At 45.8% G+C, this 57,671-nt stretch carries 57 protein-coding genes and 1 riboswitch (2 of these 58 running past the window's edge); of the genes, 23 read left to right on the top strand and 34 right to left on the bottom strand.

Translation table 11 applies throughout. The annotated features are described in order from the left end of the window. Together QNH15_RS03965 and QNH15_RS03960 are read left to right on the top strand one after the other, a co-directional pair. A protein-coding gene (locus tag QNH15_RS03965) for an Hsp20/alpha crystallin family protein (protein WP_283892757.1) crosses the window boundary here: on the top strand, positions 1-207 show its 3' end. It extends 255 nt beyond the left edge of the window; 207 of the gene's 462 nt are visible here — the last part of the coding sequence; its start codon lies off the left edge, out of view; its stop codon occupies positions 205-207. 125 nt (positions 208-332) lie between these two features. Continuing rightward, complete coding sequence (locus QNH15_RS03960) at positions 333-620, top strand: spore coat protein (protein WP_283892755.1); 288 nt, start codon at positions 333-335, stop codon at positions 618-620. A 37-nt stretch (positions 621-657) separates the two neighbouring features. Here the strand turns inward: QNH15_RS03960 and QNH15_RS03955 are convergent, their stop codons facing one another. Beyond that, on the bottom strand, positions 658-1,467 hold the full coding sequence (locus tag QNH15_RS03955) for an AAC(3) family N-acetyltransferase (RefSeq protein WP_283892754.1): 810 nt from the start codon (positions 1,465-1,467) through the stop codon (positions 658-660). A 67-nt stretch (positions 1,468-1,534) separates the two neighbouring features. On the opposite strand from QNH15_RS03955, the gene QNH15_RS03950 reads away from it, so the two are divergent. Next, positions 1,535-2,176, top strand: a complete 642-nt coding sequence (locus QNH15_RS03950; protein WP_283892753.1) for a peroxiredoxin — start codon at positions 1,535-1,537, stop codon at positions 2,174-2,176. Positions 2,177-2,528: 352 nt separating this feature from the next. Here the strand turns inward: QNH15_RS03950 and QNH15_RS03945 are convergent, their stop codons facing one another. The 12 genes from QNH15_RS03945 to QNH15_RS03890 form a co-directional block, all read right to left on the bottom strand. Next, positions 2,529-3,590 (bottom strand): LacI family DNA-binding transcriptional regulator, encoded by a 1,062-nt coding sequence (locus tag QNH15_RS03945; protein ID WP_283892752.1) that lies wholly within the window; start codon positions 3,588-3,590, stop codon positions 2,529-2,531. A 46-nt stretch (positions 3,591-3,636) separates the two neighbouring features. Then, the gene (locus tag QNH15_RS03940) at positions 3,637-3,774 is read right to left on the bottom strand and encodes a hypothetical protein (protein WP_283892751.1); all 138 of its coding nucleotides are present in this window, start codon (positions 3,772-3,774) and stop codon (positions 3,637-3,639) included. Between the two features lie 119 nt (positions 3,775-3,893). Further along, positions 3,894-4,121 carry a hypothetical protein gene (locus QNH15_RS03935; RefSeq protein WP_283892749.1) on the bottom strand — a complete coding sequence of 76 codons (228 nt, stop codon included), beginning with the start codon at positions 4,119-4,121 and terminating at the stop codon, positions 3,894-3,896. Between the two features lie 95 nt (positions 4,122-4,216). After that, positions 4,217-4,849 carry a phosphatase PAP2 family protein gene (locus tag QNH15_RS03930; RefSeq protein WP_283892748.1) on the bottom strand — a complete coding sequence of 211 codons (633 nt, stop codon included), beginning with the start codon at positions 4,847-4,849 and terminating at the stop codon, positions 4,217-4,219. Beyond that, positions 4,846-5,892: a phosphotransferase gene (locus QNH15_RS03925; protein WP_283892746.1), complete on the bottom strand. Its 1,047-nt coding sequence runs from the start codon at positions 5,890-5,892 to the stop codon at positions 4,846-4,848. Before QNH15_RS03925 ends, QNH15_RS03930 begins: the two co-directional genes overlap by 4 nt. A 112-nt stretch (positions 5,893-6,004) precedes the next feature. Continuing rightward, entirely contained in the window at positions 6,005-7,402 is a 1,398-nt protein-coding gene (gene nhaC, locus QNH15_RS03920; RefSeq protein WP_283892744.1) for a Na+/H+ antiporter NhaC, read from the bottom strand. A 188-nt stretch (positions 7,403-7,590) separates the two neighbouring features. Further along, the gene (locus QNH15_RS03915; protein WP_283892742.1) at positions 7,591-8,997 is read right to left on the bottom strand and encodes an amino acid permease; all 1,407 of its coding nucleotides are present in this window, start codon (positions 8,995-8,997) and stop codon (positions 7,591-7,593) included. Between the two features lie 76 nt (positions 8,998-9,073). Then, positions 9,074-9,868: a serine hydrolase gene (locus QNH15_RS03910; RefSeq protein WP_283892740.1), complete on the bottom strand. Its 795-nt coding sequence runs from the start codon at positions 9,866-9,868 to the stop codon at positions 9,074-9,076. Between the two features lie 217 nt (positions 9,869-10,085). Next, positions 10,086-10,319: a spore germination protein gene (locus QNH15_RS03905; RefSeq protein WP_283892738.1), complete on the bottom strand. Its 234-nt coding sequence runs from the start codon at positions 10,317-10,319 to the stop codon at positions 10,086-10,088. A gap of 99 nt (positions 10,320-10,418) precedes the next feature. Beyond that, positions 10,419-10,661 (bottom strand): spore germination protein, encoded by a 243-nt coding sequence (locus QNH15_RS03900; RefSeq protein ID WP_061974403.1) that lies wholly within the window; start codon positions 10,659-10,661, stop codon positions 10,419-10,421. Positions 10,662-10,701: 40 nt separating this feature from the next. Then, on the bottom strand, positions 10,702-10,950 hold the full coding sequence (locus QNH15_RS03895) for a spore germination protein (RefSeq protein WP_061974405.1): 249 nt from the start codon (positions 10,948-10,950) through the stop codon (positions 10,702-10,704). Positions 10,951-11,029: 79 nt separating this feature from the next. Beyond that, the gene (locus tag QNH15_RS03890) at positions 11,030-11,959 is read right to left on the bottom strand and encodes an MBL fold metallo-hydrolase (RefSeq protein WP_283892737.1); all 930 of its coding nucleotides are present in this window, start codon (positions 11,957-11,959) and stop codon (positions 11,030-11,032) included. A gap of 109 nt (positions 11,960-12,068) precedes the next feature. Further along, positions 12,069-12,185: riboswitch (SAM riboswitch) on the top strand. Between the two features lie 95 nt (positions 12,186-12,280). Here QNH15_RS03890 and QNH15_RS03885 point away from each other — a divergent pair. After that, positions 12,281-14,128 carry a bifunctional homocysteine S-methyltransferase/methylenetetrahydrofolate reductase gene (locus QNH15_RS03885; RefSeq protein ID WP_283892736.1) on the top strand — a complete coding sequence of 616 codons (1,848 nt, stop codon included), beginning with the start codon at positions 12,281-12,283 and terminating at the stop codon, positions 14,126-14,128. After that, positions 14,121-17,564 carry a methionine synthase gene (gene metH, locus QNH15_RS03880; RefSeq protein WP_283892734.1) on the top strand — a complete coding sequence of 1,148 codons (3,444 nt, stop codon included), beginning with the start codon at positions 14,121-14,123 and terminating at the stop codon, positions 17,562-17,564. The genes QNH15_RS03885 and metH overlap by 8 nt, the downstream gene beginning before the upstream one ends. Before the next feature lie 35 nt (positions 17,565-17,599). On the opposite strand, the gene QNH15_RS03875 is transcribed toward metH, so the two are convergent. Further along, complete coding sequence (locus tag QNH15_RS03875; RefSeq protein ID WP_061974412.1) at positions 17,600-18,106, bottom strand: PTS sugar transporter subunit IIA; 507 nt, start codon at positions 18,104-18,106, stop codon at positions 17,600-17,602. 225 nt (positions 18,107-18,331) lie between these two features. Between QNH15_RS03875 and pdxK the strand changes: the two genes are divergently transcribed. The 4 genes from pdxK to bshB2 all read left to right on the top strand — a co-directional run bounded on the left by pdxK (position 18,332) and on the right by bshB2 (position 20,621). After that, the gene (pdxK, locus tag QNH15_RS03870) at positions 18,332-19,144 is read left to right on the top strand and encodes a pyridoxine/pyridoxal/pyridoxamine kinase (RefSeq protein ID WP_061974414.1); all 813 of its coding nucleotides are present in this window, start codon (positions 18,332-18,334) and stop codon (positions 19,142-19,144) included. Positions 19,145-19,256: 112 nt separating this feature from the next. Continuing rightward, entirely contained in the window at positions 19,257-19,454 is a 198-nt protein-coding gene (locus tag QNH15_RS03865; protein ID WP_061974417.1) for a YfhD family protein, read from the top strand. A gap of 142 nt (positions 19,455-19,596) precedes the next feature. Next, on the top strand, positions 19,597-19,947 hold the full coding sequence (locus QNH15_RS03860) for a YojF family protein (protein ID WP_283892731.1): 351 nt from the start codon (positions 19,597-19,599) through the stop codon (positions 19,945-19,947). 11 nt (positions 19,948-19,958) lie between these two features. After that, on the top strand, positions 19,959-20,621 hold the full coding sequence (gene bshB2 / locus QNH15_RS03855) for a bacillithiol biosynthesis deacetylase BshB2 (RefSeq protein WP_283892729.1): 663 nt from the start codon (positions 19,959-19,961) through the stop codon (positions 20,619-20,621). Positions 20,622-20,706: 85 nt separating this feature from the next. On the opposite strand, the gene QNH15_RS03850 is transcribed toward bshB2, so the two are convergent. Continuing rightward, complete coding sequence (locus QNH15_RS03850) at positions 20,707-21,075, bottom strand: DnaJ family domain-containing protein (protein WP_430667124.1); 369 nt, start codon at positions 21,073-21,075, stop codon at positions 20,707-20,709. 108 nt (positions 21,076-21,183) lie between these two features. Here QNH15_RS03850 and QNH15_RS03845 point away from each other — a divergent pair, with 108 nt between their 5' ends. The 3 genes from QNH15_RS03845 (at position 21,184) to QNH15_RS03835 (ending at position 22,380) form a co-directional block, all read left to right on the top strand. After that, positions 21,184-21,588 (top strand): hypothetical protein, encoded by a 405-nt coding sequence (locus QNH15_RS03845; RefSeq protein WP_283892728.1) that lies wholly within the window; start codon positions 21,184-21,186, stop codon positions 21,586-21,588. A gap of 286 nt (positions 21,589-21,874) precedes the next feature. Beyond that, positions 21,875-22,159: a hypothetical protein gene (locus QNH15_RS03840; RefSeq protein WP_283892726.1), complete on the top strand. Its 285-nt coding sequence runs from the start codon at positions 21,875-21,877 to the stop codon at positions 22,157-22,159. Between the two features lie 65 nt (positions 22,160-22,224). Next, a complete protein-coding gene (locus QNH15_RS03835) occupies positions 22,225-22,380 on the top strand; it encodes a hypothetical protein (protein WP_283892724.1) in 156 nt (51 codons plus the stop codon). Positions 22,381-22,412: 32 nt separating this feature from the next. Here QNH15_RS03835 and QNH15_RS03830 read toward each other — a convergent pair whose 3' ends face one another. Beyond that, entirely contained in the window at positions 22,413-23,147 is a 735-nt protein-coding gene (locus tag QNH15_RS03830; RefSeq protein WP_283892722.1) for a hypothetical protein, read from the bottom strand. Between the two features lie 123 nt (positions 23,148-23,270). Here QNH15_RS03830 and QNH15_RS03825 point away from each other — a divergent pair, with 123 nt between their 5' ends. From QNH15_RS03825 to QNH15_RS03810, 4 genes are all read left to right on the top strand, one after another. Next, the gene (locus tag QNH15_RS03825; RefSeq protein WP_283892721.1) at positions 23,271-24,875 is read left to right on the top strand and encodes an FMN-binding glutamate synthase family protein; all 1,605 of its coding nucleotides are present in this window, start codon (positions 23,271-23,273) and stop codon (positions 24,873-24,875) included. Between the two features lie 130 nt (positions 24,876-25,005). Further along, positions 25,006-25,293 (top strand): autorepressor SdpR family transcription factor, encoded by a 288-nt coding sequence (locus tag QNH15_RS03820; RefSeq protein ID WP_283892720.1) that lies wholly within the window; start codon positions 25,006-25,008, stop codon positions 25,291-25,293. Then, positions 25,290-25,940: an SdpI family protein gene (locus QNH15_RS03815; RefSeq protein ID WP_283892718.1), complete on the top strand. Its 651-nt coding sequence runs from the start codon at positions 25,290-25,292 to the stop codon at positions 25,938-25,940. Before QNH15_RS03820 ends, QNH15_RS03815 begins: the two co-directional genes overlap by 4 nt. A gap of 82 nt (positions 25,941-26,022) precedes the next feature. Next, the gene (locus tag QNH15_RS03810; protein WP_283892716.1) at positions 26,023-26,631 is read left to right on the top strand and encodes a class I SAM-dependent methyltransferase; all 609 of its coding nucleotides are present in this window, start codon (positions 26,023-26,025) and stop codon (positions 26,629-26,631) included. Positions 26,632-27,323: 692 nt separating this feature from the next. Here QNH15_RS03810 and QNH15_RS03805 read toward each other — a convergent pair. After that, entirely contained in the window at positions 27,324-27,521 is a 198-nt protein-coding gene (locus QNH15_RS03805; protein ID WP_283892715.1) for a DUF2188 domain-containing protein, read from the bottom strand. Between the two features lie 157 nt (positions 27,522-27,678). Here QNH15_RS03805 and QNH15_RS03800 point away from each other — a divergent pair, with 157 nt between their 5' ends. Beyond that, complete coding sequence (locus QNH15_RS03800; protein ID WP_283892713.1) at positions 27,679-29,235, top strand: ABC-F family ATP-binding cassette domain-containing protein; 1,557 nt, start codon at positions 27,679-27,681, stop codon at positions 29,233-29,235. 422 nt (positions 29,236-29,657) lie between these two features. On the opposite strand, the gene QNH15_RS03795 is transcribed toward QNH15_RS03800, so the two are convergent. The 4 genes from QNH15_RS03795 to pheA form a co-directional block, all read right to left on the bottom strand. Continuing rightward, positions 29,658-31,463, bottom strand: coding sequence for a Xaa-Pro dipeptidyl-peptidase (locus QNH15_RS03795; protein WP_283892711.1), 1,806 nt, complete (start codon positions 31,461-31,463; stop codon positions 29,658-29,660). Positions 31,464-31,646: 183 nt separating this feature from the next. After that, positions 31,647-32,816, bottom strand: coding sequence for an endonuclease (locus QNH15_RS03790; protein ID WP_430667123.1), 1,170 nt, complete (start codon positions 32,814-32,816; stop codon positions 31,647-31,649). Between the two features lie 297 nt (positions 32,817-33,113). Then, positions 33,114-34,067: a DUF1835 domain-containing protein gene (locus QNH15_RS03785; protein ID WP_283892709.1), complete on the bottom strand. Its 954-nt coding sequence runs from the start codon at positions 34,065-34,067 to the stop codon at positions 33,114-33,116. A gap of 9 nt (positions 34,068-34,076) precedes the next feature. Further along, entirely contained in the window at positions 34,077-34,901 is an 825-nt protein-coding gene (gene pheA, locus QNH15_RS03780) for a prephenate dehydratase (protein WP_283892707.1), read from the bottom strand. Positions 34,902-35,178: 277 nt separating this feature from the next. On the opposite strand from pheA, the gene QNH15_RS03775 reads away from it, so the two are divergent. Next, positions 35,179-36,855 (top strand): M14 family metallopeptidase, encoded by a 1,677-nt coding sequence (locus tag QNH15_RS03775; RefSeq protein WP_283892705.1) that lies wholly within the window; start codon positions 35,179-35,181, stop codon positions 36,853-36,855. Between the two features lie 55 nt (positions 36,856-36,910). Here QNH15_RS03775 and QNH15_RS03770 read toward each other — a convergent pair whose 3' ends face one another. The 4 genes from QNH15_RS03770 to QNH15_RS03755 all read right to left on the bottom strand — a co-directional run bounded on the left by QNH15_RS03770 (position 36,911) and on the right by QNH15_RS03755 (position 44,744). Continuing rightward, positions 36,911-39,199 (bottom strand): ATP-dependent DNA helicase, encoded by a 2,289-nt coding sequence (locus QNH15_RS03770; RefSeq protein WP_283892703.1) that lies wholly within the window; start codon positions 39,197-39,199, stop codon positions 36,911-36,913. Positions 39,200-39,251: 52 nt separating this feature from the next. After that, positions 39,252-40,520, bottom strand: a complete 1,269-nt coding sequence (locus QNH15_RS03765) for an ATP-binding protein (RefSeq protein WP_283892701.1) — start codon at positions 40,518-40,520, stop codon at positions 39,252-39,254. A 156-nt stretch (positions 40,521-40,676) separates the two neighbouring features. Then, positions 40,677-43,136 (bottom strand): alpha-amylase family glycosyl hydrolase, encoded by a 2,460-nt coding sequence (locus QNH15_RS03760; protein WP_283892699.1) that lies wholly within the window; start codon positions 43,134-43,136, stop codon positions 40,677-40,679. A gap of 147 nt (positions 43,137-43,283) precedes the next feature. Beyond that, entirely contained in the window at positions 43,284-44,744 is a 1,461-nt protein-coding gene (locus QNH15_RS03755) for an alanine/glycine:cation symporter family protein (RefSeq protein WP_488259964.1), read from the bottom strand. Positions 44,745-45,104: 360 nt separating this feature from the next. On the opposite strand from QNH15_RS03755, the gene QNH15_RS03750 reads away from it, so the two are divergent. Continuing rightward, positions 45,105-45,575: an NUDIX hydrolase gene (locus QNH15_RS03750; RefSeq protein ID WP_283892697.1), complete on the top strand. Its 471-nt coding sequence runs from the start codon at positions 45,105-45,107 to the stop codon at positions 45,573-45,575. 162 nt (positions 45,576-45,737) lie between these two features. After that, positions 45,738-45,878 carry a hypothetical protein gene (locus tag QNH15_RS03745; protein WP_283892696.1) on the top strand — a complete coding sequence of 47 codons (141 nt, stop codon included), beginning with the start codon at positions 45,738-45,740 and terminating at the stop codon, positions 45,876-45,878. Between the two features lie 34 nt (positions 45,879-45,912). Here the strand turns inward: QNH15_RS03745 and QNH15_RS03740 are convergent, their stop codons facing one another. The 5 genes from QNH15_RS03740 to QNH15_RS03720 form a co-directional block, all read right to left on the bottom strand. Continuing rightward, the gene (locus QNH15_RS03740; RefSeq protein WP_283892695.1) at positions 45,913-47,298 is read right to left on the bottom strand and encodes an aldehyde dehydrogenase; all 1,386 of its coding nucleotides are present in this window, start codon (positions 47,296-47,298) and stop codon (positions 45,913-45,915) included. Positions 47,299-47,466: 168 nt separating this feature from the next. After that, positions 47,467-49,305, bottom strand: coding sequence for an ABC transporter ATP-binding protein (locus QNH15_RS03735; RefSeq protein ID WP_283892694.1), 1,839 nt, complete (start codon positions 49,303-49,305; stop codon positions 47,467-47,469). Further along, positions 49,286-51,025 (bottom strand): ABC transporter ATP-binding protein, encoded by a 1,740-nt coding sequence (locus QNH15_RS03730; RefSeq protein WP_283892693.1) that lies wholly within the window; start codon positions 51,023-51,025, stop codon positions 49,286-49,288. Before QNH15_RS03730 ends, QNH15_RS03735 begins: the two co-directional genes overlap by 20 nt. Before the next feature lie 180 nt (positions 51,026-51,205). Beyond that, a complete protein-coding gene (locus QNH15_RS03725) occupies positions 51,206-51,880 on the bottom strand; it encodes a Na-translocating system protein MpsC family protein (RefSeq protein ID WP_283892691.1) in 675 nt (224 codons plus the stop codon). Between the two features lie 128 nt (positions 51,881-52,008). Then, the gene (locus tag QNH15_RS03720; protein WP_283892689.1) at positions 52,009-52,704 is read right to left on the bottom strand and encodes a Na-translocating system protein MpsC family protein; all 696 of its coding nucleotides are present in this window, start codon (positions 52,702-52,704) and stop codon (positions 52,009-52,011) included. Between the two features lie 301 nt (positions 52,705-53,005). Here QNH15_RS03720 and QNH15_RS03715 point away from each other — a divergent pair, with 301 nt between their 5' ends. The 3 genes from QNH15_RS03715 to QNH15_RS03705 are packed head-to-tail and all read left to right on the top strand — an operon-like array spanning position 53,006 to position 54,021. Further along, entirely contained in the window at positions 53,006-53,218 is a 213-nt protein-coding gene (locus QNH15_RS03715; protein ID WP_061974474.1) for a YwbE family protein, read from the top strand. Beyond that, on the top strand, positions 53,215-53,568 hold the full coding sequence (locus tag QNH15_RS03710; protein ID WP_061974476.1) for an ASCH domain-containing protein: 354 nt from the start codon (positions 53,215-53,217) through the stop codon (positions 53,566-53,568). Before QNH15_RS03715 ends, QNH15_RS03710 begins: the two co-directional genes overlap by 4 nt. Before the next feature lie 9 nt (positions 53,569-53,577). Next, complete coding sequence (locus tag QNH15_RS03705) at positions 53,578-54,021, top strand: hypothetical protein (protein ID WP_283892686.1); 444 nt, start codon at positions 53,578-53,580, stop codon at positions 54,019-54,021. Between the two features lie 42 nt (positions 54,022-54,063). Here the strand turns inward: QNH15_RS03705 and QNH15_RS03700 are convergent, their stop codons facing one another. The 4 genes from QNH15_RS03700 to QNH15_RS03685 form a co-directional block, all read right to left on the bottom strand. Next, positions 54,064-55,425 (bottom strand): aspartate kinase, encoded by a 1,362-nt coding sequence (locus tag QNH15_RS03700; protein ID WP_283892685.1) that lies wholly within the window; start codon positions 55,423-55,425, stop codon positions 54,064-54,066. A 263-nt stretch (positions 55,426-55,688) separates the two neighbouring features. Next, on the bottom strand, positions 55,689-56,861 hold the full coding sequence (gene iadA / locus QNH15_RS03695; RefSeq protein ID WP_283892683.1) for a beta-aspartyl-peptidase: 1,173 nt from the start codon (positions 56,859-56,861) through the stop codon (positions 55,689-55,691). A 256-nt stretch (positions 56,862-57,117) separates the two neighbouring features. Continuing rightward, positions 57,118-57,318 (bottom strand): hypothetical protein, encoded by a 201-nt coding sequence (locus tag QNH15_RS03690; RefSeq protein ID WP_283892682.1) that lies wholly within the window; start codon positions 57,316-57,318, stop codon positions 57,118-57,120. 76 nt (positions 57,319-57,394) lie between these two features. Then, on the bottom strand, positions 57,395-57,671 hold the 3' end of the coding sequence (locus QNH15_RS03685) for an alpha/beta hydrolase (RefSeq protein WP_283892680.1). Its footprint extends 479 nt past the window's final position; only the last 277 of its 756 coding nucleotides appear in the window; the start codon falls outside the window, past its right edge; the stop codon is at positions 57,395-57,397.

The raw sequence follows: 57,671 nt of genomic DNA, 5'->3' as shown, positions 1-57,671 counted from the left end.
GAAACGAACCGCTTCACAAATGACAGCACCAACATCAGCCAGTACAAGCAAGCGAACAAGCGGGTTGAACGCCTCGTTCCGCTTCCCTTTTCCGTTAAACAAGAGGACGTCCGTGCCACATTCGGAAACGGTGTATTAAAAATCAGGGTGCACAAACGAAAGCCTTCTGCCAACCTTATTGAAATTCAGCCTGAAACGGAAGAGTAAAGCCTGCAAAAAAACGCAGGCTTTTTGTTTTAAAATAAGAGCTTCATAGTTAAATATCTTGTACACAAATACTAATTCTACATATGCTAAAAGGAACAAAAATCTTACCAGATAGGAACGATGATATGCGACAGCAAAATCCTTATGGATACGGTCAGTATCCTCCATATGGCTATCCCCTGGGAATGGGGTATGGGCAGCCGGGCGTTGGTTACGGCCAGCAAGGATTCCCCGGCTACCCCGGCCAAGCTTACGGACAAGGTGGTTATCCCGGAGCGGGTTATACCGGGTCAGTTCCAGGCTTTGGCCAGGGAGTGATTGGGGGATATCCGCAAAATCCCGGCTATCCACAGCAACAGCAGTACACTAAGCCGTCCCAAAGCGGCGGGGGCTGCGGCTGCGGAGGCCGATAAATGAGAAACCATCCGGGAACCGTTTCCCGGATGGTTTTTACATAGGAGAGGACATCTGGATGTTTTGCTTCAACCAGTTTTCTGTGAAGTCAACCAGCTTCTTTTGTTTCATCAGCCGGCAGGTTGCGGAGCCAGCCCCGGCAATTTTTATCTCTTGTCCATAGTTTTCTTCATATTGTCGGCCAATCTCTTCAAACAACTCTTCCTGATATTCAATTTGTTTATACGTTTTCCATATACGCTGTCCCGATTCAATGACAGGACTTTCTTCTTCCACTTGTTTCTGTCCAGGTACACGGTACTCGGCCAAGTGCATGGACGTGTTGCTGTCATGTCCGACTCCAATAAGGAGAATAGATCCATCGAGGTCGTAAATCCTGGCAATTGGCGAGGATTCGCCCAGTCCGTTATCCAGGGAGTGATTCCCGGTAATCCATTCTTTATCCTTACCCCATGCTGCAAAGGATACCGTAGGGTGATTGCTTCTTATGACTCCCGGAAAGGTCCGGAATACTTCAGCGACGGCCCCCATGAAGTAAGTGGGCGAAATTGCCGGGTCGAATGCCGGCATCTCGGAACGTATGGTTTCCCACCATTCCTTGGGCACAGGAGGGTTTCCCCATCCTGCAGGGTCCGATAGTTCTGCAGAATGCGTCGGCATGATCAAGTTCCCCTCTTCGGTCACCACATCCATTAATGCCTGAACAACGGCAACAGCACCGCCGCACACCCATCCCATTTTACTCAACGATGTATGTACAATGACGGTCATTCCCTTTTGGACACCCAGTTTCTTAAAATTCCGAACCAGCGATGACCTGGTAACCAGTTGCTCTGTATTTATCACGCTTGAACTCCCCCTTCATACGATAAGTATAACTGGCATATATCTCAAACGGAAAGGAGGGATTTGAATGAGCTTGCCTTTTGACGGAAATCAGCATTATCCCAAGCCATCTGTGGAGCAGTTTACTACCTGCGCACCTCAGCCTTACTGCGCCGGGCTCGGAGACATCGCTCCCGTGTTCACTGCAGCTTCCTTTCAAGACGGCGAAATCAAAGATGTCCGGCTCGAAGATTACCGCGGCCGCTGGGTGGTCCTCTTTTTTTATGGCAGTGATTTCACGTTTGTCTGACCGACAGAATTAGCGGCGGTCGCCGCTTTATATGAAGAATTCAAGAAACTGAACACCGAGGTGCTCGGCATCAGTACAGACAGTGTCTTTTCCCATAAAGTGTTTAAAGATGTATCTCCCCTGGCCGGCAAGGTGCAATACCCGCTTGTAAGTGACCGGAATCATATGATCAGCAGGGCCTACCGGGTTCTTGATGTATTCAGCGGGGCATCCGGCCGGGCTACCATTATTGTAGGGCCCGATGGCTTTATCGCGAGCAAACTCATCTATCCTTCTGAAGTGGGCCGAAATGCATATGAAATCCTGCGGCTCGTTCAAGCCCTCCAATTTGGCGAACAATCACAATCAGGCGTTCCCGCCAACTGGCTTCCCGGCATGCCCGGCCTCAACATGGATACCGAGAACATCGGGAGATTCTAGTCATTTGGAACGGAAATCAGAGCTTTTTCGTTCTTTTTGCGGGTCCCAACAGGTGCGATTTCAGCAATACAAGCGGGTTTTGAAGTTTTACTGTCCTAATCGAGGACGTTACTGGCCGAAATGAGGATTTTACTGGTCAAAATCAAAAACCTACTGGCCAAACAGTTATTATGTTAACTAATAGAGCCGTCCAGAGGACGGCTCTATCGTTACTTCAATCGGTAAACGCTGACTTCATATGGCTTGAGTTTAATCTGGTTTATACGTTCTTCCGCACGAACTTCATAGTTGCTGATGTCATTTTGGAGTAAACGTTTACGTAACCTTGTTAAAATAAAGAGCAAACCTTGGTTTACTCTGTTTCTTCCTTTTCAATCACTTTGACGGTTTCTCTTTCCACGATATGGTGTGGCATAAAAACACTCTGCTGTTCCCCTGTTTCTCGGTCCAGAAGCATTTTTACCGCGTTTTTTCCCATTTCGTAGAGCGGCTGCCCCACTGTTGTGAGCGGTGGAATCGCCATTTCCGCCACCTTCGTATTGTCGTAGCCGATAATGGAGATTTGGTCAGGCACCCGGATCGACATTCTGTACAGATAGGACAGAGCACCTGCAGCCATTTCATCACTGGAACAAAAAATGGCGGTAAGGCCCTCAGTTTGTTTCAGCAGTTCCTTTGCGGCAGTTATCCCGCTTTCAAATCCGAAATCACCGAAAGCGATCTTTCTCCTGTCGACCGGGATGCCTTTTTCCTTAAGGGCCCGTTTATATCCTTCAATTCTGGGTAATGTGGCGATGGGATCCCCTTTTGTCCCGGCAATCATCCCAATGGAACGATGGCCTCTCTCAAGTAGATAGGTGACGCCATCGAACACCGCTTTCTTGTCATCCACTTTTATAAAAGGAACGTCATACTTGGACTTAGTTGATACGAGAACGACAGGAAGATTCATGGCAATGATGGCATTATAGTATTCTTCCTTAAAAAATTCACTGACAAAAACGATGCCGTCCACTTGCTTTTCGCGGAGAGCCTGCAAATATTTCATTGTTCGCTTTCCATCTTTATCCGTATTGCAGACCATTACACTGTAATCCAGCTCATGTGCCATATCTTCAATCCCGCTGAGAACAACCGATGCAAAGGTATCAGAAACGGCTGGCAGCAGCACACCCAATGTTTTTGTCTTTTTGTTGATCAAGCCCCGTGCTATCGCATTTGGCTGATATCCCATTTCCGCAATAACATCTAGAACCTTTTCTTTTGTTTTCTCTGAATAGCCCGGCAGATTGTTCAGAATCCTGGAAACAGTAGCCACTGAGACATTGGCCTTTTTGGCCACATCCTTGATCGTGTAGGACAATTCAAGCCCTTCTTTCTCTACGTAAACGTTTTCGTAACTTTGTAAAATCAATATACCACCATATGTAAGCATTTTCAACACCAAAAAAACAACCCTTTTACAGGTTGTTCCGGTCCATGCCCCTCCACTCGTTATATAAAGAGGCAGCATAAAATTCTATGTTTTCTATGAGATGCGGTGTCTTTAATTCCTGCAGCCCATAAAGATAGGCAATAAAGGTTTGAACGCGGTCCATAAAAACAGACAACCTATTCCTTTGAGGTAAATCCCGGCACTGGACGGACACTTGCCGGATGTTCTCTTCTAATCGCAAGCACCAGACCAGTAACGAGGAGACATAATCATCATAGGTGATCATCCGTTTTGCTGTTCTGTTTCAGGCTGGCTTTGAATAGGAGTATACGTCTTTTCATAGGAGGTTTTTGTCTTCCACTTTTCCTTGACCTCGATATTGGGAGGAAGGATATATTCGGAGGTTGCCTCCTGGTCACCAAACATTAATTGATAATAATATTTGCACATCTCGGCATGGTACTGATAATGCTGATAATAATATTCCATTTCATTCTGAGGGTTTGTCATCTACTGCCAAAGGCTCCTTTCCCTGCAGCTTTGGTATCCAGTACATTGTATGTCCAGACCTTGCCGTTTTGCTTATGTTATCGCCTATGAAGCCCCTATTTCCTTGCCTTCTGATACCACGCCCCGCAAAAAAAAAGCCATGATGTGCCTGCCAGCAATCCCCCCATAATATCACTTGGAAAGTGTGCTCCAAGATACACCATGCTAAACCCGATCAACAGGATGATGGCTGCGGTTAACAGTGCCAGTTTCATCAGCAAAAAATCGGACATCTTCTTGTTCATCCATATCAACATGCCGATTCCTCCATAGAAGGCGACAGCCAGCATCGTATGCCGGCTGGGATAGCCAAAACTGTTTTCCTGGAGAAGCATACCGAATGATGGTCTTGGACGGTGAAAATAGTTCTTCAGTAAGCCGTTTATTACATACGCTCCCCATACCGAAGAAAATAGGAAGACTACGTCATATAGTCTTTTAAACAGAATAAGATAAAGCCCTCCGGCAGCCAAGATTGGGAATAACGTATTTTTGGAGCCAAGCTGCTGGATAAAGGTAAAAACGGATGTGCATTCCGGCGTACGATGGCTGTATACCGCCAGTAACTGATGATGATCTGTATCTTTTACAAGATTCGAGTGAATGAACAAGGAAAAAGCAAGGAAAGCTGCACCAGATAACAATCCGCCCCAAAAAAACCAAAAAGAAACTGAATACCCTTTTTTCACTGCTTTCTCCCCTTTGCCATTTCCGCAAACAATCGAAAGGAGTGTCCCAGTATATCAGGGTGATATTGTTTGAACAAGTTTTCTTTCACCTGGTCATGAACCAGAATTCCAAGCAATTTAAAATATGAAAATTCGGTCGGATGGTCAAAATGCCGATAGCACCAGCTCTCCATCCTTCTTGGAAAAGCCAGGAAAGAGAACAAATGTCTCCACTCCGGATAGGACAAAGGTTCACTTGCCCCCCGGTGATACCCCTTGATCAAGCGGTGCATCACAGAAGGATTCCATTGGTGTGACGGCGCAAAATAATGAATAAATGAAGCAAGATCATACGTCCGTTCTGCAAATAACAGGGACTCTACATCAATCAGGTAGACTTCCCCCTCCGTATTCAGCAGTATATTCCTCTGATGCAGACTGCCGTGTGACAGAACTCCTTTGACCCTTGCATGGTCTGTTTGACCTTGATCCAGGTATGAAAAAGACAGCCGGCACCTCATTTCCAGACGGTCGAGCATCCACGGTTCCATGGTCCACTCGGGCACAGCCTCATAACCGGATTTCCATCTTTGTATATCTTGATGTATCCGGTTCAATTTCTCAGCACGTTTACCAAATTCCATACGAAAGCTGTCTGCTGGCGGAGCCGCCCCTTCTGCTGCCTGATGAAAACGGGCCAGAGCCGATCCAATCCGTTCAATCAATGGCAGATCAGCAAAAAGAATATCTTTTCCTTTTACCCACTCCTCCATATAATAAAGTTCGTTATTATGTTCAAAATAAACTTGTCCGTTTTTGCAGGGCAGAACACTTGGTATAAATGGAAAACCGTTTTGCTTGATCCATTCGATGCATTGAGAAACAAACGGCAAGTCGTTGAGTTCATTTGCGTTTTTAAATCCGAAAATCCCCCCGTTTGTATACACCTTCGGGATGGAGAGGATACGCTCAACGGAGTGCACGTTTAGTCCATAGTTTGTATTGATTAAAGAGGACAGGACGGCATTAGATAAAAAAACCTTTTGGCCCCGGACCTGTTTCATAAGTTCCGCCTTCTTTCTCGCACATTGTCTGTCTGTTGCCGATCATTTCATCATATGAAATAAACATCGACCCCATAACTAAAAAAACATCCGGAGAAATTCCGGATGCTTCCTAGGATGCCTTTGATACCGCTGATAATTTTGTTTTTTTCATGCCGAGCCCAATTCCGCTGTATGCGTAAATCAAAGTAAACAGCGGAGAAAGGTAAAGCAAGAAGGCATATGGAATATAATCGAGTGCTGAAACTCCAAGCGTAGCGGCAAAGAAGGCGCCACTCACACTCCATGGAACAAGTGGGTTAATCAGTGTTCCGGCATCTTCCATCGTTCTTGAAAGGTTCTTCAGCGGTACTCCGTTCTTTTCAAAATGCTTCTTAAACGCCTGTCCGGGAAGCAAGATGGAAAGGTACATTTCCCCTGTGAGAAGATTGATCCCCAAACCGGCTGCTGCTGTGGCTGCAATCAAATGCCCAGTTTTCTTGAGCAGTTTTTCCACTGAACCCAACAGGACATCGATGACGCCAAGCTCATGAAGAAGACCGCCAAGAGAAAGAGCAATGATAATGAGTGCAACCGACCACATCATCGGAACGAGACCCCCTTTATTCACGATCGCATCGACCGCTTCATTGCCCGTTTTCAGATTCATTCCATTTTCCAATGCATTCATCATCTGAGCTATGGTTATATCCGCATTCAGCATAAAAGCTGTAATTACCGCCGTGATTACGCCGGTAAGAAGCGTAGGCAGTATGGGCAGTCTTCGAAATGCCATCAGCATGACGATCAGTGGAGATATAAGAGTAACCGGAGTGATTTCAAAATGGTCTCCCAGCGTTTTTTTCATCTCAGCCAACTGAGCCAAAGAGGCTCCGGAACCCTGGTGCCCAGCAAAAAAGAAAATAACCGCTGTAATGACAAGCGCAGGCACTGTCGTCCACATCATATGCCGAATGTGTTCAAACAAGTTCACACCTACTGTACCTGAAGCCAGGTTGGTGGAATCTGATAATGGTGACATCTTGTCGCCGAAACAAGCACCACAAATGATCGCACCTGCTGCAAGACCCGGGTTGACGTTCAGTACATGGGCAATCCCCATCAGTGCTACCCCAACCGTGCTGGCCGTGGTAAAGCTGCTTCCTGTAAATGTTGAAACGAGAATGGTAATAAACAAAGCGCTGAGTGCAAACCATTCAGGTTGAATAAAATCCATCCCGTAAAACAGAAGCGTTGGAACAGCTCCGCTTATCATCCAGCTTGCGATGACAAGGCCGATCATCATCAAAAGCAAAAGTGGCTGTATGCCGCTGACCACTCCTGCTATCAGACCGCGTTCAATCTGTTTCCAGTCGGCTCCCCAAAACAGAGCAAAGATGCCTGTCAGCACTACACAAAGAAACAAAGGAATGTGGGGTTCTACTTTTACGAAAACCATACTTGTAAACATGGTGACTACAATGAATAGGAATAACAGGATAACTCCTGGCAATTTTACTTTACTGTTCATGAATGACCTCTCCCTGATGCACATTAAACTTTTATTTCCACTTAAACGCTTAAACGCTTTTATGTGTTGAAGTATTGTAACAATATGTATGATACCGAAATCGATTATTTTTGTCAATCTGAAGCTTCCAACTGGAAAATGATACAAAAAAGGCAGCAGACTGATTGATCAGCCCTGCTGCCTTTTCATTAGATCACTTCCCGCCGAAGCGTTCCGGCTTTTTCTTTTTTCCTGATGACCAGGTAGTAATAGAGGTAACACCCGATAAAGAACGGAACTCCAAGGTAAAGAGCAAGACGCTGCTCGGGATCAAATGCCATGCTCACAAGAACCCCTGTGTTCAAGGTGGTCGCCAAAATCGGCAAAATGGGATAAAGCGGCACTTTAAATTTCAAGTCCTCTACCTTGCCGCCATTGCGGATATACTTTCTTCTGAACGCCAGCTGTGAAGCAGTGATAGCGATCCAGCCCACTTGCGCTCCAAGTCCTGCAAGCGAAAGCAGCCATACAAAAACGGTTTTCTCCGCTTTGAAGCCTGATAACAGGGACAATAGCGCAACACCGATTGTAATGTACAACGCGTTCATCGGAATGCCGCGCTTGTTGACTTTGGCAAGCTTTGGACTTGCCATACCCTCCTTTGACAAGGAATAGAGCATTCTTGTCGCGGCATAAAGCCCCGAATTAGCGACAGACAGTAAAGCCGTCAGAATAACAAAATTCATTAAATCAGCGGCATAAGGAATTCCAATGCTGTCAAACACCACAACAAACGGGCTTTCCACTTTTCCTGCCTTCTCCATCGGCATCAGGGCTGCCAGCACACCAATGGCGAGCACAAAGAAAAAGAGTGTACGCCATACCGTTTGCTTGATCGAGCGCGGAATGGTTTTTTCCGGATCTTCACTTTCACCCGAAGCAATCCCGATTAATTCGGTACCCTGAAAGGAAAAATTCACAGCGATCATGGTTACAAACAGGGCGGTAAATCCGTTCGGAAACCAGCCTGCAGATAAGAAGTTAGAGAATGCGGGTGCAGAGCTGGCCCCTTTCATATCAATCCATCCGAACATAGCCGCTCCGCCAAGAACGATAAACAGGATAATGGCAATCACTTTAATGCTTGCGAACCAAAATTCAGCTTCTCCAAACGCTTTTGCCGACAGGGCATTCAACGCGAAGAGTACCACGGCAAAAATGAGACTCCACATCCAGAGCTGCGAATGAGGAAACCAGCGCTGCATAAGAGCAGAAGCGGATAAAAACTCCAGCGCCACGGTTACTGCCCAGCCCAGCCAGTACAGCCAGCCCACCGCAAACCCGGTGCCAGGGCCGATAAATTTGGACGTATACGTCTGAAAAGAGCCGGATACCGGCAGGGCGACCGACAGCTCTCCAAGACAAAGCATCGTTAAGTACATGATAAAACCGCCAACCAAATAGGAAAGCACAGCACCTGCAGGACCAGCATCATGAATGGTCATCCCGGAACCCAGAAAGAATCCTGTTCCGATCACTCCACCCAAAGAAATCATAAATAAATGCCGGGCCTTCATGCTGCGCTTCAGTTCGTGATTGTTCTGATTACTGTTCATCTGTTCACCTCTTGTTGTTTTATGTATACGCTTTCATTATCTTATCATTTTCTGTCGAAAAACCAAAAGCTTTTTTCTAATTTTTTTGAACACTTATTAAATAGTCCTGGATCGCCGTGCCGACGGCTGTGAGCTTATGCCGTGCATCGGCTTCGCGGGTGAGATTTTTCGTCAGCACCACTGCGAAAATGATTCTTCCGTTGTACTCAAATATTGCGGCATCATGCTCTGTGCCCTGTAGTTCACCTGTCTTATTGGCAATAATAACTGCTTCTTCGTCCATGCTCCCCGGGAGTTTATGGCGAAACTGCTGATTCCGTAAAATATCCAGCATCATTTTCCTGCTTTCGTTTTGCAGCAGCTTACCGTGATGAATTTCCTTCAAAAGAAGAACCACATCTTTCGCAGACGTGTAATTGTTCTTCCCCGCTTCGATTGCTTTAAAATCCATAAGCTTTCTTTCGAGCAAAGTTTGATCGCATTGAAGTTCCGTAAGCAGTGCGTTGATCCGCTCCCTTCCTGCATGTTCAATCATCACGTTTGCTCCAGTATTGTCCGATACCGTAATCATTAAGGTTAACACATCCAAAACGGTAAGAGAGGCACCCGGCGATAGATGGTTCATTACTCCTGCTCCGCCTACTTTGTCTTTTTGATTAATATGTACAGGCACTGACAGGTCAAGAAGACCCGCTTCCTTCTGCCGGAAGGCTTCGATCAAGATCGGCAGCTTGATCAGGCTCGCCGCCGGAAACACTTTCTCTTCATTTTTACCTATGTATCCTTCCTCAGTTTCAATACAGTACGCAAATTCCCCATTTAGAGGGTCAATAATGCCATTTACCCTGTTTTTCAGCTCGTCTAACGTCATTTCCTGCTCCTTTCATGTGTCCGTCTTCCTAATAGAGTTCTTTATTTGGGTGGCGGACTCCTTTTTGGGTGCGGTTTTTGAAATACCCGCCATAATCCGCTTTTTACCGGCCAAACGCTCGTGATGTCAACAAACTCTCCGACGCCAGCCAACCAGTCCAATCTCCACATCAAAAAAAACGCCCCACGTAACTCAGGGCGCTTTCCCGTCTTGCTATTCATTTTTGCTGTCCGCCCTGTCCTTCACTCTGAATCATGTCGTTTACATCGTTGTCTTCGTTGAAATTCAGCATGTAGGCACAGGCATCCGAACAATCGCCAAACGCGATGACGGCTCCCACTGATTTGGTATTGGCTGTATGACTGTTTTGAATGGTGGTCCCTATATCAAGATTACCGTTCATCGTAACACCGTTCACACTGATTCTGCCGATTTTAAAAGAATAACGCAAATCTGTTCCATCCCTTTTTGTCTTTACCTTCAGTGTATGGCTTGAACAAAAAGCTGCTTGGACAGACTGCCCCATTCGAGAAAAACAGGCGGACAGAAATTACGGCTGGGCGACGATTGGAGCGGATGGATTCGCGATTTGATCCTGGTCGCTGATATCCGGATCGATATTACTGTTTACCATGAAACCGGTGGAAGGTGAAAAGTCACCCAAAGAAACCGTGGAACCGACGGATTTCGTGTTGGCTGTATGACTGTTATGCACTGTTGGACCAATGTCAATGTTACCGTTCATGGTCACACCGTTCGTCTTAATGTTAAAGATGTTAAAGAGGTAGGGCATAAAGTGGCCTCCCTTCATTGAGTAATGACTGGCTTATCGGTTACGTATGGTTTTGGCTCGTAAACGCTGCATCTGTGTTTGCAAATTCATTTTGATCGTGAACATCCGGGTCAAATACCATGTTTTTCATTACCGCATCAGCCGGGGAATGGTCACCTACAGAACTGTTGTCCCCTGTCGATTTGGTATTGGCTGTATGGCTGTTATGGAATGTGGATCCCAAATTCAATGAACTGTTGCTCGCCAGGCTGTTTATTTTTAAATAATAGATATTTACCATGCACCCCATTGCTATCTCCACCTTTAAAAGTGTTAGTGTAGTGTATGATAAATGTCCCTTAAAGGTGAAAACCCCAGAATCTCCCGAGTTACGAAACCGGCTGCTTCCAAAGCGTCTCCCCAAGCGACAAAACCTTCAACCTCGCCTCATCAAGGCTCTGTTTCTCCCACTCTTTTTCAAGCCGCCGAAGGGCTTCCGGTCCGGTATCGTCCGCCAGACGGTAGGCGCCGTAATGCATGGGAATAAAGAGAGAAGCGCCTGTTTCCAGAAACGCTTTAACCGCATCTTCCGGGTTGATATGGGATACCTTCATAAACCATTCCGGTTCATATGCACCGATCGGCATAAGCACCGTATCCGGCTTCAAACGTTCTCCAATCTGCCGAAATCCACGAAAATAACCGGTATCCCCGGCAAAATAAACGCTTTCGCCCGTTTTCAGGTCTTGGATTACCCAGCCTCCCCAATGGGAGGTGTTCATGTCAAAAACGCTCCTGCGCGTCCAGTGCTGGGCAGGAACAAACATAATCTTCAGGCCCCTGTCCACAAACTCCTCCCACCAGTTGGCCTCTGTTACTGCCTGATACCCTTTTTTCCGAAACAAACCTTTAAGTCCGGCAGGCACATAAAAAGAGATTTTTCCTTTTAGCTGTTTGATGCTGTTGAAATCAAGATGGTCATAATGTCCGTGGGAGATAAGAACAAGATCGATTTCCGGCAGCTGCCCGGTGGACAACCCAGGGGCTGTGAGCCGCTTTTGCAATCCCATTTTTGGAGCCCATACAGGGTCTGTCAGGATATTCAGTCCGCCCACCTGCAAAAGAAAGGTTGAATGGCCAATCCATGTAATCGAGTGTTTGCTGCGGTTTTCTTTTAATCTCTGACGCTCTTTATTCGTGCTCTGCTGAATTTGTTGGGTCAAATCCTTTTTATTGCTTCGTCTTTCCCGCTGCCAGCGGAGTAAGTCTTTAAATGTATGTGTATTTTCAATGTCGTCAAGGTTGGCGAACTTCTTCATCGTCCGGATTCCTCCTGTTTGATACGATCCTGGCAAGATTGTAAAAAGCTATTGAAATGTTCTAATAATTATTGTAAGGTATAAAGAACTAATTTTATAGCAATTTGGTTTCTTATCCAGAGAGGTTAAGGGAATGGCCCGTTGACACCTCAGCAACCTTCAGCGATTACGAGCTGAAAAGGTGCTAAGTCCAACAAGTTCGATTGCAGAACTTGAAAGATAAGAAGAATGACATCGAATGTTCAAAGTCTTCTTCTTTAAGAAGGCTTTTTTTATTTTTTTGGGCCACTGGAAGATACCGAACCAACAGGAGGACTCATAATGGGATTATTGAAAGACCTAGAAAGCAAGATTCTGATCGCTGACGGAGCCATGGGAACGCTGCTGTATTCCTATGGAACCGACTGCTGTTTCGAGCAGCTGAATCTGTCTCACCCTGAACAGATCCAGTCGATTCACCAGGCTTATATTCAGGCCGGGGCAAATGTGATCCAGACCAATACGTACAGCGCCAACTATATTAAGCTGCAGCGGTACGGACTGGAGGAGCAGGTAAAAGAATTAAACAGCGCAGCCGTTTCTCTTGCAAAAAAAGCAGCCGGCGGCAATGCGTACGTGCTTGGAACCATTGGGGGTATACGGGGAACCGGCCCCAGTTCTTTGTCTCTTGAAGAAATAAAAAGAAGCTTCAGGGAGCAGCTGTACTGCCTTCTCCTTGAGGGTGTAGACGGGCTTCTTCTGGAAACCTTCTATGATCTGGAGGAACTGGAGGCCGTACTTAAAATCGCCCGAAGCCAGACCGATCTGCCGATCATATCACAGATTTCCCTCCAGGAGGTAGGCATCTTAAACGACAGAACCCCGGTGAATACAGCGATCAAGCGGCTGGAAGAGTTGGGATCCGATGTCGTCGGGCTCAATTGCCGGCTCGGCCCTTTCCACATGATCAAAACCCTGGAGGAAGTAGAAATTCCAAAGCATGCTTTTCTTTCCGCCTATCCCAATGCGAGCCTTCCTTCCTATGCGGATGGCAAGTTTCAATATGAAGGCGATGCGGAGTATTTTAAAAACAGTGCTTCTCTTTTCAGAAATCAGGGTGTCCGTCTGCTTGGCGGCTGCTGTGGAACCACACCGGCCCACATAGAGGCCTTCGCAAAGGAACTGAACGGTCTCTCACCTGTTACCGAAAAAAATGTTCGGCAGCGGCCAGAGCCGATTGCTGTTGCATCATCCGGGCAAAAGCCTCAAATCTCTTTGCCGGAAATACTGCAGGAACGCCGATCGGTCATTGTGGAGCTCGACCCTCCCCGAAAACTGGATACGACGCGATTTTTCGAAGGCGCCAAAGCCCTCAAGGAAGCAGGCGCAGATGCGATTACGCTGGCAGACAACTCTTTGGCATCGCCAAGAATTTGCAACACCTCTCTGTCATCTCTTGCAAAAGCGCAGACCGGTGCCCAGCCCATCGTCCACCTGGCCTGCCGTGACCGGAACATCATCGGTTTGCAGTCCCATTTGATGGGCCTTCACACGCTTGGTCTTCATGACATTCTGGCCATTACCGGTGATCCCGCAAAAGTGGGTGATTTTCCGGGTGCCTCCAGCGTCTATGATGTAACATCGATCGAGTTGATCAAAATGATCAAGCAGTTTAACGAAGGGGTCTCCCTCTCCGGTAAAGACCTCGGAGAGAAAACACATTTTACCGTGGGAGCGGCCTTTAATCCGAATGTGAAAGCACTCGACCGTGCTGTCCAGCGCGCAGAGAAGAAAATAGAAGCCGGTGCAGACTACTTTATCAGCCAGCCTGTTTATTCCGAGGAAAAACTGTTGCAGTTCCATGAGGCGGTAAAAGACCTCCCTGTTCCGGTCTATGTGGGCATTATGCCGCTGACTTCAAGCCGCAATGCCGATTTCCTTCACTATGAAGTGCCCGGCATCAAGCTGAGCGATGAAGTAAGGAACCGGATGGCGGAATTCAAGGATGATCCGTTAGCCGCGGCTCGTGAAGGACTGGCGATTTCAAAGTCATTAATTGATGCAGCCACGGAACTCTTCAATGGCATCTACCTGATCACACCGTTTATGCGCTATGAACTAACCGTTGAATTGACGCAATATGCATATAATATTGCTCCCCAAATCGTAAGGAGGATACAAAATGTCTAACATCACCCTTGAACAACAGCTAAAGAAGAAAATACTGATTATGGACGGGGCGATGGGCACCATTCTCCAGCAAGCCAACCTGACAGCAGACGACTTTGGCGGCGAAGAGCTTGAAGGCTGTAACGAAAATCTGAATTTCACCCGTCCGGATGTGATTCTCGATGTACACCTTCAATATTTGAAAGCCGGAGCCGACATCATTGAAACCAATACGTTCGGAGCTACAGACATCGTCCTTGATGAATATGGCCTCGGATACAAAGCCTACGAAACGAATAAAGTGGCAGCAGAAATTGCACGACAGGCTGTTGAGCAGATCTCGACTCCTGAGTGGCCGCGCTTTGTGGCGGGTTCCATGGGCCCGACTACAAAGACGTTAAGTGTGACTGGCGGAGCCACCTTCGAAGGGCTTACGGCCTCTTATGAGGAGCAGGCACGCGGTCTGATCGACGGAGGAGCAGACTTGCTTCTTTTGGAAACGAGTCAGGATATGCTCAATGTAAAAGCCGCATTTATCGGCATTAAACAAGCGTTTAAATCGACGGGAAAAGAGCTGCCATTCATGGTGTCAGGAACCATTGAGCCCATGGGTACCACGCTTGCCGGCCAGTCGATTGAAGCATTTTACATTTCGCTTGAGCATATGAAGCCGATTGCGGTCGGTTTAAACTGTGCCACCGGACCTGAATTTATGACCGACCATGTTCGTTCCCTTTCTTCACTCGCGCTCTCCGCGGTCAGCTGTTATCCAAACGCCGGACTGCCGGACGAAGACGGGAATTACCATGAAACACCTGAAACGCTGGCAAAGAAAATCAGCGCGTTTGCCGAGGAAGGATGGCTGAACATTGCCGGCGGCTGCTGCGGAACCACTCCGGATCATATCCGGGCAATAGCAGAGGCGATGGAATCCCTGCCTCCGCGACAGCTTCCCGAAAATCATTCACACGTGGTTTCCGGTATCGAACCGCTTATTTACGATGATCCCTCCATGAGGCCGCTCATGGTTGGTGAACGGACGAATGTCATCGGGTCCCGGAAATTCAAGCGTTTGATCGCGGAAGGAAAATTTGAAGAAGCTTCGGAAATCGCACGTGCCCAGGTCAAAAAAGGCGCACACGTAATCGACATCTGTCTGGCAGACCCCGACCGGGATGAACTGGAAGACATGGAGAATTTCATAAAAGAAGCGGTCAAAAAAGTAAAGGTTCCGCTTGTGATTGATTCTACCGACGACCAGGTCATTGAAAAGGCCTTAAAATACTCGCAGGGAAAAGCGATCATCAACTCCATCAACCTAGAGGACGGCGAAGAACGATTTGAAAAAGTGGCGCCGATTGTTTCCCGTTACGGTGCTGCCGTGGTTGTCGGAACCATTGATGAAAAAGGAATGGGTGTAACGACAGAGCGCAAGCTGGAAATCGCCAAGCGCTCCTACGATCTTTTGGTCCATAAATATGGCATTGCCCCAAGCGATATTATTTTTGATCCGCTGGTCTTTCCTGTCGGCACCGGTGATGAGCAATATATCGGCTCCGCAAATGCAACAGTGGAAGGGCTCCGGAAACTGAAAGAACAGCTTCCAGAATGCCAGACCATTCTTGGTATTTCAAACGTATCCTTCGGTCTGCCCCCTGTCGGTCGTGAAATCTTAAATGCGGTATATCTGTATTACTGCACACAGGCCGGGTTGGATTACGCGATTGTGAATACCGAAAAACTCGAACGTTTTGCCTCCATCCCGCAGGCGGAAGTGGAGCTGGCCAAAGCGTTGCTTTTCGAGACCAATGACGAGAATCTTGCGAAATTTACAGAGTTTTACCGCGGCAAGAAAAAAGAGGCAAAAACTCCTGTTGTGGAGCTGCCCCTTGCAGAACGTCTCGCATTTTATGTGGTAGAAGGAACAAAAGAAGGGCTTATCCCGGACCTTGATCTTGCGTTAAAAGAGTACGATGCACCGCTCGATATTATTAACGGCCCCTTAATGGCAGGAATGGAAGAAGTAGGCCGGCTGTTTAACGATAACCAGTTGATTGTGGCGGAGGTCCTGCAGAGTGCCGAAGTCATGAAAGCCGCTGTCGCCCATCTTGAACCCCACATGGAAAAGGGGGGAACGACGAGCACCAAAGGAAAAGTGGTGCTTGCCACAGTGAAAGGTGACGTGCATGACATCGGAAAGAACCTGGTGGACATTATTCTCGGGAACAATGGCTATGAGGTAGTTGACCTCGGCATTAAGGTCGCTCCGCAGGAACTGATCCAGGCCATTCAAAAAGAAAAACCCGATATGATCGGCCTTTCGGGTCTGCTAGTAAAATCAGCTCAGCAGATGGTGCTCACTGCCTCTGATTTAAAAAATTCCGGTATATCTGTGCCAATCCTTGTAGGCGGTGCCGCTTTGACGCGTAAATTCACCGAAAACCGGATTGCCAACGAGTATGAGGGTACCGTTCTTTACGCAAAGGATGCGATGGATGGATTAAGTCTTGCGAACAAACTGCAAAAAGGAGAAACGTTTGAAAAGCCTGAAGTTAAGACACCCATTGAGGAGCCTGAGGATTTCCCTGCCGCAGGAACGGCAGCTTCGACTGCAACCGCGGTAAAAGTCCGACCTTCTGTGGATCAGACGCTAAAGGTTTTTGTGCCTAAAGATACGGAGCGGCATGTATTTAAGTCCTATCCTCTTTCCTCTGTGATTCCGTACATTAATTTACAGATGCTGATGGGTCACCATTTAGGGGTAAAGGGGAAGGTATCGCGGCTGCTCGCTGAAAAAGATGAGCGTGCACTGGAAGTTAAGGAAATAGTGGATCAGCTTTTGAAGGAAAGCCAGGAAAACCACTTGATTGCTCCGGCCGCGCTTTATCGGTTTTTCCCTGCACAGTCTGAGGACGAGAAATTATATATTTACGATCCGAATGATACATCCCGGATCATTGAGACCTTTGAATTTCCGCGCCAGAGCCGAAGCCCGCATCTCTGTTTGGCCGATTACGCAAAGCCGGTAGAGAGCGGTGAGATGGATTATGTCGGATTCTTCGCTGTTACTGCGGGCAGCGGCATTCGTGAACGTGCGCAGCAGCTCAAAGCAGAGGGCCGTTTCCTCGAAAGCTTTGCCCTTCAGTCCCTGGCCCTTGAAACAGCGGAAGGGCTGGCCGAGCTGGTGCACAGGCAAATGCGTGATAAATGGGGATTCCCGGATCCTGTCAGCATGTCCATGCAGGACCGCTTCTCCGCCAGATACCAAGGACAGCGCTTCTCATTCGGCTACCCTGCCTGCCCGGACCTTGAGGATCAGGCAAAGCTGTTTAAACTCCTTGAGCCTGAGGAAATCGGCATCCAGCTGACCGAGGGCTTTATGATGGAACCGGAAGCCTCGGTTACCGCCCTTGTATTTTCCCACCCACAGGCCCGGTACTTCAACGTACTGGTATAAAAAAAACCAGGAAGAAGATTTCTCTTCTTTCCTGGTTATTTAATGTCCGTGATGCGCATGATCTGGGTCGTCCCAGCCTGAGCCTGATCCGGACTGAGCTTTTCAACGGTACCCGCTTTCTCGCCATTTGTAATGATAACGGGTGTAACGGTGCTTTTCGCTTTTTCTTTTACGAGGTCCACGTTAAAGGAAATCAATGGCTGGCCTGTTCGTACACGGTCTCCCTCTTTTACAAGCGAAGTAAAGCCCTCCCCTTTCATCATTACGGTTTCAAGACCAATGTGAATGAGGATTTCAAGACCTGATTTAGTTTTAATTCCCACCGCATGCTTGGTCGGGAATACTTGGAGCACTTCGCCATCGACCGGGGACATCAACTCACCGTCTTCAGGAACAACGGCAACGCCGTCACCCATCATTTTTTCTGAAAAAACGGGGTCAGGCACTTCTTCAAGAGGAATAATTCTGCCATTTAACGGTGAAACCACAATTTCTTCAGTGAGTGTTTCTTGATCTTTTTTTCCAAATAACTTTCGCAGCATAAGAACACCTTCCTCGTTTTATTTTTATTTATTAAGTAAACCATAACTCAGAGGCTGGGAGCAAAGAAATAATGTCTGCTACTACTTTTCACGTTTTCCCGGCAAACTAAACAACGATCGGGCAAAAAGCATCCAAGAAGGCCATAGGCTTTGTCTCGGATCAGATCATTGCTATAATAAAATTTATCGATCATCATAAAAAAAGGCATAAAAGGAGATTGGACAATGAGTATGTATAAAGCATTAACCATTGCCGGTTCCGATACTAGCGGCGGAGCAGGCATTCAGGCGGACTTAAAAACCTTTCAGGAGCTGGGTGTATACGGCATGACAGCTATTAATGTTGTTGTGGCCCAGGATCCTAAGCGGGACTGGTTCCATGAAGTCTTTTTGCTCCCTCTTGATTTGTTCAAGGCCCAGCTCGAAACCGTTCTTGCAGGAATTGGTGTGGACGCAGTGAAAACGGGAATGCTTGCTTCTGTTGATGTCATTAAAGCAACAGCTGAAGTGATCGACAAGTACGAATTGAAAAACGTAGTGGTTGATCCTGTTATGGTCTGCAAAGGAGCAGAACCGCTTCAGCCCGAGCTCGCCGATACGCTTCAAAACGTTCTTGTGCCGCGCGCTACGGTCGTGACACCAAACTTGTTTGAGGCAGCCCACCTGGCAGGCATGCCCCCCATCACGACGGTTGAAGAAATGAAGGAAGCCGCACAAAAGATTCAGTCTGCAGGTGCCAAGTATGTCATCGTAAAAGGCGGCGGCAAACTCGTACACGAAAAAGCGGTGGATGTGGTATTTGACGGAGAAACGTTCGAAGTTCTTGAATCCGACCGAATTGATACCACTTACACACATGGCGCAGGCTGTACGTACTCTTCCGCTGTAGCGGCAGAGCTGGCGAAAGGAAAATCGGTAAAAGAAGCCATTTCTGTAGCCAAGGACTTTATTACAGAAGCGATCCGTCATTCATTTCCTCTGAACGAGTATGTCGGCCCAACGGATCACAGCGCTTACCGTAACTCCAAAAATGTATAATGTGTACACGAGCAGACTCCGGTCTGCTCTTTTTTGATGGGCTTTCCACGAATAAAAAATACCGTGCATTGGGACGCTAACCATTATACTTACAAGAAAAGGTGGGGTAACCATGGGCAGAGGCAACAGCCATAAACAACCGGCACGTGACAAAAATAAAGCAAAGCTTCCTCAAACACCGAAATACGAAATCGTTCATGACAATCAGGAAGCTGAGCTGGCAGAGGAACTGACTTCTCAATATGAACTAACATCGCCTCCGGGCTTCGAGCCGACAGAAGTGGTTCGTAAGGATGAAGGGAATAAATAAAAGGGTGAAAAGAGGAATTAAGCTTAACGAATTCCTCTTTTTTATGGGCAAAAACCCCTGTGGCGGTCAGGCAGTTTATTTAACGCTTTGGCAATAGTTCAAGTATAATGATTGAAAAGAAGCATATTGAGGAGGGAAAACCTTGCAGCCGATCACACTAGATACGGTTCAAAACGAGATCGACAAGTTTTTGAATCAGGATGTCTACCTACATTTGGAAACAACAAACGGAGCATACGCTTCTCACTTTAATCAGTCGTTCTTTTCAGTGGGCGCTTATATACGAAATGCAAAAGTGAATTTTGAGCGGGGAATTATCACAGGAGACAAAGCTCCTTACCGTGCTGGATTAAAAATTGAACTGGGATGGGTTTACGCTGAGGGCCTGACGCATTGGGAAGTAAACGAGGACGGACAGCTTTTGCTTGCCGGACATGATGCAGAAGGGAAACTGGCTGTTGCACTTCAGCTTAGCCCCCATCCGTTTGAATAGGAGGTTACCATATGTCACATGAACATGTTTTAGTCGTATTTCCGCACCCCGATGATGAAGCATTCGGGGTATCCGGCACCATCGCCATGAATACCGAAAAAGGAGTGCCTGTCACTTATGTGTGCCTCACTTTAGGAGAAATGGGCCGCAACATGGGGAATCCCCCCTTTGCCACTCGAGAATCCCTGCCGAAAATCAGAAAAAAAGAACTGCAGGCAGCTGCCGATTCACTGAACATTCAAGACCTCAGAATGTGGGGCTTGCGTGATAAAACCGTAGAGTTTGAGGATCCCAAAACATTAACGGCCAGGATCGGCAATGTGATTGATGAGCTGAAGCCTACATTGATCATTACCTTCTACCCCGGCTACAGTGTGCATCCGGATCATGAAGCAACAGGCCGGGCCGTTATCCGGGCAGTGGAACAGCTGCCGGAAGACCGGCGTCCCACTGTTCATTGCGTGGCATTCTCCAATGACTGCTACGAGATGCTTGGTGAACCTGATGTGGTCAATGATGTGAGCTCCGTATCACACCAAAAGCTTGAAGCAATCAAAGCCCACCGTTCGCAGACCGAATGGATCATCGCGGCGATGGCTGAAGAAAATCCGGAAAAAGTACCGGAAGTGCTCAAGCGGATCAACAAAGAGCAATTCTGGACCTATAAATTTTAACAGGCAATAAGCTGGCTTCTATGGGGCCAGCTTTTTTTATGCGACCAATCGGTAAAAACAAAAGCCCCCATATAACTGGGAGCGGTTAAAATTTTTTATGAATTTTATCTCTGTACGCTCCAAATGCAGAAGAACTGGACATCTTTCGCTTTTCCATCAACGAATTAAACCGCAGTGACTTCTCGGTCCATTTCTTTTTGAGCGTTTCTTTTTCCTCAGGGTCCTGGCAAAGGTCAATCAGATCCTGAATCGACATCATTTCTTTTTTCAACTGCACTTCTTCAGGAACATATCCTGCATTTTTCAGGATCTTGTAGCCCATTCTCAGTTCCTGGGGAACGGTGGAGAGATCTTCGAGTTCAAGCGGCTTCCCTTTCCCCGGCAAATGGTCCAAGTCTCCCTTTTGAATCGCATCCTTAATGCGCTGCTCAGCCATCATAAAGGCAAAATCCACACGCCAACTCCCCTTTCCAAAGAGTATTTACCACATTTTATTATACTACATCGTACTATTTTTTACTTAGCCGCATAAAGATGAAGTAAAAACCGAGGGGGTAAATGGATGGATTTAAAAGTGGGACAAGTTACCGAAGAGATGGTGTCACGTTTTCACGAGCTGAATCAGCTCTCGAAAGCCATTGATGCCGAACTTTCCGAGTTAAAAACCAAATTCAATGCTCATTTTGATTCTGTTCTTGGACAAAGCGAAAAGGGCGAAATTCGGTACGGAAACTATAAGCTGCAGCGGCAAATCCGCAAATCTGAAAGCTTTCATAACAATAAAACCGTTCAAAAGCTGGAAGAACTGAATCTTCAGGATTGCATTATCACAACCAAACAGCCAGATAAGCAAAAAATTGAAGCCGCCCTGACTCTCGGTCTGATCCCCTATGGAGAATTAGATGAGTGTGTACAGCGTAAAATCACGCCAGTCATTGTTGTAAAAGAAACGCCGACCGTTAAGTAAGAGCCCGGGATACGGGCTCTTATCTCCTAAATGACGTTAGCACCATGTCCCATCTACTAACCGGATGCGATCTCCGACAATATGTACCTCGTAAAACGGATGGGTATGATAATAAGCCAGCGTGAATAAAAGTCTTCTACTGCAGTCGCCAATTGACACATCTCCCCTTTTGCCGATCATTTTTCCATTATACCTGAAATTTATCTTTAACTTTTTTAAAGAGAGATGAATAGATTCATAGATTAGGGCAATACTGGTTGTAAATAAGCTTAAGGGGATGAGCTGAATGAACGTATATGAATACACAGTGATGAATGTTGTGATGGCTTTTGAGGAGAAAGACTTGAATATCATAGATGAACATTTGATGAAAGTTGCCTATAAAGTGGCAGATGATTTTACGAAAGAGCAAATTTCGGTTTCCTTGATCACCGCCATCGTGATGGATATTATGCCTGGCATTATACATATTGAAGCCGGCCCCCATGACTGGCAATTCGACCTCGACGGCAACTATATCGGAAATGGGATGTTCAACGATGTTTCCGTAGAGCTGGTGGGAATGGTTTAAAATATCGTCCATTGGCACATAATCTTTATGAAACGATATTCCAACCAAAGAAAGGATACTCCATTATGTCTCGCGGAAAAGAATTTGAACATAAGAAAAAAGGGCACCCGGGTAATTTTCCTGAAGGAAGCACAACTCCTGACCAAGGGAAAGAAAAAGCGGAAGTGGATTCGTATATCGTAACAAACGAAGCCTTCAAGAATCGAAAAGAAGAAGAATAACGATCAACCGCCGGCCAGATGCCGGCGGTTTTTTATGTTGCAAAAAAGGTTCGCAGTTTTTCATGCAGCGCTTCCTTTCTTTCCCTCAACTGCCGGTGCCGGTGGCCATTAGCCCCTGAAGGATGGGGAAAACCAAGCAAGCACTGTGACTCTTCAACCTTTCCTGCCCCGATAAAAATCCGAAGAACGTCTTCTACCGCTTTTCCGAGCGGAATGATCAATGGGCGTTCAAGCGGCAGGATATCTGTTTCTAATGTCTTTCTGGCATAGTTCATTAAAAACGGGCTTTTCTGGATGGGCGGATGGTACCCTGTATAATTTTTGCCGTTTGCAAACACAGGATATTTAATGAACGAAACGGTATGCAGCAACTGCCGCTCTTCTCCAAAAAGAGCAGCAGCGTCAGGAAAATCAAGAAATGAGGGAAGTCCGAGTTCGTCCAGCATCTGAATCAGATGGGTTCTCATGCTTCCTGAAAACTGGGCAGCTTTTTTTGCCGCTGTTACAATTTCTGCTGTGTCCTTCTTTTCTTCAAGAAGCCTTCTTGCTGTCCGGAAGGCGATTTCCATTTGCACCCACCCGGGAGTAATTCCAATAATCATGATTCTTCCGTTTTCATTCACCACTTCATTATGCGGAGAGTAAAACATTTCAAGGTGACCGCTTTTTTCCATCAGGAATGTGGAAGTCAACAAGTCTTCCTTACTGTATCGCTCTTTTACGGGCAAGGATAGGATCGCCCTTTGGTAGTGATCAAATAACCTCATTTGCCTCTCCTTTTATCCATCAATTTTTACCAGTATACCCGTTCTTTCTCTGGTTTTATTTTTACCATTCGTGGAAAAGGAATGATAGAGATTCTGTTCACAAAATTTGTAAGGAGGATTGTGATGAACATTCTATTTGATCTGGTTATTGCTTTACTTATCATTATTGGTATCATGCTTCTGGTTCCTCTTGTCTTCTTCATTTATTTATACATAAAAGACGACCGCCAAAAGCAGCATTCCATCCTTAGAAACTTCCCGGTGCTCGGGAAAGTCAGGTACTTCACAGAAAAGATAGGGCCGGAGCTCAGGCAATATCTGTATAACAATGACAATGAAGGAAAGCCTTTTTCACGCAAGGAATTTCAGGATGTTGTGAAGTCTGGAAAGTACAAAGACAGGCTGGTGGGCTTTGGTTCTCTAAGGGATTTCGGTGATGAGGGATTTTATATCCGCAATACCTTATTTCCTAAATTGAGAACCGAACTAAAAGTGGATAATGAGCCCAAGATCAGAACCAGAATTTATGTCGAGGAAGGTGATAACTTATTCTCCCGAAAAGAGCGCAGCGAGGAACGCCTTATTAACCCGGTATTTCTTACGGATGACAATGCCGTGATTCTTGGAGAACATACTTGCCGGCACCCGTTTAAGCTGAAAGGACTGATCGGCCAATCCGGCATGAGCTATGGCGCTCTCGGTGAAAACGCAATTACCGCTTTATCCAAAGGACTGGCCATGGCCGGAGGAACGTGGATGAATACTGGTGAAGGCGGACTGTCCCAATATCACCTTGCAGGCAAAACGGACATTATCTTTCAAATCGGTCCGGGTCTCTTTGGAGTAAGAAACCTGAATGGAGAATTTTCATGGGAAGCGTTTAAGAAAAAAAGTGAAATGGAACAGATCAAAGCGTTTGAACTCAAGCTTGCACAGGGGGCAAAAACACGCGGCGGCCATGTAGAGGGTGAAAAAGTGACCGAAGAAATCGCAAAAATACGTCTGGTGGAACCAGGAAAAACGATTAACAGCCCCAACCGCTTTAAAGAGTTCGACTCTCCGGCATCCCTTATTCACTTTGTCGAAGAATTAAGAAAAGTGTCCGGGAAACCCATTGGCATTAAAATTGTAGTAGGCGACCTGGATGCATTGGAAGAATTAGTGGCCTATATGAAAGAAAGCGGAGAAGGTCCTGATTTTATTACGGTTGATGGCGGTGAAGGCGGAACCGGAGCCACTTTCCAAGAACTGGCCGATACTGTCGGACTGCCGATCCAGTCCGCCCTTCCTATTGTCGATGAAATGCTCAAAGAATACGGCATACGAGACAGGGTCAAGCTCATTGCTTCAGGCAGGTTGATTACCCCTGACAAAATCGCCATTGCGCTGGCTATGGGCGCAGACCTGGTCAACATTGCCCGCGGATTCATGATCAGCGTGGGCTGCATCATGGCCCAGGTTTGCCATACGAATAACTGCCCTGTCGGGGTGGCAACCACCAACAAAAAGCTGCAGGACGGACTCATCGTCGATGAAAAGCAATACAGGGTCTGCAACTATCTGGTTTCGCTGAGGGAAGGTTTATTTAACCTTGCTGCAGCTGCAGGAATTGACTCCCCAACCAAGTTTGAACGAAAGCATATCGTTCATAAAGATAAGCTCGGCCGTGTGTTCCCGCTGGATGAAATTTTACACGCTGCAAAAAGAACCCAGCATCAAGAACATTAATAGTAAAAAAGGCAGCTCATCGCTGTCTTTTTTTTTGCAATTGTATCTCCGCCTATTTACAATTCCTTATTATTTGTATAGTATTTAGATAAACATCTAAATACTTTTTCTTCCAGAAAGGAGAGTTGCTGTGAACGAGGTGTTTAAGGCGTTAGCCGATCCCACCCGGCGCCAGATCCTGGATCTTCTCAAAAACAGGGATATGACAGCAGGTGAAATCGCTGATCATTTTCAAATGACTAAACCGACGATCTCCCATCATTTGAACACGCTCAAAAAAACAGAGCTTATCCAGGATGAAAAGCGAGGACAGTATGTTATCTATTCCATCAACACCACCGTGTTCCAAGACGTAATGAATTGGTTCTTCGGTGTTATGCAAAGCAATCCTATTCATAAAGGAGAGAATGAAAAATGAAAAAACATGCCTTTCCCATTTTAATCATTCTTGCTGCAGCAGCTATTTGGCTCGTATTCTATTCGCAGCTTCCTTCCCAATTGCCCATCCATTGGGGCCCGAACGGCGAGGCTGATGGATATGCCGCCAAATTTTCAGCCATGGCCATAAGCCTCGGGCTCTTGATTTTTGTTTATCTGACTCTTTACTTTTTACCGAGAATTGATCCAAAGCGAGAGAACTACAAAAAATTTTCCCGCAGCTATTTCGCCATTAATTATTGCCTGATGGCCCTGTTTTTTGTCATTAATCTCATGATTATTGGTTCAGGACTCGGGTACTCCCCTTCCATGAAACTCATTATGCCGATCATACTCGGCTTTCTGTTTATTATTCTTGGAAACTATATGCAGCAGGTCAAACAAAACTGGTTCTTTGGGATTAAAACCCCCTGGACCCTTTCGGATGAAGAAGTTTGGAAGAAGACCCACCGGTTCAGTGCCAAGCTCTTTTTCGCAACGGGAATCATTATTATCCTTTCGTTGCTTGCTCCCTCCGAATGGAGAAGCTATTTGATCTTTCCTGTAATCGTCGTTTCGTCTCTTTTGTCTATTGCTTCATCTTACTACTTTTTCAAAAAAAATCAGAACTACACCAATAACCTGTAACATTGCTCACATTCCAAACTTTTTGAATCGCTCCCTTTTGGGTACATTGAATATTGAATTCTTAAAAATGGGAGCGTGCCGTATGAGCATTCGAAAAAAGATATCAGAGCAGTTTGAAAAACCGGAGGGATTGCTTGGCAAGCTTGCCGGTAAAATCATGTCCAATGAAAACAAAGAATTAAACGAAAAAACGATTTCCATGCTAAAGCCCAAAAACGATGACGATCTGCTTGAAGTGGGTTTCGGCCCCGGCGTTGGCATTGAATATGTGTGCAGCACCTACCCTTCCTGCCATGTTGTTGGTTTTGACGTCTCAGAGGAAATGAAAAAACAGGCCGCCGCACGAAATGAGGAATATATCAATGAAGGACGCGTGCAACTGTTTCACGGTCCCATTGCCTCGGCTGAGAAATCCATGCAGTTTGACGGTGTCTATTCCGTCAACTCGATCCTTATTTGGAAAGATCCCATTGCCGACCTTACAACGATCCAGCAGTTAATGAAGCCCGGAGCACGCATCGCCATAACCCTTCAGCCTCATGAAAAAGGTGCAGATGATGAAACAACAGAAGAAATCAGCAAGATCATTGCATTGTATTTAAAAGAAGCCAACTTTGAACAAATCACTGAGACCATTTTGGACTTAAAGCCCGTGGATGCGGTGATTGTTACGGCAGTCAATCCAGTCTAAAAAAGTTTTAAAATTTATTGTAAATCATGTTTTAATTCTGGATGAGCGGGAAAACAAACTATGCAACACTATATCAACCATATGGAGGGAATTGTGATGAGTAAGAACAATCGTTCCGAAACATCCAATGAGCCAAGAGATGGACCGAAATAGTGAATGCATGACAGAAATAAAGTAACAAAAAGCAAGAAGAATTTAGCCACACCGTTTTATGATTCAAAAAGTCAGCTCTATGTAAGATGCATTGCGCATTACTAAGTCATATACTGGAGGGTTTGCAATGGGTAAGAACGTTTACAGTTCCGAGACATGCAATGATCCAAGAGATGGACCTAGTAGTACTTGTAAGTGTGTAAGAGCGATTTAAGCAAATGATTAAAAGGAAGTAAAGCAAGTAAAAGCATTGTACGGATGAAAGACGTGTGCAACTTTTTACGAAAATCGAATAAACACTATTCAGACCCAAATTGGAGTGATTTGTCATGGAGCGGAATGAATAGGTTCCGAACCTTGCGAAGAACTAAAAGATGGATCTAATGGTGGAAATGTGAAAGAAATGTAAGTTTGTAGGACGAATGGAACGCAAGAAACCACGTACGTTGAAGAAGAAGCATTAAGATTGAAGGAGTCTTGGTCCCAAGGCTCCTTTTTTTGTGTCAAAAAACCCCTTTCAACACGAAAGGGGTTTTCTCTTAAAATGATTTTTTTTCCTCAATCTCCAGCTTCGAATCATACACAAGCACCCTGCTCGGTGAATCTTCTTTTGCCAGCCTTTCCGCTTCGGCAATCGCTTCTGCGCGGCTTGGATAGGTTTCTGTAGGCGCCACATCCTGAATTTTTACAATCCAGCCATTGACTCCTTTATCAGGTACTACACTGTAGTCATTCATATTGGCAATCCTCCTTTGGCTTGGTACAGTAAAAGTTTCCCATCCTCCCTGTCAATCAAACATTATTTGAAAAATCCTTCTGAAACATTGAGTTTCCCCCGCCAAACGTACTATAATCAAATGGTGAATCGTAACAAACAAGAAAAGGTGCATATAGATGAGTGTATTAGCAGTAAAAGATTTGAGCCACGGTTTTGGTGACCGTGCCATTTTTAATAACGTTTCCTTTCGTCTTTTAAAAGGAGAGCATGTAGGTTTAATTGGAGCAAACGGTGAAGGTAAATCAACCTTCATGAACATTATTACCGGCAAACTTCAGCCAGATGAAGGCAAGGTGGAATGGGCCAGAAAGGTCCGCGTTGGATACCTTGACCAGCATACTGTCCTTGAGCAGGGCATGAGCATTCGTGATGTTCTCAAAAGCGCGTTCCAGTATCTGTTTGATGTTGAAGCGGAAATGAACGGCATGTATGAAAAAATGGGAGAAGCGACTCCCGAAGAGCTTGAAAAACTTCTTGAGGATGTCGGTGTTCTTCAGGATACACTGACCAACAATGACTTTTATGTCATTGATGCAAAGGTAGAAGAAATTGCACGCGGTCTTGGTTTGGATGACATTGGTCTCGATCGTGATGTACATGAACTGTCCGGCGGGCAGCGTACGAAAGTCCTTCTTGCCAAGCTCTTACTTGAAAAACCTGAAATTCTCCTTCTGGATGAGCCGACCAACTACCTTGATGAACAGCATATCGAGTGGCTGAAGCGATATCTTCAGGAATATGACAACGCGTTTATCCTGATCTCGCATGATATTCCATTTTTAAATAGTGTTATTAATTTAATCTACCATATGGAAAATCAAGAGCTTAACCGCTATGTCGGAGATTACGACAACTTCCAGAACATCCATGCCGCGAAGAAGCAGCAGCTTGAAGCGGCTTACAAGCGACAGCAGCAGGAAATTTCCGAACTGAAGGATTTTGTTGCGCGAAACAAAGCCCGTGTTTCCACACGTAACATGGCCATGTCCCGCCAAAAGAAGCTGGATAAGATGGACGTTATCGAATTGGCCAAGGAAAAACCGAAACCGGAATTCAACTTTAAGGAAGCGCGAACGTCAGGAAAGCTGATCTTTGAAACCAAAGACCTTGTCATCGGTTATGACGAACCGCTTTCCCGTCCGCTGGATCTCCGCATGGAGCGCGGACAGAAAATCGCGCTCGTTGGGGCAAACGGAATCGGTAAAACCACCTTGCTCAGAAGCATTCTCGGCGAAATCAAGCCGATTTCCGGAACCGTTGAACAGGGTGAATATCTTCATATTGGATATTTTGAACAGGAAATCAAAAGCACCAACAATAATACATGTATCGATGAAGTTTGGAATGAATTCCCTTCCTTCAATATGCATGAAGTGCGTTCAGCGCTGGCAAAGTGCGGCCTGACCACCAAACACATTGAAAGCAAGGTGCAGGTGCTGAGCGGCGGCGAAAAAGCAAAGGTGCGCCTCTGCAAACTGATCAACAATGAGACCAACCTTCTGGTTCTCGATGAGCCGACCAACCACCTGGATGTGGATGCGAAGGATGAACTTAAACGTGCCTTAAAGGCTTATAAAGGAAGCATCCTTCTCATTTCCCACGAACCGGAATTTTACCGTGACGTGGTAACCGAAGTCTGGAACTGTGAAGACTGGACAACCAAAGTATTTTAATCATAGAGAAAAAGGAGCTGTCCTGAAAGTCAAAAATTGACCTTCAGGCAGCTCCTTTTTGCGTAAAAAGCTTCCTGGAAAGTTGATTGTAGTGGAAGGCGCGAGATCCTCGAAAATGAAAATCACATTTTCTTCGTGCGATGCACCGCTGCCGCAGCGTTCCTTGTCCTGTGGGACTAGCGTGACAGGTGAGACTAAGTAGGTGCTAGCACCGGTACCGCAGGCGCGTGCGCCAAAAAGTAGGCGTTCACGCCGGTAAAGTAGGCGTTCACGCCGGTAAAGTAGGCGTTCACGCCGGTAAGGCTCACCGCACGCCCCACGAAAGTAGGCGCTCGCGCCGGTAAAAGCGAGCGGCCTGGAACGAAAATCAACGGCTTCCAGACTTCTTGGATAGCCCCTTTTTTCACTTTCTCACCTTGTCTTTATTGAAGCGCTTTGCTTCCTCCGGTTACCGGAAGGATCATTTTACTTTTCAGCGGATCCACTGTAATGACTGTGCCCGCCGATGGCCTTAGGGTGTAGTTATAATCGCTCGACACTAACACCAATCCCAGACGGTGCCCTTTTTGGATCACATAATCATCCGGCTGCATTTCCCATGCAAACGTATATTGCTTGCCGGGCTTTAATGCTTTGGAACGGGAATCAGATTTGAGATTTTGCGGATCCAGCCATCCGCGTGTTACAATTTCCGTTTTCTCTGGTCCATAATCAACCAGCAAGGCCGTGAGATTGGCTACGGGACGATCAATGCTTGCTGCCAATTTCACTTTCGGAGTACCGCTGATTCTGACATCTTTTCGCAGCTCTGGTGTCAGATACGCCAACCGGTTTAACGAATTTGTTTTCGGGTTCAGAACAAGGTCCTCTGACTTTTGTGTCGCATCATCCACTAACTTCTGGCTCAGCTTTTTCTCCTGTTTAATTGGCAGCTTGGAAAGGACTCCAGGGCGAAGATGCAGCGAAACCGGCTTTGTTTTTTCTGCCGGCCAGCTGTTTTCGGTTTGCCACTGCTTGTCTTCCCGCTGAATATCGACTTCAGGTTCCTCCATAATGTCATTCTTCACATCATACAGCCAGTAATCAAACCATTTATTTAGCGTAGGCAGCCATACGTCCCGTCTGAAACTGTACGGGTTGGCATGTGCTCCCTGATGCAGCCAAAGCTTGCGCGGGACATCATTTTCGCCAAGTGCTTTCCACCACTGCGCGAACTGTTTGGTCTTTACATTCCAATCATTCAACCCATGCACAACAAAAACGCTCGCTTTTACCTTGTCCGCATTTTTCACATAGTCACGGTGAGACCAGTAATCATTGTAGTCTCCCGTTTTACGGTCCTGACCCTCTGTCAATTCTTTCATCACATCACGGCAAACCTCAGGATTGGCACGGGTTAAAATCGCTTCTGCCATGTTATCCGTGTCTTCCCCCGGATAGCCGCCAGGAGCGATCACCGCACCGTTTCCTCTGTAATAGTCATACCAGGAGCTGATGGCCGCAATCGGAACAATCGTTTTCAGTCCCTCTACCCCAGTTCCCGCTACCGCGTTGGGAAGCGTGCCGTTATACGAAACACCGGTCATCCCGACGTTGCCCGTTGTCCAGTCGGCCTTCACTTCTTTTCCATCTTCCGTATAGGCCTTGGCTCTTCCGTTCAGCCAGTCGATCACCGCTTTTGTTCCTTCCATTTCCCGCTCATCGCCTGTTGTCGGGCATCCTTCCGATAATCCTGTGCCGATGCTCTCTGCCAGCACCACACCGTATCCTCTGGGAACAAAATAATCATCGTAATAACCCGGCAGGTTGGCAGCACTCGCTTCTGGCGCCGGTTTACCCTCCCGGTCGCCGTTTCCGCCCTTTTTCGGAACAGCATACAATTCGGTGTTCACATCATAGACCGGTACATTCTTCAAGCCAGCGCGATAGGGGCTCATTTCATAGATCACCGGTACTTTGAGCCCTTCTTCCGTTTCTTTTGGCCGGATGATATCCGCATGCACCCGGTCCAGCTTTCCGTCCCTGTCGCTATCAATCTTTGTTTCTATGAAAACCTTCTCCGTGATTGCGTCATCCAATGAATAAACCGGCTGTGTCATTCCGTTTTTCACCACCGGATGCTGAACGTCCGCCTCTGTGCTATGTACTGTTTTTTGCACATTGGCCCCCATCAACAAGGGCAGAAGTAAAGCTGAACACAAGGTAACCGAAAGCGACTTTCTCACCAATAGATCTCCTCCTTTTTTTAAAAAATGACTGACTCTGCTGTATCTTCATCATAACTGAAAAGGAGAGGTTAATTAGCAGCTGTTAAACAAAAATGGATAAAACAGGAATTTGTTACCATTCTATTTTTTCGAGATGCAACCTTTGGCCCAAATAAAAAAGGCTCACAATTGTGAGCCCGCTCCTTATTGCCAGATGACATCCGCGTATTCCGGATGATCGATAAATGGATTTCGGTTATGCTGATAATCATTGTATATCACATCGTTGCGGTGGCGTTCCATACTGTCCACCGGATCTTGGTCGTTCCATTGCAGAAGAACAGACATTTTACCGATATAAGGGGCTGATCCATTGTTCACATTGTTATTCATTTCAAGATCCGGCTCACCGGAATCGCCTTCATAGCGGACCGCCATATAAAAAATCATTCGCGCCACATCACCCTTAACCGCATCTCTCGGCTCCCACGAGTCGCTGTCCGAATAATTCCCTTTCGCTTCAGAATTTTCTGTTCCGCCGTTGTCAAAATCAAGATTGCCTCTGGAGCTGTTTACCGATACATCGGTCGCGCGAAGGTGATGAAGATCGGTGCCCGGCCCCATTGAGGTTCCAAAATCACCGTGCGATTTCGCCCAGACATGCTCGCGGTTCCAGTCGTCCACACCGCCTCCATTTGTCGTTTTGCTTTGGGATCGGCCGGTATATAAAAGGATCACATTGTTTTTGTTGTTCGGATCTTCATCCGTATGGCGGAGTGCATCCCAGACCGCATCATACGAAATCTCTGTGTGATCATCGATAATGTTATGAAGCGCGCTCTTTAACGCCGCTCCTGTTTTTCCTTGTGCACTGTCGTAATACGAGCCCGTATCGGCTGGCGGCGGATCAGACGGTGTTCCTCCGCCTCCCGTTTCCATCGAGGTAACGTTTTTCACACCGGCATGGGTAAAGTAGGACGTTAAATAACCGGTCACCTTTACCTTAGTGCCTTTCAATCCGGGATTGCTCTGCAGACCAAACTGGCTGCGATACGAGGATGGTACTTGAACATAAACCATTTTGGATGTCGCTGTTTCCCCAGCTGCATCTGCCAGGGCAATGGCATAATCACTTGGATAATTGCTGGTTACAACTGTTGATGAAGCTGTTGGCTGTCCTGTCACGTACCCCTGTACGGTCTTTAGTGTGTTGCTTTGATTGGCTATCGCCTGTGACACCGTGTACGGTGATGACGCCGAGCCATCTCCTGCTGCATTCAGTGTGGGAACGAAAGTCAAACTTCCAATGACCATGGTTAAAACAAGTGATAAAAGAAAGACCAGTTTTATACTTTTAACCGGTTGACCTTTCATATGGATACCCTCCCGTATCTCATCCATTGGACATACTGACTGAAGTTTTGGTTCCTTGCTGAAAAAGCAGCATCATGTATGATGAATATAGTTTTATCTTAAAAGACTTCTGTTAATTCCATTTTACAAAGTTGTAAAACATTCACACAGTTACCAAAGAAGGAATTATTTAAGAGACAAAACCGCACCTTTTGGCACGGCGTGAAGAGGAATGGGTTTTGCGGGCAAGTTTATTAGTTTTCCGGGCAAGTGCCAAAAACCACAAAAAAAAAACCAGGACTAGCATCCTGGCTCCTTTCACGTGCGTTTATCTATAATCTTTTCTCCATCCCAGCGCCACTCGCCATGCTGCACAGCTGCACCGCCGAGCCACCATTCGCTCGCGGCATAGTCGAAGCGGTCTTCTCGTTCCATAAGAACTTCAATGCCCTCATAGGTCAGCTCCAAAACGGCTTCCTCCGGTTCAGCATCATAGCTCGGCAGCGTGCCCTCCGTGAGTCTGAGCAGAGGCTTCAAATGATCGAGGATAGCTGCAAAATGCAAATCGCTGAGCCCGTCGTCTGATTGTTGTGCCGTTACGTTTTGATAGAGTTCTGTAAAGGAACCGATCCCCTCATGAATCAGCTGAAATATGTGCTCCTCCACTTCATTCAACCCATTTTTCTCCGATGGAAAATAGGTGAGATGCCTCCACAACGCACGTTTCGTGTAAGGAAGACTGCATTCCCCCTGCAGCAGCCAGTGCACCAAGTCCCGCGGGTCATCCGATGCATAGGCATTCCAGCCAAGTTCAGCTTCTTGCATTTGTTTTTCAGTAATCGGGATGCGGTCTGTATGCAGTGCTGTCAGCTGGGATGCTGTCAGCTGCCCCAATCCGAAAAATGGGTCGATGCCAGGATACGCATCGGCCGTCACCGTATATAGATTGGTTAATCCGCGTTCTTTCAAAGATTTCAGCAAATAGAGCAGCATGGTTTGGTCATAACGGTCATGCTCAAACCAGAGCGTGATGTCGGCATCGATAGGAATGGAACGGAGCTCCTGTTCCTGCTGCCGGCACGTATTAAGAAACAGCTCATTGGGCAGGCCAAGCATATTTTCAAAGAATGCAGCCCGTTTCTTTAGCAATCTATCATTCATATCAGGGTCAACAGGACCCAAGTCATACATTTCCCGCCAGATGATCATGTCACCTTCAAGATCAGTCAACTTATTTCCAACCAAGTCACCATTGACAATATGAACTTTCATGCCATCCCCCTAATCCAGCTTTGTGGCAGTGAAGCTGCCCAGAATATTAACTTCGTGTCCATAGGTTTGCAATACAGCAACCGCTTTTTCGATCAATGGATTCTGTACTCCAAAACCAGCCTCCAGGAAAAATTGATAAGCGCCCAGCTTCTTTTTGGTGGGCCTTGATTCGATCCAGGTCAAGTTGATGTTCAATGCTGAAAACACATTCAGAATGGAAGACAGCACCCCGGTATATTCATCGCTCGGAATCACCTGAAGCATCGTTTTCCTTGCATCAGCCGGTGCCTTTTTGTCTTTGGTCACGACCACAAAACGGGTTTGATTTTCATAGCTTTCTTCAATATTCCGGCGTACCTTTACTAAACCAAACAAATCCCCTGCATACGCGGAGGCCACTGCAGCCACATCATTCCGTCCGGCTTCGCGGATCGCCGCCGCTGCAGAAGCTGTGCTGTCAAAGTGCCGCGTTTTCACCTTCAGACTTCTTATGTATTCCCTGCACTGCGCAAGAGCCGGAGGAATCGACCAAACCTCCTGAATATCCTCCTCCTTTGTACCTTGAGTGCCAAGCAAATGAAGAGATACCGGAAGAATGACCTCGCCAGCGATATATAAATCATTTACAAGCAAGCTGTCCACGGTCATGTTAATGGTTCCTTCAATCGCATTTTCGATGGGTGCAATCCCCCAATCGGCCAGTCCGTCTCCTACTGCCTCAAGCACTTCAGGCACCGAATCACACATATGCCAGTCTATCTGCTTGTCTTTAAAATAACGATGAGCTGCTTCTTCAGAAAATGTGCCATGAGGCCCCAAATATGCCACTTTCATTGCCAAAACTCCTCTTTTGATGTTTCATTTACGGAAACTTTTCTGAGGATTATACCATGTTAGGGAAAGAATAACCATAGGTGTCCGGCGGTTCGCATTAAACAGGGCCTATAGAACCTGCTAGTCGGCATAGGCCTTATCACTCAGCTTCTCTCGTTTTATTTTTTATACTTGGTAAATATCTCCTGTTTTACTTATAATTGGACCCAAACCATTTATCAACCAGGAAAACTATGATATAGATTGGATAATCAAATAATTTAACAGGAGGTATTGCATGAAAAAAGTCCTGCGTCCCACTTCTTTCGTTCTGGCTCTTGTTCTTGCAGCCGGCATCTCTGCTCCTGCATCACACACCGAAAAGGCTGCCGCTGCCGAAGCGTCGGATCCCTTCACACCTTACTACGGAAATGGTCCAAGCTATGTCCAGCCGGACAACATTTCGTATCTGTTTCCAAAACCCAGCGAAAGCTTTTCAACTCCCGCCTTTGAAAAAGGAAGGCTTCCCTTTACTTCTCAGGAAGAAATGATGTCGTTCATTAAAAAGTTGGACCGTAACCACAAAAATGTTTCCCTGACAACCATCGGCCGTTCCCTTGAAGGACGAAAGCTGCCGCTGCTCCTCTTCAGCAACGATAATCCCAACAAGATCAAAACCAATAAAAAGAAGCCGCTGATCTGGATTCAGGGACAAATCCACGGCAACGAACCAGCCGCTGGTGAGTCTGTGCTTGTTACCGCCCAAAAGCTCGCACAGGGAAAGATGGGCAATGTTCTCGATAAAGTAAATATTGCGATCATGCCGCGCGTCAATCCCGATGGTTCTTTCTACTTCAAACGGTACATCGCCACCAACCTGGATGCCAACCGCGACTACATGAAGGTTGAATACCCGGAAGTTCAAGCCATACATAAGGCAATAAATGAATTTCAGCCGGATGTTGTGCTTGATACACACGAGTACACGGTTAATTCAGGGCCACTCAAAAAATTCGGGGAAAGCGGTTCTCTTCCTTCCTACGACCTGTTGATTTCATCTGCGAAGAACCTCAATATTCCGCAAAGCTTAAGAAAAGCGTCTGACAACCTTCTTCTGAAGAATGTCAATAAAGGACTTGATGCAAAAAATCTTTCTCATCATGCCTACTATACGCTTGCAACCGAAGGCAGTGATCTCGTTGCTACGGAAGGAAGCACGGAAACACGAATCGGAAGAAATGCGCTCGGCCTGAAAAATACGATGACCTTTTTAATTGAAACAAGGGGCATCAATATCGGCCGTGCTGATTTTGACCGCCGCGTCTATGCACAGACCATGGCACAGCAATATTTCATCAAAGTCGCGGCAGGCAATGCGGCTAGGGTAAAGAAGCTGGTCAAAACGGCCCGTCAGGACGTCATCTCTAAAGGAAAGAAAGCAAATGATGGGGATAACGTGGTGGTCACCAGCGAAAACAAGCGGGTACCGGATCAGAAGCTGAAGGTCGTGGACCTTGCCACTGCGAAAAAAGCGGACATCCCCATCATCTGGGAGGACTCCACTGATGCGTATCCAACACTTGAAAGAGAACGTCCAACAGCGTATATCATGCCACCAGCGTACCATGATATTGCCAAAAAGCTTGCCGTTCTCGGCGTGAAGGTTGAAAAGCTGAAAAGACCAGCTTCCCTTTCTGTGGAAAGCTACAAGGTGACTGATAAAGTCGTTTCTACCGAGCTTGAAAACGGCCACTACACCAATAAAGTAACAACCGAAGTAAAAGAGCATGTTCATCCGTTCCCGGCCGGAAGCTATGTCTTCAGCATGGCACAGCCGAATGCAAACTTCATCTCGCTGGCTCTTGAACCGGAATCGGTGGACAGCTATGTCACCTTTAACTTTTTGCCGGTTGAAAAAGGAGATGAAATCCCGATCTACCGTTATATGAGCGAGAAAAAATTGAATGTGAAATAAATAAACAAAGCAGCAGTACAGCGGGACGACCCGCTGCGCTGCTGCTTTTCTTTGTTTAGATGACGGTGAAGTGTTTCCACTCGTTCGGCAGAAGCGTCTGATACTGCCTGGTCAAGAAACGGTCGTCCACGAGCACGATGGTGCCATGGTCACTTTCGGATCGGATCAGCCTGCCGCCGGCTTGCAGCACTTTATTGATGCCAGGAAAGACATAGGAATAATTATAACCATTCTTTCCGCGTGACGAAAAGTAGTCCTTGATGATATTCCGCTCAAGCCCAAGCTGTGGAAGACCCACTCCTATAACAATGACACCATTTAAACGATCACCAACTAGATCGACACCTTCTGAAAAGATGCCGCCCATCACGGCAAATCCGACCAGTGTACCGTTCGTGCCTGCTTGAAAAGCTTGTAAAAAGCCTTCCCGCTCTTCCTCTGTCATACCGGGTGACTGCACGATGGACTGCACAGGAGCATCAAGACGTTGAAACTGTTCATAGACGTCATTCATGTATTGATAGGAGGGAAAAAACACAAGAAAGTTTCCTTTATTTTTTCCTGTTACGCTGGATATCATTTCTGCAATCGGTTCTTGTGTGTTTTCTCTGTCTCTGTATCTGGTTGATAACGGCTGAATATAAACTTCCAGCTGGTCAGGGTCAAAGGGAGAGGGGATCGCCAGCGCATAATCGTCTTCCCGAAAACCGATCATATCCTTGTAATAGTCAATGGGCGTGAAGGTGGCCGAGAAATAGATGCTTGAGCGATATCCCTTGCTCATCTGCTGAAGCAGCACGGACGGGTCCAAACAGAACATCTTGATCTTCACCTCACTTCTCACATACTCCACATAAGTGACATACCGTTCATCATACAGCTTTGAGATGCGGATAAAGCTTTGCGCCGTAAAATACGTATCAAGAAGAAGCTGCTGGCTTTCTCCCTCCTCCCCGCGAAGCAGTTCACTTTCGGCCGCCGCCACAAAGAGTTCAAGGAGTTCAATAAGCGCTTCAGGCAGCTCTTCCTGCACCATGCTTCTTTTCTCACCACATTGTTTTTTCATTGCCAGTGCAAAATCGTTAACGTCCTTGGCCGATTTCTGCAGCTCGCTGTTTTTCCCCTTAAATTCTCTGGATACCTGTAGAAACGCAGACTTGAACAGCTCTGCCGAAAACATGGAGCGGCCGCGGTCAACAAGATTGTGTGCTTCATCCACGAGCAGGGCACTTTGTTTTTTCTGTTCCTCAAAAAACCGCTTGAGCGAAACCCTGGGATCGAATACATAATTGTAATCGCAGACCACTGCGTCCGCGCCATAGGCAAGATCCAGCGAAAATTCAAATGGACAGAGCCTGTGCTTCAGCGCATATTCCTGGATCACACTGCGGTGAATGACCGTTTCATTGGCCAGGATGTCCAAAACAGCACCGTTCACACGGTCATAATAGCCTTCAGCAAATTCACAATAATCTTTCTGACAGATGGTTTTGTCCTTCAGGCACATTTTTTCCTTGGCGGTCAGTGTGACCGTATGCAGTTGAAGCCCTTTTTTTTGCATGTGCATTAGCGCTTCTTCCGCTGCCTCTCTCGTAATTGTTTTGGCCGTAAGATAAAAAAAGCGCTGCAGAAGATTCTCACCGATTGCTTTTACAGCAGGAAACATGGCGGACATCGTTTTTCCAATCCCTGTCGGCGCCTGGGCAAACAAGTTTTTCTCCTCCATAATCGTGGTGTAGACGGCTCCTGCCAGTTTCCGCTGCCCCGCCCGGTAGGTGTCAAACGGAAACGGAAGCTCTTTGATGCTCCGGTCACGCTTCTTTTTATGATGAACCATCAACTGCGCATAAGGGAGGTACTTGTCCACCGTTTCGGTTAGAAAATCGGACAGCTGGTTTCGAGTGAAGGTCTTTTTAAACCGTTTCTGTTCCTCTGTTTCCACCTGCATATAGGTAAGCTGTACATCGACCGAATCCAGGTCGTGGTCAGATGCATATATACAGGCATACACCTTGGCCTGTGCCCAATGGACAGGATAGGTGTCCTCTTCAATCCATTGCAAATCGTGGGACGTGGACTTGATTTCATCTACAGTAACATTGCCCTCGGAAAAGAGAAGCCCGTCACAACGGCCTTCGATCAGGAAAGCAAGCTGATCGCGTTCCACTTCGGTCTGGACAAACACTTCTTTTTGATCATTTTCAGCGTAGTTTTTTTGTATTTTTTGATGGGCTTTCGTGCCCTCAGTCATCGTGCTCACTGAACGGAAGCGGGAGTCAATGCTGCCGCTTTTGTATACATATTCGACCAGTCCCCGCACGGAAACTTTTACAATGTCAGGCATCTTATCACCATTCCATAAGTTCTCTTATGAACAGTTTAACAGAAAATAACGATTAATAACTGATATTCATCTTTTTGTGGAGCGGCAGTCTGAGGGTGACTTCGGTTCCTTTTCCGGCTTCACTTTTGAATGAAATTTTCCCTTGCATGGATTCTATAATTTTAACCGACACCGTGGTTCCAAGCCCCGTCCCTTTATCTTTCGTCGTATAAAAAAGAGTGCCGATGCGTGAAAGTTGCTCCGGAGTCATTCCTTTGCCGGTATCCGCAATCGAAACCACTGCCTGATCGCCTGATAACGCCAGGGAGACGGTAACGGTTCCTCCAGAGGGTGTAGCTTCGATCGCATTTTTGATCACGTTGACGAGTGCCTGTCTCAGCTGGTTGCGGTCAGTAAAAAGGAAGGCTTCTGCCATCCCTTCCCTTTTCAGCTCCACTCCCTGCTTTACCGCCAGGGCATTTAGGAGCATGCACACATCGGAAAGAATCTGAGATAAAGAGAAATGCTCCAGCTGTTTAAACTCAGGCTTGGCAAAATTCAAATAATCATTAATAATAACTTCCGCCCTTCCCAGCTCGCTTAATACGAGAGGGATATAAGGATGCTGAAGATCCTTGTCGTCTTTTTGCATAAGCTGAAGAAACCCTTTTACAACAGTAAGCGGGTTTCTGACTTCATGAGCGATAGACGCTGCGAGCTCGCCCATGGTGTTCAGTTTTTCAGCCTTCTCAATCTCCTTTTTCATAAGAGAACGCTCAATGATCAGTTCATTCAGCCGGGCAGCGGTTCCAATCCCCAACACCTGTATGATACCGAATGTTAACAGACGGAGGATCGTATCCATAAGAGAGCTGTTGATTTCACTGGAATAGGCTGTAAAGGATAAAAGGATAAAGATTTGTACCACAGTCGGCCATACACCTGTCAACATGGCTGTCTTCACCCGTTTGTATGGATGGTATTCCTTAAAAGTACTACTAAGTAAAAAAGGAATCAGGGCAGCCAATACGATCCCGAGCAAAGCAAAAACCATAGCATCTCCGCCATAAGCTGCACGGCAAACCAGAATGGTCCCCAAAACCATTCCCCCTGAAATTTTACCGCCATACAAAAAAGCCAGAATCAGCGGCGCATAACGCAAATCCCAATACAGACCACCATCATGATAAGCGAAAACAATACAAAAAGCCGCACAAATACTTTGCAGTGCACCCCAGAGGTAGGGGGAAGAAGAAAAATGTTTTCTTTCAAAAAAGAAGCCGTACCCCAAAACCGGGGCAAGAACCATCAACACATGTAAAAGGAGTTTTTCTGTCAGCATCAGCCTGTCTCCTGACGATTTTAGTTATCTTATTTATTACGACAAGAAATAACGTTCCCCTGCCAGTTGTAAAGAAAATCGACCTATTGTGGCAAATAACCCCAGGAACAAAAGAAGACCGCCCCCCCATAAATCGGAGAACCGGCCTTTTTGCATTTAAGACGCTTTTTTCTTACTGTACTTCTTTCCTTTTACCATTTCGTAGATCTGAACACCGCCTGCTTTGGAAGAAATCTTCAAATCATCTTTCTTCCCAGGGTGAATGATGTCTTTCTTGTCCCATACATTCTTCAATACAAGTTCATGTCCCTTGTCCAAAGATTTTTTCAGCGTGATGTTTTCGTTGCCTCCGGTGTTCAGAACAACGAGGAAACGGTCCTGTTTGTTGCTTCTTTCATAAACCAGCACATGGTCATCGGAATACCATTCTTTGATCTTGCCGGTTCGCAGTGCAGGCTCATCGTTTCGCAGCTTGATCAATTGTTTGTAATACTTCTTCAACTCCAGATTTTGCTTCGCTTTATCCCAAGGCATCGGCTCTCGGTAATAGCGGTCCTGATATTCATCTACCGTTGTCTGGTCCTTGCTCTGGGAAAGCCCGACTTCAGTTCCGTAATAAATGATAGGTGCGCCAGGAAGTGTAAACTGGGCCGCAGCTGCTTGTTTCAGCTTGTTTACATCTCCCTTGGACTCGAATAAAAAGCGCGGCATGTCATGGTTATCCAGGAATGTTCCCATCACATACTGAGGGTCATAGGTTGACTGGTTCAAACGGATCGCATCACTGAGCTCTTGCATCGACTGTCCTTTGGCAAATACATCGAGCAATGCGTTCTGCATCGGGAAGTCAAGCGCACCATCCAGCTTGCCAGCGTACGTATTGATTTTTTCCCTGCTGTCCCAAACCTCTCCGTAGATAAAGGCATTTGGCTTCAGCTTTTTCACCGTATGTCTGAAATCCACCCAGAAGCTGTAGCTCGGACCTTTGGCGTAGTCCAGGCGGAAACCGTCAAAACCAAGGTCGTTCAGCCAGAACGGAACCACCTTGTTCATCATATAGCTTCGTGTTGCCGGATTGTCATTATTCAATTCAGGAAGTTCGGTGACACCGTAAAACGTTTTATACTCATTCGGCCAGTTGGTAAACGTATACCAGTTATAATACGGGCTTTTGGTTCCATTTTTTACCGCATCCTGGAAAAATGGGTGCTGATTGGACGTATGGTTTGGAACGAGGTCGTAAACCACCTTCATCCCGTTTTTATGCGCTTCTTTAATGATTTCCTTCATCAGCTTGTTGTTTCCGAAGCGGGGATCGATTTTCAGAAAGTCTGCCGGATGATAGCCGTGAAAATACGGGCCCTTGAATACCGGAGAAATCCAGATTGCATTCACACCAAGGTTCTTGATATAGCTGATTTTGTCTTTTACCCCCTGGAGGTCCCCGCCCATCCAGTTTTTTAGCTTTTCATCATAGGATAGGTTTGGATCGACCGGCTCGTTGTTCAATAGATTTCCGTCCTTGAAACGGTCAACAAACACATGATAGATGGACGCATTTTTCGCCCATTGAGGAGATTTGTAGTCATCCACATAATAGGCAAATTCTGTTGCATCAGCAGACAGAATGCTGTTGGTGTCTGCAAACTGGGAGCCTGTGCCTTCTGTATCCCAAACATCAACCTTGTATTTTACGCGTGTATCGTTTTTTTGCTTTGGAATGACACCAGTCAGTACCGACTTGTACAATCCATTGCCAAGGCTCACCTTGGAGGATACATACATTGGCGCAAACCGGCCAATCTTTGCCAATCCGCGCTTGCCCACGGGCGTTGAGCCGTCGGTTGTATAATAAATTCCTCCTTTGTTGATGGGGCCGTAATGCTCTACAGTGGTTTTAACGGTCACCTTATCCCTGTGATCCGGAATAAAAGGTTGATAGTTAAAGTCGTGTGTTACACGTTTGGCAACGGGTACAGCGCTCCAGTTTTCCACGGTATCACTGACCGTTTGGCCAGCTTCCGTAAAGGTTGCTTTCCTCGGTTCGCTTTTCGCTTCTTTGTATTTGGCATCACCGAGTGCATACAGATAGCTGAACGATTGTCCGGGTTCCCCGGTCAGCTGGATGCTGTAGGTCTTGTCTCCGGTCTTTTTCAGACTGGTGAGCGAGTAGTTGTACTTGTTGAGGCTTGTCCCGATCGTCACATCCGCCCAGTCTGGGGTAGAAGCTGGAACGGTGACATTAAGCGTGACCTTCCCCTTGCCTTCTACGAGCTGAATATCTACTTTTCTTTCATCATCCGGATGAAAGACAAACACATAGCTTCCTGTTTGGGGCGGTACGAATTCCAGGTTGCTGCCGTCCATCCATTGATCGTCTCTTACATACTTAAACTCCAGCTTGTTCCCGCCAGTTAACGGGATGGGATTGCTCTTCCATGTTCCATCCTGTTGAAGGGTCAGCGGATTATTGTCAGTTCCCCAATCAAGCGGCGCCAGGCTTCCTCTTACCACGACTTTTTGATAGCTTGCCGCGGCTGCTGTTTGTGGAAGCTGTACCAGTATAATCCCCAAAAGAAGCACCAATGACATCAGAATGCCAAAACTCTTTTTCAACCAAATTCCTCCTTTTATTACGTTATGCAAACGTTTTCATAAATCTTTAGTAAAAGTTTAGCTGTCTTGACAGAAATATGCAATGAATCTTTTTTACTATTGAATTCAAAATAACAAAATAAAAAACAGGCTTTCGCCTGTTTTTCATTAGGATACTTGCTCCTTGTCCGGTTCCTTGTAGTCCTTCTCCCAGTAGTCGGCATTTTTTATGCCGACTTTAATGGAATTAAAGACAGGATCAAGACCTTGCTTTTTCTGTTGTTCGTAATCTTTTAACGCTTTTAGAGCCGGTTTGGCAAGAATTAATATGGCAATAAGGTTCAGCCATACCATAATGCCAAGACCCGTATCTCCGAGTTTCCATGCCATAGCGGCTTCCTTAACGGCTCCATAGAAGGTTGCCGCAAGAAGAACCACTTTCAGCAGCGGCACCGCCCATTTATTGTTGCGGCCGCGGATCAGATACGTAACGTTCGTTTCGGCAATATAGTAATATGCCATAATCGTTGTAAAAGCAAAAAAGAACAGTGAAACAGCAACAAATCCTGAACCAAACCCAGGAATAACCTGCTCAACCGCAGCCTGTGTGAATCCTGGTCCTGGTTCCACCCCTTTTAAATTATCATAAAGGTAGGTACTATCGGGACCCTGCGTATTGTACATTCCTGTAAACAGAATCATAAATGCTGTCGCGGAACATACAAGAAGCGTATCGATATAAACAGAGAATGCCTGGACCAATCCTTGTTTGGCAGGGTGGGAAACTTCTGCAGCCGCGGCTGGATGTGCTCCTGTTCCCTGACCGGCTTCATTGGAATATATCCCGCGTTTCACACCCCATTGTACAGCCATACCGACGATTCCGCCGAATACGGAATCAGCTGCAAACGCGCTCTTGAAAATTAAGGCAAAAACAGCAGGCAGCTCCGTAATATTAATAGCAACGATAATCAGTGAAACAGCAACATATCCAATCGCCATAAATGGCACCACATATTGAGCGACATTTGCAATCCGTTTTACTCCGCCAAAAATAATAATACCTAAAAGAACAATAATAATAAGACCGGTTATTGACGTATTTACACCAAAAGCATTCTTAATTCCAAGTGCAATAGAATTGGACTGCACGCCAGGCATAAGGATCGCCATGGCAAGAACTGCCGCTAACGCAAATAACGCGCCATACCATCTCCAGCCTGTCCCCTTTTCAATATAAAAGGCCGGACCACCCCGGTATTCTCCCTCATGCTTTTCTTTGTAAATCTGCGCAAGAGTTGATTCGATGAAGGCTGTAGAGGCGCCGATAAAGGCAATCGTCCACATCCAGAACACGGCACCGGGACCACCAAATCCGATGGCTGTCGCCGTACCTGCGATATTACCTGTACCTACACGGCCGGAAAGCGCAATGGCTAAGGCCTGAAAGGAAGAAACACCAGCATCAGAACTTTTCCCCTGAAACATCAGCTTGATCATGTCTTTAAAATGACGCACCTGCAAAAAACGTGTAATGATGGAAAACAGCAGGCCGACACCCAAACAGATGTAAATCATCGGCTGGCTCCACAAGATGTTATTATTCAAAAAATCGATAAACTTCTCCAAACGTCATCCCCCTTTTTGTATCGTCTGAATTTTTTACTTATTTAGAATTATAAGTTAAGGTCTGTTCTATGACAATGTCAGAAACAAAATTCTATGCTATAAATGAGACATTTGTACTAGGAAGGTAGTAATTGGAAAGCAAAAAAAACAGTACACCTTGAAATAGTGTTTTAGAGGCGTTTTTCCTGCTTCCCGTTCAGCTTTTTTATATTTTCGTTTATTGAGCGTTTCAGCAAGCTCCATGCCCAAAGGCGGAACAGCACTAGCTTCCTAAACGCGGTGTTCCCCTAAAAGTTTAAAAAAGGATTTTATAAATTTCGGCCGAATCACAGGTAAGAATACGAAAAAAGGACTGAGAGAATGGGTTATATTATGGAGTTGCGCAAACTGGTCGGAAGCCTGCCGCTTATCATGACCGGAGCTTGTGTTCTTTTAGTTGATAAAAAAGGGGAACTGCTGCTGCAAAAACGAAAGGACAATGGATGTTGGGGCCTTCCCGGAGGTGCGCTGGAGCCAGGGGAACAGCTTGAGGAAGCAGCAGCAAGAGAGCTGCATGAAGAAACGGGATACAAGGCTGTTGAGCTTGAGATCATGCACTTATTCTCCGGTGAACGCTTCTATTACAGGTATCCGCATGGAGATGAGGTCTATAATGTGATTGCCGCCTATACTTGTACAAAATATGAAGGATTGCCCCGTCTTGATGAAACTGAAGTGGAGGAAATCGCGTTCTTTGGACTTAATGAGCTTCCTGAAAATATTAATCCGACTGATATTCCGGTCATTGAATACTTTGTCGAAAAAAACAGCAAGGATCCGCGCCTTCTGTAATGGAGGTGTACAGATCCTTGCTGCCTTATTTTCACTCCCGATTTTTCTGCTCCTTTACTAGTCCAGGTCTTTAGGCACCGAAATCAACCTGAAAGTTTGTTTTATAACAGGAGGTTGGAGGAATACTAATTTTAAGATGTCCATGGAAGGAAGTGCTCACAAATGGAAGAAGGCAAGGTAAAGAGGCATTGCAGCAACTGTAATCAGGAAACCACGCATGTGGTGCGGGAAGATGCGCTTGAACTGGAATTTACATGTACCAACTGTGATCATACAGAAACAGAAGTTAAGACATTCTTTTAATTACAACAGCCGGCATCCGCTGCCGGCTGTTTGTTTATTTGAGCAGTTTCTTGACCAGTTGCAAACCATTATTGGCGGAAGGGTAACGAAAGGAGAAGTCAAAACGGTTCGTTTGTTTCAATACACTTTTCCGGTGAGAAAAGGTATCGAAGCTGGCTTTGCCATGGTAGTTTCCCATCCCGCTCTCCCCGACACCGCCAAACGGAAGATACGGTGTCGCAATGTGCATGAGGGTATCATTGATGCAGCCTCCTCCAAAGGAGATTCTGCTGGTTACCTCGTCTGCTGTATTCTTATTCTGAGTGAATAGGTACAAGGCGAGAGGCTTCGGACGTGAATGGATCAGCTCAATCGCTTCTTCAAGCGAGGTGTATTCGACAACAGGAAAAATCGGGCCGAAAATTTCTTCTGTCATCACAGAAGAATCCAGCTTTACCCTATCAATCAGGGTCGGTGCGATTTTTTGTTTGCTGTCATTTCTCTCTCCGCCATAGATAACCGTTCCTTCCTTCAGGTAGCCTGACAACCGGTTGTAATGCCGTTCATTCACAATTTTTGAGTAAGCGGGACTTTGGATTGGATCGGGACCATAAAACGCTTGAATTACTTCCTTCATCGCTTCAATAAGGGAAGTTTTAATCTTCGAGTGAACAAGCAAATAATCAGGTGCGATGCAGGTTTGACCCGCATTCATGAACTTTCCGAATGCAATCCTTTTTGCCGCAAGCGGAATGTTGGCATCCTCATGGACAATGACCGGACTTTTACCCCCCAGCTCCAGTGTAACGGGTGTCAAATGCCTGGAGGCTGCCTCCATCACCACTTTACCAACCGCTGCACTGCCTGTGAAAAAGATATAATCAAAACGTTCTTCAAGAAGTGCCTGGCTTGTTTGTACGCCTCCTCCTATGACAGCGACATACGATGGAGGATAAAGCTCCTGAAGCAGCGTTGAAAGTAAGGCCGATACATTCGGTGTCAGCTCCGAGGGTTTGATAATAGCCGTATTTCCTGCAGCAATCGCGCCCACTAGCGGGGACAGAGCAAGCTGAAACGGATAGTTCCATGGTGCCATTATGAGGACAGTCCCATACGGTTCAGGAATGATAGAACCTTTTGAGCCCACATGAGTTAACGCAGTTTTTACTTTTTTCGGTTTTGCCCAGCCTTTTAGATGCTTGATTGTGAAATTAATCTCTTCATACAGAATGCCAATTTCTGTTGAATAGGATTCAAGCTCTGACTTTCCCAAATCAAGCGCCAGAGCATCAATCACTTCCTGCTCTCGCTTTTTTATGCCGGCTTTCAGTTTTTTCAGCTGCTCCATCCGGAAAGGCAATAATTTTGTCTCCTGTGTCGCAAAATAGGTTCTTTGGTTTTGAAGAATCTGTTGAATTCCCGCTGCTGACGCCTCTTTCATCAGGCTCACCTCATAACGAATTAAAATGATTAAAGGTTTAAAAATATAAACATTAGTACAACGAAACTATAGGAACTCCCCGCTGAAAAGTCAACACAGTATGTTTGTACATTCATTAAAAAACACCCGGTACTTCCTTTGTAAGCTGAGAAGCGACCGGGTGAACAGTTATCCTATTTCTTTCTGAAGCTGGCTGTGATAAAGCTCCGAGTAGAAGCCGTTTTCCTTTAATAGCTGCTGATGAGAGCCTCTTTCCAAAATCCCTCCGTCTTTTAGAACAAGGATTTGATCAGCTTTTTGTATCGTGTTGAGTCGGTGTGCGATGATAAAGCTGGTCTTGCCCTTCATCAGGCGCTGTAATGCCTCCTGGATCTTCATTTCTGTGATGGTGTCAATACTGCTGGTCGCTTCGTCCAGCACAAGGATAACAGGATTGGCAAGAATGGCCCTCGCGATACTGAGGAGCTGCTTTTGCCCCTGGCTGATTCCGCTGCCGTCCTGTTCGATAACTGTATCATAACCATTGGGAAGTTTCGTGATAAACGAGTGGGCATTTGCTTCTTTTGCCGCCTTCACAACCTCTTCATCACGTGCATCCAGCCGTCCGTAGCGGATGTTTTCCATAATCGTACCTTCAAATAAAAACGGATCCTGTAAAACAAACCCCATTTGGGCACGGAGTGCTTCCCGTTTGATGCTTTTAATATCCCGCCCATCCAGCAGGATGGTTCCACTATCCGTATCATAAAAGCGGGACAGCAGATTGATTATCGTTGTTTTCCCGGCTCCCGTCGGACCGACCAGGGCGACTGTTTCGCCAGGTGCTGCATGAAACGAGATTTGGCTGACCGTATTTCCTCCTTCTTCATAGGAAAAGGAAACATCCACAAATTCAATTTCTCCCCTTACTTCTCCAAGTTTTTTATGGCCTTCCTCATCCTTTTCTTCTTCCTCTTCTTCCAGAATTTCAAATACCCGCTCTGCACCAGCGACTGCGGATAAAAGGGTGTTAAATTGGTTGGATAAATCGTTTAACGGCCGTGTGAACTGGCGGGAATACTCGGCAAAAATCACGATGGTTCCAATGGTAACCATTCCTTTGAGCGCCAAAAACCCGCCTGCCCCGGCGATTAAGGCAAAGCTGATATTATTGAGCACGTTCATCAGCTTGGGAATAAAGCCTGAATAGGTTTGGGCCCAGAAACCCGATTCCTTCAATTTATCATTCTTTTTCAGCAGTTCTGCAATCACCCGGTCTTCCTGAGAAAAAGCTTTAACGATGCGCTGCCCTGAAATGGTTTCTTCAATAAAACCGTTCAGTTCTCCCAAATTTCTTTGCTGCAGTTTGAACAGCTTTCCCGTTCGTTTCGTGATCCAGCGCATACCGAGAAACATGACCGGAACAATGAAGAGAGTTACGGCAGTCAGAAGCGGACTCAGCCAGAGCATAAACCCGATGGTACCAAACAGCGTCAGCACACTTGAAATAATTTGAATAACCGATGAATTCAGCGTCGAGCTTACATTTTCTATATCATTGATGACCCGGCTCATGATTTCCCCATATTGGCGTTTGTCAAAAAAAGGGATCGGAAGTTTGTGCAGGTGGCGAAACAACTGCGTTCTCATGGAGAACACTGTGTTTTGTGCAATTCCGATCATCCAATAATTCTGAAGCCAGAGTGCGACAGAGTTTAGAACATAAACACCAAGCAAACCGGCCAGCAGACGCAAAAGCCCGCTGTTATCCCGGGTGATGATGTAGTGATCAATCGCTTTACCAATCATGAAAGGCCCCAGAAGCCCGAATACTGAACTGAGAATAACCATCAGCAAAACGAGCCATAATCGCCCCTTCTCCCTGGCAAGGTAATTCCAAATCTGCCGAAGTGTCCCTTGCCAGTCCTTTGCTTTTTCTACTTTCTTTTTGGCCGGGGGTTCCTTTTCCAATACTTCCTGGACGACTTCCCTTTTATGGCGGAACGGCTCAATCAAATCCTTGAGCATGCTTCAACGTCTCCTCTCCAAACTGCGATTCAAAGATTTGCTGATAGAGTCTTGAACGCAGCAGCAGGTCTTCATGTTTGCCTTCCATTAAAAGCTTTCCGTTATCGATTAACAGAATTTTATCAGCCTCCATGGCTGTAGCAATCTTTTGCGTAATAATTAAAAGGGTTGAAGGATAGTGATGGAGCGCCTCCAGCAGCTTCCTCTCTGTCTTTAAGTCCAGTGCACTTGTGCTGTCATCCAGCAAAAGGATTTTTGGATGTCTTACCAATGCCCTGGCGATGGACAAACGCTGCTTTTGTCCGCCAGAAAGATTTACTCCCTTTTGCCCCAGCCTGGTGCGGTACTGCTCTGGCAGTTTGGCAATGGTATCGGCAATCTGCGCATGCTCTGCCGCCGTCTTAATTTCGTCGTGCGTTGCATTTTCTTTGCCCCAGGCGATATTTTCCGCTACAGTTCCGGTGAATAACAGCGACTCTTGCGGAACAAGACCAATCGCATTTCTCAGCAATTCCAGCTTCATACGGCTGATATCCGCGCCATCCAGCAAAATCTTCCCTTCCTCCACATCATACAGCCGCGGAATGAGCTGAAACAGCGAAGATTTCCCTGATCCCGTCGCTCCCATCACCGCCACCGTCTGTCCGGCTTCTGCAGTAAAGGAAATATGTTCAAGCACCTTTTTTTGAGTTCCGGGATAACGGAAAGCCACGTCCTGAAATTCAATTTTTCCTTTTATAGCGGGAGCAATGATTTCGGATTCCGAGCGATCGACAAGATCAATCTCTGTATCCAGCACATCCGTGATCCGGTTGGCCGACGCCTTCGCCCGTGAGAACGCCATGATAATCCAGGAAAAGATGGAGAAAGTGGAGGTAATTCTTGTACTGTAATTAATGATCGCCACCAAATCCCCTACCTGGGCACTCCCCGTATTAATCTGTACGCTTCCAAACCACAGAACGCACATAATGGCAATATTCATGACCAGCAGCAAGATCGGATTTGTGGCTTCCATCAGCCGCAACGCATAAACCGTCTGATCCTTTAATTTTGTGTTGGCAGCTGTAAAACGCTTTACCTCATGCCTGCTTCTTAAAAAAGCTTTGATGATACGGATGCCCGAGAGATTTTCCCGCATCACGCCATTCACTTTATCCAGATAGCCCTGAACAAACTTGAACAGGGTTCCTCCTTTTTTTAAAACCCACAGCAAGAAAACAAACAGAATGGGAACGGCCACTGCCAGAAATAGCGCCAGCTCGGGATTAACAACAAAGGACATCACCAATCCGCCCACTACCAAGAGGGGCGCCCGGAGCATCACCCTGAGGCTCATAAAGACGGTATTCTGCAGCTGCGTGACGTCATTGGTCATTCTCGTAATAAGAGAGGAAGTGGGAAAAGAGCTGAAGTTGGCGAAAGAGAAGGCTTGAATCTTTGTAAACAGGATTTTACGGATATCATATCCGTAATTCTGGCTGACATGGGAGGCGTAAAAGGAGTTGATGATGCCAGCAATAAAGGCACAAAGCGAAATGCCGACCATTACACTCCCCCATAGCATGACAACATCAAGATCCCTTTTTATTATTCCATTATCAATCACCTTCGCTATCAAAAGCGGCTGCAGAAGCTCAACCGCCAGTTCAACCAGCATCAATAGCAAAGCTACCGCAATTTGAATTCGGTAAGGTTTTAATATTCGAATCACTTTCAAGAGTGCATCACCCTCCAGATCTTCTATAAAAAAGCACAATATGTAAGGTTCACTAGCTTAATCATACCTCGCGGCTTAAATTTTTGAAATTATTTGAACCTTTTTCCAAAAAAAATAAAAAGCGGAAAGAAAAACAGTTAACAACTGCCTTCTTTCCACTCATGCCATTTTTTTCGCCTGTTACTTTGGTGAAAAGTAAAAAACAAGGAGACCGGTATCTGAATCAAAGTCCCAATCGCAAAAGACATCTGTCAGTTTTTTTCCCAGAATCGTATCGATCCCATCGTTGATAAAAGACTTTTTCTCCAAAATTCGTTTGGTAACCTTTAAAGGCTTTGCATATCCTTTTTGAATCATTTCTTTTTCTATGCTGACCAGGATGCCTTTTCTGATACTAACCAATACTCTGTCATTAATCATCCAGCTTACCGTTCGTTCCGGCCATTTTTGAACAAGCTGGCTGATTTCGTTGATTTTCTTTTCGACTTCATTCTTTTTTTTATAGTTTTGATCATCTTGTGAGAGATTGTTGTCCTTCGCCACTCCGGCTATCATCATGGACTGATTGGCTGTATTCCAGTCGTAATAAAATTTTTCATATTCCGTTTCCGTTAAAGCCAGGATATAGGCTTGTATTTCCGGAACCAGGCTAGACAGCATGGTCTCTCGTGTTTCTTCGACCGTTGATTCTTTTCCCTGTTTAAGAAGGGCGTTTTCCATTGGCGAAATAAAATTTCGGATGTGAATCAATATGAAAGGGTGCTCAATGGTAACGTAGGCGGACTCTGGCCCTTTCCCAAAATTATCCCGTAACAGTTTACCAATGTAACTCGAAATTTGCACTTCTATAGACATATGGCCTAACACCTACATTCTTTTTAAGATAAAAGCATCCTTTCTTTTATCCTTGCTTTCCTAATTATGTGAACTATTATTTCTAATTCCCCAGTAAGAAATACATAAACGTCGTCCGGTAACTACTCTTATTTTGCCGATAGAGCAATCAAAATGTAACTTTTGTCCTGTAAAAAATTCCACTCAACAAAAATATCGGAGATTCTTTTTGTAAGGATCTCTTCCAATCTGCTGATCTCAGCTTCTAAAAGATTCTTTTCCAGCTTCTTTTTTGTCATGAACAGTTCTTTAACAAACCCATCTTGTATCAGTTCATTTTCTATTCGTGTCAGGACCCCTTCACGTCTAACCAGGAGCAACCGGTTCGATAAAAATACGGAAGATATATGAAGCGGCCTTTTTTGAGCGGTTTCACTGATTTCATCTACTACATTATTTATCGACTGTAATACTTCGTCTGAGTTCCAAAGCAGCTCGTTTCCTGGGATCTCAGCAAGAAGCAACCCGCTTTTCTTCTGCAGGTTCCAGTCACAGTAAAGGTCTCCCACAAGCTGCTGCCCAGTCATCAAATAAAACTGTTCTCTGATTTCAGGCAGGAGCTCATCCATGATGATGTCACGCGCATGATATACAAACGATTCCTTTCCCTTGTTCAACAGCATCTGTTCTAATGGAGAAAGGAAGTTTTTGATTACGACAGCAACAAATGAAGGGGTGATTGTAACATAAATCGATTCAGGGCCTTTTCCAAAACGATCCCGGAGCATTTTTCCTATCATACTCCCAAGCTTGATTTGAAGATTGTTGATTTGAGTTTTTTCCATTCTAACCGCCCTTCATTCACAAAATTAAAAAAGCCAAATAGAAACAGAGGATATCTGTTTCTATTTGGCTCAAGTCCAGCTCATCTATGTCTAGTTCATTACCGCCAACTATTTAATTTATTGACTAAGAAAACCTTCATTTTGTGCAAATCTCCAGATAACAGCGTTCTTTCTCTTATCCATGCTTTATTTTAATATAGAATAGAATTTTTTCAACCTTTTTCTCTTTTGCGAGAATGCTATACTGTTAAAGACAGCAAAAGTTTGAAGAAATAAGGCTAAAGGAAAGGAGCACCCCACAATGAATGGCCAAAGCCGCCAAAACATCACTCCGGGTCTGGATGTGAATATCGTTTTAAAGAAGGACCAAAGAAGCGGGAAGCTCACAAGAGGTAAGGTAAAAGACATTCTGACAAATTCCGCCCATCATCCACACGGAATAAAGGTTCGGCTGGAAGATGGACAAGTCGGAAGAGTAAAAGAAATCGTGCAAAATCAGGAGGAACAAAAATGACCCATCAAACTGAAAATAACAGCCTGCCGCCAAAAACATGCAGCATTGAGCGACTTGTCACCCTTCCACAGGACGTGGAGAAAGTGCTTGCGGGCCAAAAAACAGCGACCCGCCGAAACGGACGCTATGCCGATGTGGGAGAAATCATGGAACTTAACGGCGCAAAATTTATTGTTGAAAAGGTCTATTCCCAGTCGTTGGGTGAATTAACAGATGAACATGCCCGACAAGAAGGATTTGATGATGTAGAAGGCTATAAGAATTCCATTCTATCCATTCATCCCGGAATGCCCTGGCTTCCTCATATGAAGGTATGGGTTCATGAATTCAGGGCCGTCGAAGAGGAATAACAGCAATAAATGAATCTGGTGTATCCCTTTTTGTTATATCTTCATATATTTAGTGTCATTCTGTCGGTCGGCCCTTTTTTCATTCTTCTGCCTTTACTGAAGAAATTAAAGGTCGCAGGTCCTGGTCATGAGGAGGCATATCTGGATACTTTTAGGGCTGCCGTTCGGCTGGCAAAGCATGCGGGCCACGTACTCGTGGTTACCGGTGTGCTCCTTGTGTGGATCACGAAACGTTCATGGACCACCTCCTGGCTGCTCACCACCATTGTCATACTAATTTGTTCTCTGTATTTTTTGGCAAGAGCTTTTTCCCCGACGATCCGAAGATTTAAAGACCCGGAAGAACAACGGGCCGAACTTACATCGAAGTTGAAAAGAACCATTTGGATTTACCTGGCGCTGATGCTCTCCATGCTTTGGTTCATGGTAGCCAAGCCCCAGCTTTGGACATAAAAAGAACAAAACAGCTCCTGTTTTGTTCTTTTTTTACATCTATTAAACGGTCACTCCTGCAAAAAATTCTTCGTACATTGCCTGAACCGCCTTTCTTTCATCCCCGGCTTTTACACCAAACATCATGCTGACCTCAGATGAACCCTGATTGATCATCTCAATGTTGACACCGGCTCTCGCCAGTGCGGTTGAAGCCCTTGCTGCCGTTCCGACCGTTTCTCTCATTCCTTCTCCAACCATCATGATCAGTGCAAGGTCTCTTTGCACTTTCACGTCATCAGCATGGAGTTCTTCTTTTATACGCTGAACAATTTGCTCTTCGACGGATTCGCTCAGTTGATGCTGCCTTAAAATAATGGAGATGTCATCAATCCCTGATGGCATATGTTCAAAAGACAAATGAAAGTCTTCCAATATATTGAGAAGCCGGCGGCCAAATCCAATTTCCCTGTTTAATAAATACTTGCTGACATAGATGCTTGAAAAGCCATCATCACTGGCGATCCCGATCACAGGCCCATTTGAAAGCTTACGCTCCTTCACAATCATTGTACCGGGCTTATCAGGCTGGTTTGTATTTTTCACATTAACAGGAATCCCCGCCCTGAAAGCTGGCATAAGCGCTTCATCATGGAAGACCGAGAACCCTGCATACGAAAGCTCCCGCATTTCCCTGTACGTAATTTCAATGATTTCCTTTGGCTGGCGAATGATGTTTGGATTGACGGAATAGACGGCATCCACATCCGTAAAGTTCTCATAAACATCGGCTCTCATCCCGCTGGCGAGGATCGATCCTGTTATGTCCGAACCGCTGCGGGAGAAAGTCACAATTTCCCCTTCCTCATTAAATCCGAAAAATCCTGGAAAGATCACGATACCGGCATGTTCTCTCAGCCGGTAAAGAGACTCATAGGTTTCGGGCAACGGCTGTGCATTTCCCGGCTCGTCTGTGACGAGCAAGCCTGCATCTTTCGGATTCACATAAGAGGCCTCTACTCCTTTGAACTGAAAATAGGCAGCGATAAGCTTGGCATTATTATCTTCTCCACTTGCCTTCACAGCATCCATATACTTCTGCGGGTTGCTGCGATCACTGTTTAACAGCTGCAGAAGACTGGCACGAATGCCTTCCACGACCTCTCCGGGCAGCTGAAGTTCTTTGGCGATGCTTTCATAACGGCCAACTATGGCTTCAAACGCCTCATTATCTTCTTTTCCCTGTAAATAGGAAGCGGCACATTCTATTAAAAGATCCGTCACTTTGGTGTCCTCTGCATCCCGCTTTCCTGGTGCTGATACCACCACAGCTTTTCGCTCCGGATCGGAAACCACGATTTGAAAAACCTTTGCTAGCTGTTCCGCACATGACAAAGATGAACCGCCGAACTTTACTACTTTCATTGTTAACATCCCCTACTGTTGGAATTTATCCGCTAAAATTTAGTTCTTATTATTGCGCGTTTTGAAACAAGATGCAAGAAGTTTTTCCGTACAGAAAGAACAAATGTCCACATCAGAGAAACTTTATGTTTTGGTATTACTAAGTCACCCTGGGCAATATTTCACTGGATTTCGATTATTTCCGAGGGAATAATATAGATCTCAGGGAAATATTGAAGGGTTCTGTCAGTTTTTCCCGACAGAACCCTTTCTCCAGTAATGCGTTATTGAAAAGTTCCCTTTATAACAGGGGCTCCCTCTTTAACCATAATCCTGCCTTTAGCAATAACCGTATCAATTTCCAAGGTATCTTTCTTCAACAGGACAAGATCAGCATCTTTCTTTTCATGAATATATCCTTTGTTGTTCAGCTTCAGCACTTGGGCAGGGTTACAGGTAATAACTTTTAAAGCGTCTTCGAGAGTAACTCCCTCCTTTAACACAGCATCTCTGACTTCCTCAAACAGCGAGGATACTTTCCCAACCTGCAGGCCTTTAAACTCCCCATCATCATTAAATATGGGCAGACTGGCCTGCCCATCCGATGAAAAGGTAATATTGCCAATCGGAACTCCTTGATCCAGCATGGTCTTCAACCCTTTACTGCACTTTACTTCCCCTTCTTCAAGAAATTTCGGAATGGTACTCGTAGTGAAATCGACAAATCCTCCGTTTTTGGCGTATTGTACACCGTCGTGGAAAAGATCTTCTGTACGGTTAATATGAGTAAGATGAAAGTGCATAATGGGAATATTCGTACGTTCAATCAGTTCCTCAATCGGTTTCAGTCTTGACTCTCCACTTCCGATATGAACCTCCAGAATACCCGCCTTTCCAGTCAACAATCCACCATTACGGGCAGCCGTTGCGATTTTGACCAATTCCTCATAGGTCGGCACGGATGAACGATGGTCTGAAATGGCAATTTCACCAACACCGATAATTTTTTCAATAAAGATGATATCCTCTTCTATTTTTCCGGTGATGGTTCGTACGGGAAGCTGGTACGAACCTGAATGTATAAATGTTGTAATCCCTTCTTCCTCCAGCGCGTGCGCTTTAGCCAGAAGATTCTCCAATGTTCTTGTCGTTCCGTCTGTGCCAAGAAGCCCAATCATCGTCGTAATTCCTGAAGTAGTAGCATCCGTAAGCATCAGCTCAGGTGTACGGGTCCTGAATCCGCCTTCCCCACCTCCTCCAGTAATATGAACATGTGAATCAATGAAGCCAGGAACGATCAGTTTATCCGTTGCATCGATTTCCTGAATGGGTACAAATCCCTCCGGCACATCAATCTGTTTTCGTATATATCCAATCTTGCTGCCCGTGAGAAGAATATCCTTATGCCCGAGGTGGTTGGGGCTGTAAACTTCACCATTTTTTATTAAAGTAAGCACTTCAACGTTCCCTCCAATTTTTATCAGTTGCTGCCGTCGTCTAAAGATATGTGTTCAAACAGCTTGTCATTAATCTCTCCTCACAACGAAATCATCTTGCCGGCGTCTCCTTTTAGCCATCCCTTTTCGATCCTAATACTTACTGTTCCCCCTTTTGGCCGTTTTTTTAGCCTTTTCCTTTGTTTTTTATGATTAAATCTCCAATCTCACACAAAAAAGCTGTCAGGAATTTCCCGACAGCTAAACCGGCTCTTATTTATTCTTGATTGTCTTTTGGCTTCCAGCCCTTCAGTACACGCTGAACCGTATAGTTTTTCGCTTCTTCATCACTCAATTGCCTTCTGGACTCATTATAGGCAACACCCGGCCCGTAGTTGTGATATTCATAGAAACGGGTCATCTTTATAAGAGAAGCCTGACATATCTGTCCAGCCTTGCGTTTTAATATGCGATCCAAGGTAACTGTTCATATAAACCACGCTTCCGATGGAATCCGGATTTCCCATATCGCACGGTCTTTTTTTCCTTTTCATTTAGAATAACTGATTTTCCAGAAACTCCAGCGTTTTTTCAATAATCATTCCTTGATCATGATCAAGGGTTGCGACATGATAGCTGTCGGGCATATATTGCAACGTCTTTTCTTCCGAAGCAATTTGTTCCAAAATCAGCTGGGAATTCAGTGGGGGAACCACATGGTCGGTTTCCGAAACAAAAATGAATGCAGGACAGGTTACACGATCCAGCCTGTTTCTGACCTCATCCATGAGCTTCAGTATTTCCTTAACCGACTGTAGGGGTGTTCGTTCA

This window comes from Fictibacillus enclensis, assembly GCF_030123385.1.
In the GTDB taxonomy this organism is placed as follows: domain Bacteria; phylum Bacillota; class Bacilli; order Bacillales; family Fictibacillaceae; genus Fictibacillus_C; species Fictibacillus_C enclensis.
Note: the sequence above shows the minus strand (reverse complement) of the source record. Positions and strands in the feature narration are given on the sequence as shown.

What these genes read in the sequence shown, in the direction of transcription:
- pdxK (WP_061974414.1), top strand. Translation starts at nt 18,332, where the DNA reads ATGAGTATGTATAAAGCATTAACCATTGCCGGTTCCGATACTAGCGGC.
- pheA (WP_283892707.1), bottom strand. Translation starts at nt 34,901, where the DNA reads ATGAAAGTGGCATATTTGGGGCCTCATGGCACATTTTCTGAAGAAGCA.
- QNH15_RS03715 (WP_061974474.1), top strand. Translation starts at nt 53,006, where the DNA reads ATGAATGGCCAAAGCCGCCAAAACATCACTCCGGGTCTGGATGTGAAT.
- QNH15_RS03815 (WP_283892718.1), top strand. Translation starts at nt 25,290, where the DNA reads ATGAAAAAACATGCCTTTCCCATTTTAATCATTCTTGCTGCAGCAGCT.
- QNH15_RS03775 (WP_283892705.1), top strand. Translation starts at nt 35,179, where the DNA reads ATGAAAAAAGTCCTGCGTCCCACTTCTTTCGTTCTGGCTCTTGTTCTT.
- QNH15_RS03925 (WP_283892746.1), bottom strand. Translation starts at nt 5,892, where the DNA reads ATGAAACAGGTCCGGGGCCAAAAGGTTTTTTTATCTAATGCCGTCCTG.
- QNH15_RS03750 (WP_283892697.1), top strand. Translation starts at nt 45,105, where the DNA reads ATGGGTTATATTATGGAGTTGCGCAAACTGGTCGGAAGCCTGCCGCTT.
- QNH15_RS03865 (WP_061974417.1), top strand. Translation starts at nt 19,257, where the DNA reads ATGGGCAGAGGCAACAGCCATAAACAACCGGCACGTGACAAAAATAAA.
- QNH15_RS03770 (WP_283892703.1), bottom strand. Translation starts at nt 39,199, where the DNA reads ATGCCTGACATTGTAAAAGTTTCCGTGCGGGGACTGGTCGAATATGTA.
- QNH15_RS03845 (WP_283892728.1), top strand. Translation starts at nt 21,184, where the DNA reads ATGGATTTAAAAGTGGGACAAGTTACCGAAGAGATGGTGTCACGTTTT.
- QNH15_RS03835 (WP_283892724.1), top strand. Translation starts at nt 22,225, where the DNA reads ATGTCTCGCGGAAAAGAATTTGAACATAAGAAAAAAGGGCACCCGGGT.
- QNH15_RS03915 (WP_283892742.1), bottom strand. Translation starts at nt 8,997, where the DNA reads ATGAACAGTAATCAGAACAATCACGAACTGAAGCGCAGCATGAAGGCC.
- QNH15_RS03725 (WP_283892691.1), bottom strand. Translation starts at nt 51,880, where the DNA reads ATGTCTATAGAAGTGCAAATTTCGAGTTACATTGGTAAACTGTTACGG.
- QNH15_RS03700 (WP_283892685.1), bottom strand. Translation starts at nt 55,425, where the DNA reads ATGAAAGTAGTAAAGTTCGGCGGTTCATCTTTGTCATGTGCGGAACAG.
- QNH15_RS03805 (WP_283892715.1), bottom strand. Translation starts at nt 27,521, where the DNA reads ATGAATGACTACAGTGTAGTACCTGATAAAGGAGTCAATGGCTGGATT.
- QNH15_RS03810 (WP_283892716.1), top strand. Translation starts at nt 26,023, where the DNA reads ATGAGCATTCGAAAAAAGATATCAGAGCAGTTTGAAAAACCGGAGGGA.
- QNH15_RS03765 (WP_283892701.1), bottom strand. Translation starts at nt 40,520, where the DNA reads ATGCTGACAGAAAAACTCCTTTTACATGTGTTGATGGTTCTTGCCCCG.
- QNH15_RS03840 (WP_283892726.1), top strand. Translation starts at nt 21,875, where the DNA reads ATGAACGTATATGAATACACAGTGATGAATGTTGTGATGGCTTTTGAG.
- QNH15_RS03825 (WP_283892721.1), top strand. Translation starts at nt 23,271, where the DNA reads ATGAACATTCTATTTGATCTGGTTATTGCTTTACTTATCATTATTGGT.
- QNH15_RS03960 (WP_283892755.1), top strand. Translation starts at nt 333, where the DNA reads ATGCGACAGCAAAATCCTTATGGATACGGTCAGTATCCTCCATATGGC.
- QNH15_RS03935 (WP_283892749.1), bottom strand. Translation starts at nt 4,121, where the DNA reads ATGACAAACCCTCAGAATGAAATGGAATATTATTATCAGCATTATCAG.
- nhaC (WP_283892744.1), bottom strand. Translation starts at nt 7,402, where the DNA reads ATGAACAGTAAAGTAAAATTGCCAGGAGTTATCCTGTTATTCCTATTC.
- QNH15_RS03875 (WP_061974412.1), bottom strand. Translation starts at nt 18,106, where the DNA reads ATGCTGCGAAAGTTATTTGGAAAAAAAGATCAAGAAACACTCACTGAA.
- QNH15_RS03890 (WP_283892737.1), bottom strand. Translation starts at nt 11,959, where the DNA reads ATGAAGAAGTTCGCCAACCTTGACGACATTGAAAATACACATACATTT.
- QNH15_RS03710 (WP_061974476.1), top strand. Translation starts at nt 53,215, where the DNA reads ATGACCCATCAAACTGAAAATAACAGCCTGCCGCCAAAAACATGCAGC.
- QNH15_RS03735 (WP_283892694.1), bottom strand. Translation starts at nt 49,305, where the DNA reads ATGCTCAAGGATTTGATTGAGCCGTTCCGCCATAAAAGGGAAGTCGTC.
- bshB2 (WP_283892729.1), top strand. Translation starts at nt 19,959, where the DNA reads ATGTCACATGAACATGTTTTAGTCGTATTTCCGCACCCCGATGATGAA.
- QNH15_RS03895 (WP_061974405.1), bottom strand. Translation starts at nt 10,950, where the DNA reads ATGGGGTGCATGGTAAATATCTATTATTTAAAAATAAACAGCCTGGCG.
- QNH15_RS03705 (WP_283892686.1), top strand. Translation starts at nt 53,578, where the DNA reads ATGAATCTGGTGTATCCCTTTTTGTTATATCTTCATATATTTAGTGTC.
- QNH15_RS03790 (WP_430667123.1), bottom strand. Translation starts at nt 32,816, where the DNA reads ATGAAAGGTCAACCGGTTAAAAGTATAAAACTGGTCTTTCTTTTATCA.
- QNH15_RS03800 (WP_283892713.1), top strand. Translation starts at nt 27,679, where the DNA reads ATGAGTGTATTAGCAGTAAAAGATTTGAGCCACGGTTTTGGTGACCGT.
- metH (WP_283892734.1), top strand. Translation starts at nt 14,121, where the DNA reads ATGTCTAACATCACCCTTGAACAACAGCTAAAGAAGAAAATACTGATT.
- QNH15_RS03785 (WP_283892709.1), bottom strand. Translation starts at nt 34,067, where the DNA reads ATGAAAGTTCATATTGTCAATGGTGACTTGGTTGGAAATAAGTTGACT.
- QNH15_RS03910 (WP_283892740.1), bottom strand. Translation starts at nt 9,868, where the DNA reads ATGACGTTAGACGAGCTGAAAAACAGGGTAAATGGCATTATTGACCCT.
- QNH15_RS03830 (WP_283892722.1), bottom strand. Translation starts at nt 23,147, where the DNA reads ATGAGGTTATTTGATCACTACCAAAGGGCGATCCTATCCTTGCCCGTA.
- QNH15_RS03940 (WP_283892751.1), bottom strand. Translation starts at nt 3,774, where the DNA reads ATGGACCGCGTTCAAACCTTTATTGCCTATCTTTATGGGCTGCAGGAA.
- QNH15_RS03720 (WP_283892689.1), bottom strand. Translation starts at nt 52,704, where the DNA reads ATGGAAAAAACTCAAATCAACAATCTTCAAATCAAGCTTGGGAGTATG.
- QNH15_RS03740 (WP_283892695.1), bottom strand. Translation starts at nt 47,298, where the DNA reads ATGAAAGAGGCGTCAGCAGCGGGAATTCAACAGATTCTTCAAAACCAA.
- QNH15_RS03885 (WP_283892736.1), top strand. Translation starts at nt 12,281, where the DNA reads ATGGGATTATTGAAAGACCTAGAAAGCAAGATTCTGATCGCTGACGGA.
- QNH15_RS03900 (WP_061974403.1), bottom strand. Translation starts at nt 10,661, where the DNA reads ATGCCCTACCTCTTTAACATCTTTAACATTAAGACGAACGGTGTGACC.
- QNH15_RS03745 (WP_283892696.1), top strand. Translation starts at nt 45,738, where the DNA reads ATGGAAGAAGGCAAGGTAAAGAGGCATTGCAGCAACTGTAATCAGGAA.